At 67.3% G+C, this 55511-nt stretch carries 55 protein-coding genes, 1 tRNA gene and 1 other RNA gene (2 of these 57 only partly in view); 33 read left to right on the top strand and 24 right to left on the bottom strand.

Features of this window, described 5'->3' with window-relative positions; all coding sequences use genetic code 11:
- The 6 genes from AC1DDO_RS06160 to AC1DDO_RS06135 all read left to right on the top strand — a co-directional run.
- Positions 1-441: the end of a gluconokinase, GntK/IdnK-type gene (locus AC1DDO_RS06160; RefSeq protein ID WP_476971732.1), read on the top strand. The gene continues 1893 nt to the left of window position 1, outside the view; only the last 441 of its 2334 coding nucleotides appear in the window; its start codon lies off the left edge, out of view; its stop codon occupies positions 439-441.
- A gap of 141 nt (positions 442-582) precedes the next feature.
- Positions 583-1830, top strand: coding sequence for an FAD-dependent oxidoreductase (locus AC1DDO_RS06155; RefSeq protein ID WP_476867047.1), 1248 nt, complete (start codon positions 583-585; stop codon positions 1828-1830).
- 78 nt (positions 1831-1908) lie between these two features.
- Positions 1909-2493: an orotate phosphoribosyltransferase gene (pyrE, locus tag AC1DDO_RS06150; RefSeq protein WP_441408081.1), complete on the top strand. Its 585-nt coding sequence runs from the start codon at positions 1909-1911 to the stop codon at positions 2491-2493.
- A 98-nt stretch (positions 2494-2591) separates the two neighbouring features.
- Positions 2592-3401, top strand: coding sequence for a GAF and ANTAR domain-containing protein (locus AC1DDO_RS06145; protein WP_476867048.1), 810 nt, complete (start codon positions 2592-2594; stop codon positions 3399-3401).
- 95 nt (positions 3402-3496) lie between these two features.
- Positions 3497-4042: a hypothetical protein gene (locus tag AC1DDO_RS06140; protein WP_476867049.1), complete on the top strand. Its 546-nt coding sequence runs from the start codon at positions 3497-3499 to the stop codon at positions 4040-4042.
- A gap of 120 nt (positions 4043-4162) precedes the next feature.
- Positions 4163-5191, top strand: coding sequence for a thioesterase domain-containing protein (locus AC1DDO_RS06135; RefSeq protein ID WP_476867050.1), 1029 nt, complete (start codon positions 4163-4165; stop codon positions 5189-5191).
- A 9-nt stretch (positions 5192-5200) separates the two neighbouring features.
- Here AC1DDO_RS06135 and AC1DDO_RS06130 read toward each other — a convergent pair whose 3' ends face one another.
- Positions 5201-6055 carry an HAD-IIA family hydrolase gene (locus AC1DDO_RS06130; protein ID WP_441408077.1) on the bottom strand — a complete coding sequence of 285 codons (855 nt, stop codon included), beginning with the start codon at positions 6053-6055 and terminating at the stop codon, positions 5201-5203.
- Between the two features lie 90 nt (positions 6056-6145).
- On the opposite strand from AC1DDO_RS06130, the gene AC1DDO_RS06125 reads away from it, so the two are divergent.
- The 5 genes from AC1DDO_RS06125 (at position 6146) to AC1DDO_RS06105 (ending at position 9582) form a co-directional block, all read left to right on the top strand.
- Positions 6146-6820, top strand: coding sequence for a TrmH family RNA methyltransferase (locus tag AC1DDO_RS06125; protein ID WP_476867086.1), 675 nt, complete (start codon positions 6146-6148; stop codon positions 6818-6820).
- 148 nt (positions 6821-6968) lie between these two features.
- Complete coding sequence (locus AC1DDO_RS06120) at positions 6969-7322, top strand: hypothetical protein (protein WP_476867051.1); 354 nt, start codon at positions 6969-6971, stop codon at positions 7320-7322.
- 3 nt (positions 7323-7325) lie between these two features.
- Positions 7326-7901, top strand: a complete 576-nt coding sequence (locus AC1DDO_RS06115) for a hypothetical protein (RefSeq protein ID WP_476867052.1) — start codon at positions 7326-7328, stop codon at positions 7899-7901.
- A 233-nt stretch (positions 7902-8134) separates the two neighbouring features.
- Positions 8135-9154 carry a class II fructose-bisphosphate aldolase gene (gene fbaA, locus AC1DDO_RS06110; protein WP_441408075.1) on the top strand — a complete coding sequence of 340 codons (1020 nt, stop codon included), beginning with the start codon at positions 8135-8137 and terminating at the stop codon, positions 9152-9154.
- 2 nt (positions 9155-9156) lie between these two features.
- A complete protein-coding gene (locus AC1DDO_RS06105; protein ID WP_018776136.1) occupies positions 9157-9582 on the top strand; it encodes a DUF3151 domain-containing protein in 426 nt (141 codons plus the stop codon).
- A 143-nt stretch (positions 9583-9725) separates the two neighbouring features.
- On the opposite strand, the gene AC1DDO_RS06100 is transcribed toward AC1DDO_RS06105, so the two are convergent.
- Entirely contained in the window at positions 9726-10358 is a 633-nt protein-coding gene (locus tag AC1DDO_RS06100; RefSeq protein ID WP_476867053.1) for a uracil-DNA glycosylase family protein, read from the bottom strand.
- A 183-nt stretch (positions 10359-10541) separates the two neighbouring features.
- Positions 10542-11810: a cobalamin-independent methionine synthase II family protein gene (locus tag AC1DDO_RS06095; protein ID WP_476867054.1), complete on the bottom strand. Its 1269-nt coding sequence runs from the start codon at positions 11808-11810 to the stop codon at positions 10542-10544.
- A 227-nt stretch (positions 11811-12037) separates the two neighbouring features.
- On the opposite strand from AC1DDO_RS06095, the gene AC1DDO_RS06090 reads away from it, so the two are divergent.
- The gene (locus AC1DDO_RS06090; protein ID WP_476971625.1) at positions 12038-12373 is read left to right on the top strand and encodes a hypothetical protein; all 336 of its coding nucleotides are present in this window, start codon (positions 12038-12040) and stop codon (positions 12371-12373) included.
- Positions 12374-12570: 197 nt separating this feature from the next.
- Positions 12571-13860 (top strand): adenylosuccinate synthase, encoded by a 1290-nt coding sequence (locus AC1DDO_RS06085; RefSeq protein ID WP_441408071.1) that lies wholly within the window; start codon positions 12571-12573, stop codon positions 13858-13860.
- Positions 13861-13926: 66 nt separating this feature from the next.
- Here the strand turns inward: AC1DDO_RS06085 and AC1DDO_RS06080 are convergent, their stop codons facing one another.
- Positions 13927-14598 (bottom strand): GntR family transcriptional regulator, encoded by a 672-nt coding sequence (locus AC1DDO_RS06080; RefSeq protein WP_476867056.1) that lies wholly within the window; start codon positions 14596-14598, stop codon positions 13927-13929.
- A gap of 110 nt (positions 14599-14708) precedes the next feature.
- On the opposite strand from AC1DDO_RS06080, the gene AC1DDO_RS06075 reads away from it, so the two are divergent.
- Positions 14709-15719, top strand: coding sequence for a 1-aminocyclopropane-1-carboxylate deaminase (locus AC1DDO_RS06075; RefSeq protein ID WP_476867057.1), 1011 nt, complete (start codon positions 14709-14711; stop codon positions 15717-15719).
- Between the two features lie 98 nt (positions 15720-15817).
- Here the strand turns inward: AC1DDO_RS06075 and AC1DDO_RS06070 are convergent, their stop codons facing one another.
- On the bottom strand, positions 15818-17026 hold the full coding sequence (locus AC1DDO_RS06070) for a DDE-type integrase/transposase/recombinase (protein WP_476971624.1): 1209 nt from the start codon (positions 17024-17026) through the stop codon (positions 15818-15820).
- 531 nt (positions 17027-17557) lie between these two features.
- On the opposite strand from AC1DDO_RS06070, the gene AC1DDO_RS06065 reads away from it, so the two are divergent.
- From AC1DDO_RS06065 to AC1DDO_RS06055, 3 genes are all read left to right on the top strand, one after another.
- A complete protein-coding gene (locus AC1DDO_RS06065) occupies positions 17558-18091 on the top strand; it encodes a hypothetical protein (RefSeq protein WP_476867059.1) in 534 nt (177 codons plus the stop codon).
- A 130-nt stretch (positions 18092-18221) separates the two neighbouring features.
- The gene (locus tag AC1DDO_RS06060; RefSeq protein WP_441408067.1) at positions 18222-18770 is read left to right on the top strand and encodes an RNA polymerase sigma factor; all 549 of its coding nucleotides are present in this window, start codon (positions 18222-18224) and stop codon (positions 18768-18770) included.
- A complete protein-coding gene (locus AC1DDO_RS06055; protein ID WP_476971623.1) occupies positions 18767-19531 on the top strand; it encodes a hypothetical protein in 765 nt (254 codons plus the stop codon). Before AC1DDO_RS06060 ends, AC1DDO_RS06055 begins: the two co-directional genes overlap by 4 nt.
- Before the next feature lie 48 nt (positions 19532-19579).
- Here the strand turns inward: AC1DDO_RS06055 and AC1DDO_RS06050 are convergent, their stop codons facing one another.
- The 4 genes from AC1DDO_RS06050 to acs are packed head-to-tail and all read right to left on the bottom strand — an operon-like array spanning position 19580 to position 24847.
- The gene (locus AC1DDO_RS06050; RefSeq protein ID WP_476971622.1) at positions 19580-20077 is read right to left on the bottom strand and encodes a CoA-binding protein; all 498 of its coding nucleotides are present in this window, start codon (positions 20075-20077) and stop codon (positions 19580-19582) included.
- Positions 20074-21450, bottom strand: a complete 1377-nt coding sequence (locus tag AC1DDO_RS06045) for an O-acetylhomoserine aminocarboxypropyltransferase/cysteine synthase family protein (RefSeq protein WP_476971621.1) — start codon at positions 21448-21450, stop codon at positions 20074-20076. Before AC1DDO_RS06045 ends, AC1DDO_RS06050 begins: the two co-directional genes overlap by 4 nt.
- Positions 21450-22637, bottom strand: coding sequence for a dimethylsulfone monooxygenase SfnG (sfnG, locus tag AC1DDO_RS06040; RefSeq protein WP_476867063.1), 1188 nt, complete (start codon positions 22635-22637; stop codon positions 21450-21452). The genes AC1DDO_RS06045 and sfnG overlap by 1 nt, the downstream gene beginning before the upstream one ends.
- Positions 22634-24847 (bottom strand): acetate--CoA ligase, encoded by a 2214-nt coding sequence (gene acs, locus AC1DDO_RS06035; RefSeq protein WP_476867064.1) that lies wholly within the window; start codon positions 24845-24847, stop codon positions 22634-22636. Before acs ends, sfnG begins: the two co-directional genes overlap by 4 nt.
- A 313-nt stretch (positions 24848-25160) precedes the next feature.
- Between acs and AC1DDO_RS06030 the strand changes: the two genes are divergently transcribed.
- The 7 genes from AC1DDO_RS06030 to AC1DDO_RS06000 all read left to right on the top strand — a co-directional run bounded on the left by AC1DDO_RS06030 (position 25161) and on the right by AC1DDO_RS06000 (position 28942).
- On the top strand, positions 25161-25586 hold the full coding sequence (locus AC1DDO_RS06030; RefSeq protein ID WP_476867065.1) for a CoA-binding protein: 426 nt from the start codon (positions 25161-25163) through the stop codon (positions 25584-25586).
- A gap of 158 nt (positions 25587-25744) precedes the next feature.
- Positions 25745-26155: an MmcQ/YjbR family DNA-binding protein gene (locus AC1DDO_RS06025; protein ID WP_476867066.1), complete on the top strand. Its 411-nt coding sequence runs from the start codon at positions 25745-25747 to the stop codon at positions 26153-26155.
- The gene (locus tag AC1DDO_RS06020; RefSeq protein ID WP_476867067.1) at positions 26152-26709 is read left to right on the top strand and encodes a DUF1990 family protein; all 558 of its coding nucleotides are present in this window, start codon (positions 26152-26154) and stop codon (positions 26707-26709) included. The genes AC1DDO_RS06025 and AC1DDO_RS06020 overlap by 4 nt, the downstream gene beginning before the upstream one ends.
- Positions 26710-26723: 14 nt before the next feature.
- Positions 26724-27467: a hypothetical protein gene (locus AC1DDO_RS06015; protein WP_476867068.1), complete on the top strand. Its 744-nt coding sequence runs from the start codon at positions 26724-26726 to the stop codon at positions 27465-27467.
- 30 nt (positions 27468-27497) lie between these two features.
- Positions 27498-27815 (top strand): putative quinol monooxygenase, encoded by a 318-nt coding sequence (locus tag AC1DDO_RS06010; RefSeq protein WP_441408057.1) that lies wholly within the window; start codon positions 27498-27500, stop codon positions 27813-27815.
- Positions 27816-27950: 135 nt separating this feature from the next.
- On the top strand, positions 27951-28244 hold the full coding sequence (locus tag AC1DDO_RS06005) for a DUF503 domain-containing protein (RefSeq protein ID WP_476867069.1): 294 nt from the start codon (positions 27951-27953) through the stop codon (positions 28242-28244).
- Between the two features lie 497 nt (positions 28245-28741).
- Positions 28742-28942 carry a hypothetical protein gene (locus AC1DDO_RS06000; protein ID WP_476867070.1) on the top strand — a complete coding sequence of 67 codons (201 nt, stop codon included), beginning with the start codon at positions 28742-28744 and terminating at the stop codon, positions 28940-28942.
- Between the two features lie 279 nt (positions 28943-29221).
- Here AC1DDO_RS06000 and purL read toward each other — a convergent pair whose 3' ends face one another.
- The 3 genes from purL to purS are packed head-to-tail and all read right to left on the bottom strand — an operon-like array spanning position 29222 to position 32563.
- Positions 29222-31555 (bottom strand): phosphoribosylformylglycinamidine synthase subunit PurL, encoded by a 2334-nt coding sequence (gene purL / locus AC1DDO_RS05995; protein WP_476971620.1) that lies wholly within the window; start codon positions 31553-31555, stop codon positions 29222-29224.
- Positions 31552-32310, bottom strand: coding sequence for a phosphoribosylformylglycinamidine synthase subunit PurQ (purQ, locus tag AC1DDO_RS05990; protein ID WP_441408053.1), 759 nt, complete (start codon positions 32308-32310; stop codon positions 31552-31554). Before purQ ends, purL begins: the two co-directional genes overlap by 4 nt.
- A 1-nt stretch (position 32311) precedes the next feature.
- Entirely contained in the window at positions 32312-32563 is a 252-nt protein-coding gene (gene purS, locus AC1DDO_RS05985; RefSeq protein ID WP_011690410.1) for a phosphoribosylformylglycinamidine synthase subunit PurS, read from the bottom strand.
- Positions 32564-32859: 296 nt separating this feature from the next.
- Between purS and AC1DDO_RS05980 the strand changes: the two genes are divergently transcribed.
- The gene (locus AC1DDO_RS05980) at positions 32860-33045 is read left to right on the top strand and encodes a hypothetical protein (RefSeq protein ID WP_441408052.1); all 186 of its coding nucleotides are present in this window, start codon (positions 32860-32862) and stop codon (positions 33043-33045) included.
- A 271-nt stretch (positions 33046-33316) separates the two neighbouring features.
- On the top strand, positions 33317-36544 hold the full coding sequence (locus AC1DDO_RS05975) for a S8 family serine peptidase (RefSeq protein ID WP_476867072.1): 3228 nt from the start codon (positions 33317-33319) through the stop codon (positions 36542-36544).
- Positions 36545-36727: 183 nt separating this feature from the next.
- Here AC1DDO_RS05975 and AC1DDO_RS05970 read toward each other — a convergent pair whose 3' ends face one another.
- Genes AC1DDO_RS05970 through AC1DDO_RS05955 form a run of 4 tightly spaced genes read right to left on the bottom strand, consistent with a single transcriptional unit; the run spans position 36728 to position 39211 of the window.
- Positions 36728-37120: a serine protease inhibitor gene (locus tag AC1DDO_RS05970; protein ID WP_476869611.1), complete on the bottom strand. Its 393-nt coding sequence runs from the start codon at positions 37118-37120 to the stop codon at positions 36728-36730.
- Positions 37117-38088: a 3-methyladenine DNA glycosylase gene (locus tag AC1DDO_RS05965; protein WP_476971619.1), complete on the bottom strand. Its 972-nt coding sequence runs from the start codon at positions 38086-38088 to the stop codon at positions 37117-37119. The genes AC1DDO_RS05970 and AC1DDO_RS05965 overlap by 4 nt, the downstream gene beginning before the upstream one ends.
- A gap of 4 nt (positions 38089-38092) precedes the next feature.
- On the bottom strand, positions 38093-38683 hold the full coding sequence (locus AC1DDO_RS05960; protein WP_476869609.1) for an SSI family serine proteinase inhibitor: 591 nt from the start codon (positions 38681-38683) through the stop codon (positions 38093-38095).
- A 27-nt stretch (positions 38684-38710) separates the two neighbouring features.
- Complete coding sequence (locus AC1DDO_RS05955; protein WP_476869608.1) at positions 38711-39211, bottom strand: MarR family winged helix-turn-helix transcriptional regulator; 501 nt, start codon at positions 39209-39211, stop codon at positions 38711-38713.
- A 79-nt stretch (positions 39212-39290) separates the two neighbouring features.
- Between AC1DDO_RS05955 and AC1DDO_RS05950 the strand changes: the two genes are divergently transcribed.
- Together AC1DDO_RS05950 and AC1DDO_RS05945 are read left to right on the top strand one after the other, a co-directional pair.
- The gene (locus AC1DDO_RS05950) at positions 39291-39515 is read left to right on the top strand and encodes a hypothetical protein (protein WP_441408046.1); all 225 of its coding nucleotides are present in this window, start codon (positions 39291-39293) and stop codon (positions 39513-39515) included.
- Between the two features lie 143 nt (positions 39516-39658).
- Positions 39659-39853 carry a hypothetical protein gene (locus AC1DDO_RS05945; protein ID WP_476869607.1) on the top strand — a complete coding sequence of 65 codons (195 nt, stop codon included), beginning with the start codon at positions 39659-39661 and terminating at the stop codon, positions 39851-39853.
- A 121-nt stretch (positions 39854-39974) separates the two neighbouring features.
- Here AC1DDO_RS05945 and AC1DDO_RS05940 read toward each other — a convergent pair whose 3' ends face one another.
- The 5 genes from AC1DDO_RS05940 to ffs form a co-directional block, all read right to left on the bottom strand.
- On the bottom strand, positions 39975-41333 hold the full coding sequence (locus AC1DDO_RS05940) for an aspartate kinase (RefSeq protein ID WP_476971618.1): 1359 nt from the start codon (positions 41331-41333) through the stop codon (positions 39975-39977).
- 77 nt (positions 41334-41410) lie between these two features.
- A complete protein-coding gene (locus tag AC1DDO_RS05935; protein ID WP_476971731.1) occupies positions 41411-42400 on the bottom strand; it encodes a GNAT family N-acetyltransferase in 990 nt (329 codons plus the stop codon).
- 61 nt (positions 42401-42461) lie between these two features.
- Positions 42462-43061 (bottom strand): recombination mediator RecR, encoded by a 600-nt coding sequence (recR, locus tag AC1DDO_RS05930; RefSeq protein WP_090579574.1) that lies wholly within the window; start codon positions 43059-43061, stop codon positions 42462-42464.
- 51 nt (positions 43062-43112) lie between these two features.
- Complete coding sequence (locus tag AC1DDO_RS05925) at positions 43113-46202, bottom strand: DNA polymerase III subunit gamma and tau (RefSeq protein ID WP_476971617.1); 3090 nt, start codon at positions 46200-46202, stop codon at positions 43113-43115.
- Positions 46203-46229: 27 nt separating this feature from the next.
- An RNA gene (ffs, locus tag AC1DDO_RS05920) (signal recognition particle sRNA small type) lies at positions 46230-46326 on the bottom strand.
- Positions 46327-46921: 595 nt separating this feature from the next.
- On the opposite strand from ffs, the gene AC1DDO_RS05915 reads away from it, so the two are divergent.
- Positions 46922-47006 (top strand) — tRNA-Ser (locus tag AC1DDO_RS05915).
- A gap of 155 nt (positions 47007-47161) precedes the next feature.
- Here AC1DDO_RS05915 and AC1DDO_RS05910 read toward each other — a convergent pair.
- Positions 47162-48073 carry an oxygenase MpaB family protein gene (locus AC1DDO_RS05910; protein WP_476869604.1) on the bottom strand — a complete coding sequence of 304 codons (912 nt, stop codon included), beginning with the start codon at positions 48071-48073 and terminating at the stop codon, positions 47162-47164.
- 285 nt (positions 48074-48358) lie between these two features.
- Between AC1DDO_RS05910 and AC1DDO_RS05905 the strand changes: the two genes are divergently transcribed.
- From AC1DDO_RS05905 to AC1DDO_RS05890, 4 genes are all read left to right on the top strand, one after another.
- Positions 48359-49777, top strand: coding sequence for a M23 family metallopeptidase (locus AC1DDO_RS05905; RefSeq protein ID WP_476869603.1), 1419 nt, complete (start codon positions 48359-48361; stop codon positions 49775-49777).
- 178 nt (positions 49778-49955) lie between these two features.
- A complete protein-coding gene (locus AC1DDO_RS05900; RefSeq protein ID WP_476869602.1) occupies positions 49956-50441 on the top strand; it encodes a glutathione peroxidase in 486 nt (161 codons plus the stop codon).
- Positions 50442-50657: 216 nt separating this feature from the next.
- Positions 50658-51869 (top strand): formaldehyde dehydrogenase, glutathione-independent, encoded by a 1212-nt coding sequence (gene fdhA, locus AC1DDO_RS05895; protein WP_476869601.1) that lies wholly within the window; start codon positions 50658-50660, stop codon positions 51867-51869.
- Positions 51870-52107: 238 nt separating this feature from the next.
- The gene (locus tag AC1DDO_RS05890) at positions 52108-53049 is read left to right on the top strand and encodes a phosphodiesterase (protein ID WP_476869600.1); all 942 of its coding nucleotides are present in this window, start codon (positions 52108-52110) and stop codon (positions 53047-53049) included.
- Positions 53050-53135: 86 nt separating this feature from the next.
- On the opposite strand, the gene AC1DDO_RS05885 is transcribed toward AC1DDO_RS05890, so the two are convergent.
- The gene (locus tag AC1DDO_RS05885) at positions 53136-54770 is read right to left on the bottom strand and encodes a stealth family protein (RefSeq protein WP_476971616.1); all 1635 of its coding nucleotides are present in this window, start codon (positions 54768-54770) and stop codon (positions 53136-53138) included.
- A gap of 120 nt (positions 54771-54890) precedes the next feature.
- Positions 54891-55511, bottom strand: partial view of a hypothetical protein gene (locus tag AC1DDO_RS05880; protein WP_476869598.1) — the 3' portion only. Its footprint extends 294 nt past the window's final position; 621 of the gene's 915 nt are visible here — the last part of the coding sequence; its start codon lies off the right edge, out of view — the gene reads right to left on this strand; its stop codon occupies positions 54891-54893.

Genomic DNA, 55511 nt, shown 5'->3' with positions numbered 1-55511 from the left:
CGGGACGAGCTCGAAAAGGCCGGCTTTGAAGTTCACGTCTTCAAGACGGCCGATCAGCGCGAGGCCGCCGGCGAGACCGGGGTCAACTTCATGTCTGTCATCTCCGAGGAAGCCACCGCGGACTATGCGCAGAAGTACGACGCCGCGTTCGTATTCGCCAATGTGAAGGGCTTCGCCCAGGAAGCGGCGATCCGGATCAAGTGGTCCACGCCCATGGCGGCCGAGATTCCCTGGTACGTCACGGAAGTCCCCACCGTCTTCGTCTCGCTCAACCAGCCCAACCACCTCATTGACGTGCCGATGGTCAAGACAGCCATCCACGCCCACGCGGGCACGCCGGAGGCCATCCGGGCCGCGATCGAGAAGATCCAGGGCAAGTCGGAGTTCCAGGGCACCTTCAACGAGAACGTCTTCTGCGACTCCTTCGACACCCGGCTCTAACGCGGCGTTTCCTAACGGCCGCTGCGCAAAATATCCTGCGATACGGGAATCCCCGTAGCGCAGGATATTTTGCGTAGCGCCAACCAGAATGCGCCGCGAAATCCCCTCCCGCGACACCCCGGGCAGGCGTACCGTGGGGCCATGGAGAAGACCGGATGCGCGGTGGTGGGCGGCGGCCCCGCGGGGATGATGCTGGGCCTGCTGCTGGCCCGGGCCGGGGTGCGGGTGACGGTGTTGGAGAAGCACGCGGATTTCCTGCGGGACTTCCGCGGCGACACCGTGCACCCGTCCACCATCCGGCTCATTGACGAACTCGGCCTCGGCCAGGAATTCCGCCGGCTGCCGCAGAGCCGCCTGAAGAATGTTGTTTTCCCGGTCGCGGGCGGCCCGCCCGTGACCATGGGCGACTTTGATGCCCTGCCGCCGCCGTACAACTACATCGCCATGATGCCGCAATGGGATTTCCTGAACTTCCTCGCTTCCGCCGCGGCCCAGGAGCCGGGGTTCACGCTGCTCATGAGCCATACCGCCACCGGCCTGGTCCGCAACGGGGGCCGCGTCCGGGGAGTCCGCTTCCGCACCCCGGACGGCGCGCAGGACGAACTCTTGGCCGACCTGGTGGTGGCCACCGACGGCCGCCATTCCGCGCTGCGGACCGCGGCCGGGATGGCGCCCAAAGAGTTCCCGGTGCCCTTTGACACCTGGTGGTTCCGGCTGCCCCGCTATCCCTCCGAAACGGGTGAGGTGGCGGGCCTGGTGCCGGCGTTCGGCCCCGGCGAGGCGCTGCTGGCCCTGTTCCGCACCGACTACTACCAAATGGGCTACCTCGCCGCCAAGGGCACCGACGCGCGGATCCGCGCGGAAGGCGTCGAGGGCTTCCGACGGCGGGTCGCGGGACTCCGCCCTGACCTTGCGGACCGCGTCGACGCCATCGAATCCCTCGATGACCTCCACTGGCTGGACGTGCGGCTGAACCGGCTGCATTCGTGGCACATCAACGGAATGCTGTGCATCGGGGACGCCGCGCATGCGATGTCCCCGGCTGGCGGCGTCGGCATCAACCTCGCCATCCAGGACGCTGCGGCCGCCGCAGAGTACCTCGCCCCCGCGCTGCTCCGGGGCCGGGTGACCACGGCAGACCTGGAGAAAGTGGAACGGCGACGGCGGCTGCCCACGGTCATCGTGCAGACCGTCCAACGCATCATGCAACGCGCGATCTTCGCCCCGATCATGACCGGAAAGCGGACGAAGTTCCCGGCAGCGGCACTCTTCATCGCCCGCCGTGTTCCGGCGGTCCGGACCATCATTCCGCGCTTCATCGCCTTTGGGCCGCGCCCCGAGCACGCACCAGCCTTCGCGCGGCGAGCGGAAGCCCAACCCCAGCCCTAGCTGTACTGCGCCGGCCCTGCGCCGTCACACGGGCTCCGGCTGGGAACCAGCGGCGGGCCAGCCACTAAACTGGGACCCATGACTGCCACCCGTGACTTCGCAGCCGACGCTGCCGCTGCCCGTGCCCGCCTCCTGGAACTGATCAAGGAACTGGCCGTCGTCCGCGGCAAGGTCATCCTCTCCAGCGGCGCGGAAGCCGACTACTACATCGACCTGCGCCGCATCACCCTGCACCACGAGGCGTCCAAACTGGTGGGACAGGTCATGCTCTCGCTGCTGGAGGACGCCGGGATCGATTTCGAGTGCGCCGGCGGGCTCACCATGGGGGCAGACCCGGTGGGCACCGCCGTCATGCACGCCGCCGTCGACGCCGGGCGCCCCGTGGACGCGTTCGTGGTCCGCAAGGCGCAGAAGTCCTACGGCATGGGCCGCCAGGTGGAAGGTCCCTCGGTGGAGGGCCGCAAGGTCCTGGTCCTGGAAGACACGTCAACCACCGGCGGTTCCGCGCTGACCGCCGTCGAAGGTGTCCGGAAGGCCGGCGGCAACGTGGTGGCCGTCGCCGTAATCGTGGACCGTGACACGGGGGCCAAGGAAAAGATCGAAGCCGAAGCCGGTGTTCCGTACCTCTTCGCCTTCGGCAAGGACGAGCTGGGCCTGAGCTAGGCGGTCCGCCTTTAGCCCGCGCGGGTGGACGGTGGGTAGACCGTGATTTATCATTTGTCGAATACCGTCCGTTCCATTTCACCTGGAGAACACGCGCCATGCTCCCGTCCGATAAGTCCCCGATCAGCGGTGCGAATCTGGGCGCCGAAGGCCAGGGCGCCGACGTGTCAGTCGGCACGGTCGACCAGATCCAGAACCTGATCCTGGACAGCGCGGACTTCGAAGCGTTCCTGAATGAACTCGCGCGTTTTTCCGCGCACCAGGTGGCGGGCTCCGGCGACGACGCCCTGTGCGGAATTACGCTGCTGCGGGACCGCAAGGCCGCCACGATCGGGTGGAGCAGTGACTCCGCCCGCGAAGTGGACGAGATCCAGTACTCGCTGTCCCAGGGCCCGTGCCTGACCGCGGCCAAGGAGGAACGGGAAGTCTACGTCCCGGACCTCTTCGAGGAGGACCGCTGGGGCCCCGACTACGCCGCCGCCGTCGCCTCGCACGGCCTGCGCTCGGTGCTCTCGGTGCCTTTCCACCTCCAGGGCGAAGCCCAGGCGGCGCTGAACCTCTACTCCGATGTCCCGCGCAAGTTCGACGGCGACGTAGCGGCCCGGGCCCGCGGCTACACCCGCGAGATCTCCCAGGCGCTGCGGCTGGCCGTCCGGTTCTCGCTGCACACGGACAGTGCCACCAACCTGCGGGCCACGCTCGAATCCCGGACCGTGATCGACATGGCCATCGGAATCGTCATGGCGCAGAACCGCTGCGACCAGGAAACCGCGGTCCGGATCCTCACCGACGCGTCCAGCAACGGCAACGTCAAACTGCGCGATATCGCCGCATCCCTGGTGCAGTCTGTCGGCGGAACGGCAACCCGGACGCACTACGAAGAGCCGGGCAGGCGACAGCCAGCCTGAACCGGAAGTCGCCTATGACTTGTGCGCAGCCACAGGCGGGGATACGCTGGGGGCGGTTGAGCCGTCGGCCATAGACACCCTTCTTTGGAGTACCTATGGACCAGTCGCTGCAAGCCCACGTTAAACTCGATGTCGTTTCCGACGTCGTCCGGATCATTGTCCGGGGGAGCCTCACGCAAGCCTCCCGCCCCTCCCTGATGCACATCATCCAGCGCGTTCGCCGCATGGGAATCAACTCGCACATCCGCGTCGACCTCGGCCTGGCCGCCGTCGTGGAATCGACGGCGCTGTCGGGCTTGCGCAACGACCTCAACGCGGTCGACGGCGGGAGCGCCGGCCAGGACGCCGCCGGCATGACCGCCCCCGGCGGCGTCTCCCTGGAACTGACCCCGCGCGGCGATGATTCGGGCGCGCTGCCCACCCTGGACATGTCCGGAGAGTTCCTGGCCTCGGTCGACCCCTCCGGCACGCGGCAGCTGACCCGGTACTCCGACGACGAACTCCTCGCCGCGAGCGACTCCGTGTTCGGCCTGCTGGATGACCCCACTGACATGGCCCGTTCGGAACTCCTGGCCACCTATGACGAGATCGGCATGGAGATCAGCCGCCGGGAGGTCGGTCGCGAGGCGGAGCCTGCCTAGCCATTTAACGGGCGGCAAGGGAGCCAACGGGAGCCCAGGCTGCTGCCCTGTGGGACTGCCGTTTGGACCGGTTTCTCTTCCCCGCCCGTGCGTGGATACGGTAGAGATGTGCCGGCCGAGATGGAACCGAACCATCCGCGAGGCCCCGGTTCTGCCGAGGCCCGCCTGCTCCGCCGCGCCGTCGAACTCAAACGCGTTTCACGGCGCACGTTCCTGATCGGCGCGGGGTCCGCGTCGCTGCTGGCGGCGGACATGCTGTTCACCCGGCGCGTGCAGACCGAGCGGCGGACCACCCGGATCATCGAAGTACCGGATGACGTCGCCGAACGGTATTTCCCCTACGCCAGCTGGATCCTGTTCCCCGGCTACAAGACGAGCTGGGAAGAGGCCCAGTGGATCCTGAACGCACTGCGCGGGTCCCTGAACAAGCGGGGCCAGCTCGCCGCCGTCGGATATTCCAACGAGGGGCTGGACATCGACGAGGTGGTCATCGCCGTGATCGAGCACGCCCGCGCCCACAACCTCACCACGCTCTACTTCTACGGCCACAGTTTCGGCGGCATGGTGGCAACCCAGGTGGCCGCCCGGCTGCGCGAGCTGCACGGCGTGGAAGTGGCTTTCATCCTGCTCGATTCCAGCCCTGCGAGCCGGCATGACGTGCTGGACCAGAGCTGGTTCGAGGGCGTGGTGCTGCTCTACGAGAGCGGGTTCCGCTTCCCCACAGTGCTGCGCGGCGGCTACGAGCTCGGCGAGCGGATGCTGCACAAGGATGAACGCAGTTGGGGCCAGATCGTGGACCAGACCCTGGAGCAGCTCTCGCCGATCGCGCCCTCCAGCGTGCTGATCCAGTCCGAATCGGCCTACATCTACCACTTCGAGGCCAGCCGCTTCGTTGGCAAGCTCGGCGGGACGAAGATGGCGTTCATCGGCAACCCCCGGGACAAGACCGTGGACTACGAGACCGCCCGGGATACGTGGTCACTGACCTTCCAGGCCAACATGGTCTCGGATGACCTGCGCACGGACGGAGCCAGGCCGGAGCACGCGAGCCCGGGCTGGAGCCCGTTTATCTACCGGCCCATCATCGAAAAACTCCAGGACGAGCTCTTCCCGCTGCCGGGCGGCGGCGGGAAGATGACGGCGTTCTGAGGGGGTTGCCTAGATCTGGTTTTTGAGGTCCGCCACGGAATTCAGGATCTGGTTCGGCCGGAACGGGTACGCGGCGATGTCGTCCCGGTGCGTGATGCCGCTGAGCACCAGCACCGTGTGCAGGCCCGCTTCCATGCCGGCGATGATGTCGGTGTCCATGCGGTCACCGATCATCGCTGTGGTCTCCGAGTGCGCGTCGATCTGGTTCATCGCCGAACGGAACATCATCGGGTTGGGCTTGCCCACAATGTACGGTTCGCGGCCCGTCGCCTTGGTGATGAGCGCCGCGATGGCCCCGGTGGCGGGCATGGGGCCGTCCTTGGACGGGCCGGTGGCGTCCGGGTTCGTGGCGATGAAGCGCGCCCCGGCCAGGATCAGCCTGATGGCCATGGTGATGGCTTCGAACGAGTAGGTGCGGGTCTCGCCGAGCACCACGAAGTCGGGGTTCTGGTCGGTGAGGATGAAGCCTGCCTCGTGGAGCGCCGTCGTGAGCCCCGCTTCACCGATTGTGTACGCGCGGTTCCCCGATTCCGAGCCGCGGACCTGGTCCTTGAGGAACTGGGCGGTGGCCAGGGCCGAAGTCCAGATGTTCTCCTCCGGGATTTCCAGTCCGGAAGAGCTCAGCCGCGCCGCGAGGTCCCGGGGCGTGAAGATCGAGTTGTTGGTCAGCACCAGGAACCGCTTGGAGGTGTCCACCCAGCGCTGGATCAGTTCCGAGGCGCCCGGGATGGGCTGGTTCTCGTGGACCAGCACGCCGTCCATGTCCGTCAGCCAGCACTCGATTTCCTGGCCGCTGCGGTACATCGAAGCATAGGAACGTGTCTCTCCTGAGTCGGTCGCCTGCTCGTCGCGTTGATCTGCCATGGTGTCCTCCGCCGTAAGTGTGCCGCTACCTGGGTCCCAGTCTAATGTTGAGGCGTGACTGAACCCGAGATCCCCGGCGACGCCGGCGTAATGCCTGTGCCAGCGACATCAGCGGAGCCGGCAGCAGAGGCAGAGGCAGAGGCCGAACCGAAGGCGGAGGTCGGCGTCGGCCCCTGGGAAGGCGACCTTCCCCAGGGCGAGCACTGGGATCCGGACCTCCTGGCCGACGGGGACCGGCGCAATGTCGTCGACAAATACCGGTACTGGAAGCACGAGGCGATCGTGGCGGACCTGGACTCCAAGCGCCACAGTTTCCACATCGCGATTGAGAACTGGCAGCACGACATGAACATCGGCACCGTGGTCCGCACGGCCAACGCGTTCCTGGCCAAGGAAGTCCACATCATCGGACGACGCCGGTGGAACCGCCGCGGGGCCATGGTCACCGACCGGTACCAGCACGTCCGCCACCACCCCACCGTGGAGGACTTCGTGGCCTGGGCCCAGGGGGAGGGGCTGGCGATCATCGGAATCGACATCTTCCCGGACTCCGTCCCGCTGGAGACCTACGAACTGCCCAGGAACTGCGTCCTGGTCTTCGGCCAGGAGGGCCCGGGCCTGACCCCCGAGGTCCACGACGCGGCCGTGGACACCCTGTCGATCGAGCAGTTCGGCTCCACCCGGTCCATCAACGCCGCCTCCGCCGCTGCGATCGCGATGCACGCCTGGATCCGCCGCCACGTGTTCGGCCAGCTCCCGGGATAGGGTCGGGTCCGCCGAAACGCCCCGCGAGACTGCACTTCGCGGCAGTGTTTTCGCCTCACATTGCCGTGAAATGCAGTCTCGATGGCGCCTGCGGTCACGACCTGTGGAAAACGCTCACGGCGCGGGGCCGAAACGGTCACAATGGGCCATGCGCCGGGCACCGCTTCCCATTCATCTGACCACCGGTTCCTTCTCGCTGCGCGCCGCCGACAAGGCCGGCGTCACCCGCACCCGCACCGAAGCCCGGGACCTCGTTACGGTCTCACGCGGGATCCGGTTGCCCGTGGACGCTGCACCCTCGGGCGCCGCGGCCCTGCGGGCCTACACCGAGCTGGACGACGAGTCCGTGCTCAGCCTCGGATCAGCGGCGCGGCTCTGGGCGGCCCCTCTGCCGGGCCGGCTTGAGGAAGATTGGCGCATCCATCTCGCACGACGGCGGGGCCTGAGCGCGCCCCGCCGGGTCAACGTCGTGGGGCATGTGCTGACGTTGTTTCCGGACTAGGCGGTGGAGCTCGACGGCGCCCGGCTCACCTCGCCCGCCAGGACGTGGCTGGACCTGGCCTCGGTACTGGGTGTGGACGAACTCGTCGCGGTGGGTGATGCCCTGGTGTGCTCCCACGGCCCCGAGTTCCCCGTGCCCCGCGAACCCCTGTGCGGCATCGAGGAATTGCGCGCCATGGTGGCGCGACATCCCGGCTGCAGGGGCGTGCGCAAGGCCCGCGCCGCCGTCGAACTGATCCGTGTTGGGGCTGACTCGCCGCCCGAAACCCGGCTGCGCCTGACGCTCCTTCACGCCGGCCTGCCCGAGCCGGTCCTGAACCTGGTTGTGCGGGGTGGAGCAGGCGCTCCGGTGCTGTGGCCCGATGCCGCCTATCCCGAGCGGCGCATCGCGCTCCAGTATGAGGGCGCACACCATAACGGGGAGGACCAATACCTGCGCGACATCCGGCGGGCGGACACCGCCGCGTTCTGCGGGTGGCTTGAGGTGCGGGTGTCCCGGCTGGATCTTGCCGGCGAGCATCCCGCGGCCGTCCGGAAGGTCCGGGCAGCGCTGGAGAGCCGGGGCTGGCGCGCGAGATGACAGTTCGCGGCAATGCCGGGCGCGCACACTGCCGCGAACTGCAGTCTGGGCCCGCCACGGGCCGGGCCGCCGCGAGCTCACGGGGTAGGGCGCAACCGGCGGGGCGCGAGTGTTACAGGGGCACAGTGACCGGAGACACGGCCCCGGCGCAGGAATGACTAGGATGGTTCGTAGCCGACGAGGTTCCTTCCAGAATCACCAGCCCGTAGACGAAATTCACTTTAGGAGTCAGCATGCCCATTGCAACCCCAGAGATCTACTCCGAGATGATCGACCGCGCAAAGACGGGCGGCTTCGCCTTCCCAGCTGTCAATGTCACGTCCTCCCAGACCCTGAACGCCGCCCTGCGCGGGTTCGCCGAGGCCGAGTCCGACGGCATCGTCCAGGTTTCCACCGGCGGTGCGGCTTACTGGTCCGGTGCCTCCACCAAGGACATGGTTGCTGGCTCCCTGGGCTTCGCGGCCTTCGCCCGCGAGGTGGCCAAGAACTACGGCGTCAACATCGCCCTGCACACGGACCACTGCCCCAAGGACAAGCTGGACGGCTTCGTGCTTCCGCTGCTCGCAGCGTCCGAGGCCGAGGTCAAGGCCGGCCGCAACCCCCTCTTCAACTCCCACATGTGGGACGGTTCGGCCGAGACCCTGCAGGAAAACCTGCGGATCGCCCGTGAACTGCTCGAGCGCACCGCGGCCGCCAAGATGATCCTCGAAGTTGAGATCGGCACCGTCGGCGGCGAGGAAGACGGCGTCGAGAACGCCATCAACGACAAGCTCTACACCACGGTCGAGGACGCCCTGGCCACCATCGACGCGCTCGGTTCCGGCGAAAACGGCCGCTACATCACCGCGCTGACCTTCGGCAACGTGCACGGCGTGTACAAGCCGGGCGGCGTCAAGCTCCGCCCGGAGATCCTCAAGGACATCCAGGAGCAGGTGGGCGCCAAGATCGGCAAGGCCAACCCGTTCGACCTCGTGTTCCACGGCGGCTCCGGCTCCTCGGACAAGGAGATCGCCGACGCCGTCTCCTACGGCGTCATCAAGATGAACATCGACACCGACACCCAGTACGCCTACACCCGCCCGGTTGTGGACCACATGCTGCGCAACTACGACGGCGTGCTGAAGGTCGACGGCGAGGTCGGCAACAAGAAGCTTTACGACCCCCGCGTCTGGGGCGCCTCCGCCGAGGCCGGCCTGGCCGCCCGCGTGGTCGAGGCAGCCCAGCAGCTGGGCTCCACCGGCAAGACCTTCTAGCCATGTCCGATGAGTTCCGCAAGAACCTGATGGGTCCCGAGCCCACGCTCCTGCCTGCCGAGTCTGAGATCTATCAGCACCTCGCGCTCGGCCAGGAAGCCGTGGACCTCGTGGCGAAGCACCCCACGTCCTCGCTCCTGTGGGCCATCCTGGCCGAGGAGGCGTGGAACGAAGGCCGCACCATCGATTCCTACGCGTACTCGCGGGTGGGCTACCACCGCGGCCTGGACTCGCTGCGCCGCAACGGCTGGCGCGGCGTCGGGCCGATCCCGTGGGAGCACGAACCCAACCGCGGCTTCCTGCGCTCGCTCTACTCGCTGGGCCGTGCGTCCGCGGCGATCGGCGAGGCCGAGGAGCCGGAGCGGATCGAGAAGTTCCTGAAGGATTCCGATCCCGGCGCGAAGGCGGCCATCGAAGCCGAAGGCTGATCTGGGGTTGAACCAACGACGGCGGGCTCCCACCTCAAGGTGGGAGCCCGCCGTCGTTGATGCTCAGATGCGGGTGCGGGTGGTTGGGCCCACGCCCGCTGGGTTCCCTGGCCGAGCTTGCGAGGTTAGGGTCCGGGTGGGGATTAGCTGGCTTTGGCCAGGCCCGTGCGGGCCATGGCGTCCGCGTACGCGGTGCGCATTTCGGCCAGGTACTCTTCCTGGCGGGCCGGGGTGCCGGCGAACGCCCGGCCGCTGAGCGAACGGACCTTGTAGGTCTTCAGGCCGCGGCGCCAGATCATGGGCACTTCGGTCTTGAGCAGCAGGTTGGCCAGGCGGTTTGCCTCGGTGCCGTGCGCCACGATCACGGAGGCGCGCGGCACGAGGGCCAGGAACTTCAGCAGCGGCTTGAGGCCCGCCGAAATCTGGTCCGGCGTGAACTTGCCGTTAGGCTCGCCCGGGACGTGCCACGGGTGGACGTTCCACGGCATGACGAATTCGGGGCGCAGGCCCAGCTTCCACTGGATACCGAGCATGCGGGTGGCCGCCTCGTCATCGCCGGCGGTGATGAAGCCTGACGCATCCGCGGTGCCGATGTTCGAGTACAAGCTGATGATGCGGCACTCGTCGACATCGTGCATGGGGTCCACGTAGGGGACAGCGGTGCCAGCTTTGGTTGCCTGGAGGACGTCGAGGAGCTCGTTGACGGGGGCGACGCTAGGTTCGTACCGGCGGCTCAGAAGCTCTTCGCGGAAATTTTCGGTGGCCAGGGCTGTCATATGGTGCTGGGTCTCCTGCGGGATTGGCAAAGCTGCCACACCACCGCGGAGACGCCTGATTCAGGGCATGCTGAGCAACGGTGTGGTTTGAAAATGTGGTGTGGACCGATTCCTGGTCGATCCTTATCAGTCTATCAAGCCCCGCGAAATGCAGCGCCGGGTCCGGCCTGCCGTCCGGTGGTGCTACCAGAGCCGCTTGGTGGCGCGGCGGGCCCCCTCCCCTAGGGACTCCAGCTTGGCGTAGGCGATTTGCGGGTGCACCCGGCCGCCCAGCCCGCAATCTGTGGAGGCAATCACATTTTCCCGCCCCACGAGGTCCGCGAAGCGCACGATCCGGTCGGCCACGAGGTCCGGGTGTTCCACGACGTTGGTGGCGTGCGAAACGACGCCGGGGACGATTGCCTTCCCCTCGGGAAGCGTCGTGTCTTCCCAGACCCGCCACTCGTGCTCGTGCCGGACGTTGGCGGCCTCGAAGGAGTAGCTGCCGGCATTGATCTGCAGGACCGAGCCGACGATGTCCGCGAACGGGATGTCCGTGGTGTGGGGACCGTGCCAGGAGCCCCAGCAGACATGCAGCCGGATCTGCTCCTGCGGGAGGTCGCGCAGGGCCCAGTTCGTTGCCTCGACCCGGAGCTGGATGAACTTCAGGTAGTCCGCCAGGCTCGGTTCGGGGTTGATCTGGTCCCAGCTCTCGGCCAGGGACGGGTCGTCGAGCTGGACCGTCAGGCCGGCGTCGATGATGGCTTTGTACTCCTCCCGCATGGCGTCGGCGCAGGCGTACAGGAGTTCCTCGTCGCTCCGGTAGTACTCGTTGGCCACGCGGGCGCACGACCCGGGGGAGAGGGAGGCGACGAACCCCTTGGCGAGGCCTGCCGCGGCCAGGCCGGTCTTCAGGTTGGCGATGTCGGAGGCCACGAGCGCCTGGCCCGTGTACGTCAGCGGTCCCGCGATCTTCGGCTGGGTGACGGACTTGCGGTGGGCCAGGATCCCGGAGGAGGGGTCGTTGTACGCTTCATCGAACTTCTGCCGGTCCCGGCGGTCGGGGAAGGAGGTCAGGACGATGTGGCCCGGCGAGGAACGGTGCACCTTGGCGTCGGCCCAGCGGTCCACGTCGGTCGGTTCCAGGCCGCCGAGCCGGGAGAAGGAGTAGTTCCACCAGGCTCCGTAGTCCACGGAGCTGGACATCGTATGCCCGTACTCGCCGTCGTTGGGGATGTCGATCCCCAGATCCTTCTGGCGCTGCACGACATCCACCACCGAAGTTTCGAGAAGGTCCAGGAATTCGGGCGAGATGCCGTCGGTCTCCTTGGCCTCGTTCGCCGCGATCAGCTCGGTGGTGCGGGGCAACGAGCCGGCATGGGTGACGCGGATGTGGTCGGCGTTCGGGGAAACGGTGCTCCGGGTAACGGTGCTCCGGGTAACAGTGCTCGGGGAGATGGCGTTCTGGGACATGGCGCTCTTTCCTTTCCATCGGTCCTGGCGGTAGCACCGTTGCCGGCCACGGCTGCCGCGGCGAAGCGGGCCGTGTCCGGCAGGGTTGCTCCGGCGTCAACGGTCCAGGTCCCTCGGCCGCTCGGGATGGTTACTCCCACTCAATTCCACACTGGCTGCTCTTGCAAGTGGCGCCCGCAAGTCATGCCCGCTATGTGGCGGCCGCGACCTGGGTGGATGATGCAGCTATGAAGAAGACCGAATCCTCCGCTGCCGCCGTCGACGCCTTCGAAGGCGTGGCCGCAGACCTGGCCGGCGCGGGAGCAGCCCTGGGCCAGACCTTTGGCGCCCGGGCCCTGATGGTCAACAAGAAGGCCATGGCCTGCCTCAACGGAGACGCGATGGCCTTCAAGCTGGGCAGGGATTCGCCGGATCACACCGGCGCCCTCGAACTCCCGGGCGCGCGGCTCTTCGATCCCTCTGGCATGGGCCGGCCCTTCAAGGACTGGGTGGAAGTGCCGGCGGCGTCGGCGGGGGCGTGGCCATCGCTCGCGGAAGCCGCCTTGGCGTTCACCGCGGGCTAGCCGCCGCGTCCACACAAGGACCAAAAACGATATCGGCCACCAATTTCGGCTAAACTTGGGTGGTAAGAGCCCCGGAACTCTGGCGTTGGTAAAGAGCACAGCGGTAGATTCGGGGCATTCTCATGAACGGCGCTGAGCTGCGGTGATCACCTGGTGCATCAACCAGAGCTCGGCCCGAACGAATGGGGGAGGATCCCATGCCAGCAATCGTGATCGTCGGAGCCCAATGGGGCGACGAAGGCAAAGGTAAGGCCACTGACCTGCTTGGTGGCCGCGTCGACTACGTCGTCAAGCCCAACGGCGGCAACAACGCCGGGCACACCGTCGTCGTAGGCGGTGAGAAGTATGAGCTCAAGCTCCTTCCGGCCGGCATCCTGAGCCCGAACGCGATTCCGATCATCGGCAACGGCTGCGTGGTGAACCTGGAAGCCCTGTTCCAGGAGATCGACGGACTGGAAGCCCGCGGCGCGGACACCTCCAAGCTGCGCGTCTCCGCCAACGCGCACCTCGTGGCGCCCTACCACCAGGTCCTGGACAAGGTCACCGAGCGGTTCCTCGGCAGCCGCGCCATCGGCACCACCGGACGCGGCATCGGCCCGGCCTACATGGACAAGGTGGCACGCCTGGGCATCCGCGTCCAGGACGTCTTCGACGCCTCGATCCTGCGCCAGAAGGTGGAAGGCTCGCTGCGCCAGAAGAACGAACTGCTGGTCAAGGTCTACAACCGCCGCGACATCGAGGTGGACGAGATCGTGGAGTACTTCCTGTCCTTCGCCGAGCGTCTGCGCCCGCTGGTCATCGACAGCACCTATGTCCTGAACACCGCCCTGGACGAGGGCAAGGTGGTCCTCATGGAGGGCGGCCAGGCCACGTTCCTGGACGTCGACCACGGCACGTACCCCTTCGTGACGTCCTCGAACCCGACCGCCGGCGGCGCGTCCGTGGGCTCGGGCATCGGCCCCACCCGGATCTCGCGCTCCATCGGCATCATCAAGGCCTACACCACCCGCGTGGGAGCCGGGCCGTTCCCCACGGAACTGTTCGATGAGATGGGCATGTACCTGCAGAAGACCGGCGGCGAATTCGGTGTCAACACCGGCCGTCCCCGCCGCTGCGGCTGGTACGACGCCGTCCTGGCCCGCCACGCCTCCCGCGTCAACGGCTTCACGGACTACTTCGTCACCAAGCTGGACGTCCTCACCGGAATCGAGCAGATCCCGGTCTGCGTGGCCTACGACGTCGACGGCGTGCGGCACGACGAAATGCCCATGACCCAGACCGAGTTCCACCATGCCAAGCCGATCTTCGAGTTCTTCGACGGCTGGACCGAGGACATTACGGGCGCCCGCACCCTGGAGGACCTGCCGGAAAACGCCCGGAACTACGTCCTGGCCCTGGAAAAGCTCTCCGGCACCCGGTTCTCCGCGATCGGCGTCGGCCCGGACCGCGACCAGACGATAGTGGTCAACGACCTCATCAACGACTAGCGCCCCACTGACGGGCTTACGACGGCGGCGGGCCACCCTGGACGGGGCGGCCCGCCGCCGTCGCAGTTAAGTTCCTATGCCGGGCTGCTCCGCGGACGTGAAACGCAGCGACAGCCAATTCTCCCGGCAGGCCCTGGCGGTGGCTTCGGTGTCACCCAGGCGGGCGAGTCGGATGATTTCGGCGTGCTGCGCCACCGATTCCCGGGCGGCAAAGGAGCCGAAGCGCATCCGCTCCACGCGGCGCAGGACGGGGGTGGTCTGTTCCAGGAGTTCCCTAAGCACGAGGTTGCCGCCGGCCGTGACAAAGACGGCGTGAAAATCGTCATCGGCCTCGAGCGCCGACTCCACGTCGGCGTCCCGTAGGGCCTGTTCGAACCGCGCGTTGGCCTGGGTCATCGCGTCGAGGTGTTCCTTGGCCAGGACCGGGACGGCCAGGCGCGCGGCCAGCTCGTGCAGCCCGGCGACCACCTGCTGCGTGCTGAGGGTGGACGCCTGGTCGTAGGGGGCCACGATGGTCGCCTTGCCGGGCAACGCGATGACCAGGCCTGCCCGTTCCAGCCGGAGCAGCGCCTCCCGGATCGGTGTCCGGCTCACGCCCAGCCAGGCCTCCAGCTCTGTGTCTTTCAGCCGTTCGCCGGGCTCGAAGGTGCCGTCCACAATCGCGTTCCGGATCGAGTCAAAGACGTTGTCCCGCAGCAGCGGCCGCTTATGGACTCCGGAGAGCGGGGGTACGGGCATGCAACATATCGTATATCGCTCTTGTCCTTCCGGAGCCGATGTCGGAGAATGCAATATATTGCATTCTGCACGTTTAGAAAGCCGTTCCCACCGCGAGCGAAGGACTGTCGATGGCCATCACCGATTTTGAGCGCTACCCCCTGATGTTTGGACCGAGCCCCGTCCACCCGCTGCCGCGGCTCAGCGCGCACCTGGGCGGAGCGCAGATCTGGGCGAAACGGGAGGACGTCAACAGTGGTCTCGCGTTTGGCGGCAACAAGACCCGCAAGTTGGAGTACTTCGTCCCGGAGGCCCTGGCGCAGGGCGCGGACACGCTGGTCTCCATTGGTGGCTACCAGTCCAACCACACCCGCCAGGTCGCCGCGGTGGCGGCGAAACTCGGCCTCAAGGCCCGCTTGGTCCAGGAAAACTGGGTCGACTGGCCGGACCCGCTGTCCGACCGTGTGGGCAACATCCTGCTCTCGCGCATCATGGGTGCCGATGTCCGGCTGGACAGCGCGGGCTTTGACATCGGCATCCGCAGCAGCTGGGAGAACGCGATCGAGGAGGTCAAGGCCGCCGGCGGGAAGCCGTACGCGATCCCCGCGGGCGGGTCCGACCACCGGCTCGGCGGCCTGGGCTTCGCCAACTGGGCCTACGAGGTGCAAGAGCAGGAGCGGGAACTTGGCATCTTCTTCGACACGATCGTGGTCTGCACCGTCACCGGGTCCACCCACGCCGGAATGATCGCCGGTTTTGCCGGCCAGGACAAACCGCGCCGCGTGATCGGCATCGATGCCTCGGCCACCCTGGCGAAGACCCACGACCAGGTTGAGCGCATTGCCCGGAACACGGCCGAGCTGATCGGCGTGGGCAGGGAGCTCCGCGACGATGAAATCAACGTCATGGAGGGTTGGGCCGGGGACCTCTACGGAATCCCGGTGGATTCCACCCTGGAAGCCATCCGCCTGGGCGCCTCGCTCGAGGCCATGATCACCGACCCCGTCTACGAGGGCAAGTCCCTGGCCGGGCTGATCGACCTCGTGAAAAGCCGGGAGATTCCGGCCGGCAGCAACGTTCTTTATGCCCACCTGGGCGGGCAGATCGCCCTCAATGCCTACAGCGGGCTCTTCCGCTCCTAAAGAGCTGTTGCGCTCACTTAGGGTCGTTCTGAGTGCGTGTCATGTCTCATGACCTTGTGGACACTTCATGTCTCAGGACTTCGTAGACGGTTGATGTCTCAGGACTTCGTGGACGGGTGCTTGGTGGGGCCGTTGCGTCCGATGTAGACGGTTCCTTTGGGCGGGCGGGGGTGGCTGGTGATTTCGGTTCCCCGTGCGTCGAAGAACATGATGGTTTCCTCGTCGTGGAGGACGTGGACCTGTTCTCCTGCGTGGTTCGTGCCGATGTAGAAGTGCATGCCGATAACGGTGACTTCGCCCTGACGCCCTACTTTTCGTTGCACGCTCTGGCGGGGTGTGGGTTTGCGGGTTTCGGGGGCAGGGGGCTCGGGCGGCAGGGCTGTCGCGGTGGCGTTCCAGGCTTCGGCCGGGGTCGTGCCGGGCGGCAGTGCCTGGTGTTCACGCTCGGTGTTGTAGTACGTGTCGAAGGCATCGACACGGGCCTGTAGTTCCGCGATGGTCCCGGCGTGGGTATGGCGGTTCAGGTAGGTGTGCAGGGTCCGGTGGAAGCGTTCGTTCTTGCCCTGGGTGGTGGGCTTGTAGGGTTTGCCGGTGATCGGCACGACGCCCAGGGTTTTGAGGTATTCCACCAGGGCCCCGGTGCGGCCCATCCGTGTGGGATTGAACGCTGCCCCGTTGTCCGACAGGAACTTCTGGGGCACTCCGTGGCGATCGATAGCCATCCGCACCACCCGGATGGCCGCCTCGGATGTCTCCGCGTCGGCGACCAGGGATGCCAGTGCCAGGCGGGAATGATCATCGATGAGCTGGAAAATGGCCACCTTGGTTCCGCCGGCCAGCAGCCACTGCGTGGAGTCGATCTGCCAGCATCCGTTGGGTTCCGGATAGACGAATCTTTGGTAGGCGCTGCGCGGTTTCTTCCTCGGTTCCGGGACCACGACCCCGGCCCGGGTGAAGATCCGGGCCAGGGTGGCACGTGATGGCGGTTGGACCCCTTGGCGTCGCAGTCTGGCCGCGACGCTCAGCGGTCCGTGGTCATAGCCGAGGCTCTTGAGGGACTCCCTGGTGGCAAGAGCCAGCTGCGCCAACGAGGCATCGATCTGGGCCGGGCTGGTCACCGGCCTGGTCGAGGCCGTTTCCATGGCTTTGATCGGCCCCACCGCCGCAGCCGCGGCCCGGATCTTGTAAAACCAGGCCCGGGACACCTTGTGACGCCGGCAGAACTGTGTGACCGCACCCCTCTCAGCGTCCTCAGGCCATGTCGCCACCAAGTGCCGGATCTTGATATCGGGCTGCATTCTGCTCATGTTCCGAGCAAAACCGGTCCGGGTGTCCACGATGTCCTGAGACACACTGTCCACGATCTCTTGAGACAGAAACGTCCATTAAGTCATGAGACTCCACAGCTGTTCTGAGTGCTTCAGAACAGCCCTAAGTGATAGGGCAACGGGTGGGCGGTAGCGGCGCACGACGGCGGCGGGTTCCCTTGCAAGGGGGGCCCGCCGCCGTCGTCGTTAAGCCCGCAAAGCCGGGCTCAAAAAAGAAAATCAAGAAATTTCCGATTGGTGCGTAACCTTTCGGGCTCGCCCAGCGATTACCTCTTTGTAAGCGCCGCCGGAGTTCGGACCCCCCACCAGACACCGGCTGGCCTTCCACCGTAAGCGCCGACCGGCGCCTTCCCCCCATCTGGTCTCCGGTCGGCCCTTTACCGTAAACGCTTGCCGGCGCCCGCCCCCATCGGGCGCCGGCCAGCCTTCTATGGCGAGAGCGGGCTGTCGACGGCCCCCATGCGGCTTCAGCCCGCGTTCCACCCAAAAAACAAAGGATGTATTTCTGTCATGAAGAGTGTTAGCAAGACCACAAAGATCGCTGTCGGCGCCGCAATCCTGGCAGTCGGAGGCTTCTCCGGCATCGGACTGGCCAACGCGGCCCAGATGTCCGGCTCCCAGCAGTCCGAAGTGAACCACGCTACGCCCGCCACGCCGGCAACCCCGGCTGTGCCCGCCACTCCCAAGCTCCCGGCCAAGCCCGCTGTTCCGGCCGTGCCCGCCGTTCCGGCTGCGCCGTCCACTGACGACGTCACCAAGGGCGACGGCTCCGCCAAGGGCGACGCCGACGTCGACGGTACCAAGGGTGCCGGCGAAGGCTCCGTCGACGCAGACCAGGACGGCGCCACCGTCAAGGGCGATGCCAGCGTCAAGGGTGCTGCCGGCGAGGCACGCGCCAAGGCCAACGTCAAGGCTGCAGTTCCGGCCACCCCGGCCGTCCCCGCGGTCCCGGGCGCCAACGGCGTGCCGGCAACCACGGCCGTTCCGGCGACCCCGGCCGTCCCGGCCAAGCCGTCCGTCGATCTGCCCCAGCACGACCAGTAATTCCGGCTGTTCAGCCTGGACCCGGCACGGGTCCGCAAGGAAGGAAGGAGCCCTGATTTTGAAGGGCTCGGGGGTGCGGCCGCTAGACTTGCGGGGGGCCGCACCCCAGTAGTAACGGAAGGACAGCCTCTTGGCACAGCAGCTAAGCGACGACGACTTGTCAGCCGCTTTAGCTGGTGACCCATCAGGGTTCAGTGCGGTCTACGTGGCTATTTCCCCAGCCGTCCTGGGCTATTTCCGGGCCCGGGGCGTGGACGACGCCGAGGCCCTGACCCAAGACGTGTTCGTAGACGTCCTGCCGAAACTGGCCGGCGTCAGCGGCGGCCACGCGGGTCTGCGGACATTTATTTTCTCGGTGGCCCATGCGCGGCTGGTCGACTACCGGCGGCGCGCGGAGCGCACGCCGCATCTGGCCGAATACGACCCCCTGAACGACGCGCGTTATTCGGCATCCGCCGAGGACGAGGCGCTCGGATCCCTGGGCGGCATCTCTGCCACTCTCGCGAGGCTCAATGAGGAGCAACGGGAAGTGCTGGTCCTGCGCATCGTCGCGGACCTCTCCATCGAACAGGTGGCCGGCATCATGGACAAGACCCCTGGTGCCATCAAGCAGCTTCAGCGCCGCGGGCTCAGTGCCCTGCGCGAACTCGTAACCGAAAAGGACCACGCAGCATCATGACCGGCACCCGCGATCCCCAGGAGGATGGCAGCATCCAGGCGATGCTGAGCGACTCCGGCCTCGAATCCGCGGCCGAGCTCCGGAGCGCGCTGGAAGAGCTCCGCGCCGTGGTCCCGGATGAGGCTCCCGCCCTCCGCGCCGATCTCGCGGCCCTGCTCGCCGCCGGCGCAGCCGCCCCCGCCGCCCCTGACTCAGCCGCGACGACGGCGCTGCCCGCTGTCGTGTCTGCGACGAAGGCGCTGCCCACTGTCGTTTCCGCGACGGATTCCGACCCTGAAGCCAACGAAGTGCTGCCGGCAGGTGTCACCAGCCTCGCCGAGCGCCGCGGCCGGAAGCGCCGGCTGGCAATCGTGGGCGGCGCCGTGATCGGTGCGATGAGCCTGGGAGCCGGAGCCGTGGCGGCATCCAGCGAGGATTTCCGGCACAGCGTCAGCCAGACCGTCGGCGTCATCTTCCAACCCGCGGGTCACGCCACTCCAGCCCCGGAACCCGTCCGGCCGTCGCCGTCATCGGTCCCGGTCCTTCCCGCGCCAGGCCCAACGTACCGTGACGTGGCGCCCGGCGCCGCGCCTACGGGGACATCATCGCCAAGCAGCTCAAGCCAGCCGGGCTCCGCGGCAGCCGGCCACACGCCCCCGGCCGCGCCGCCCGCCGTCGGCCGCGGTGGCATTCTGCCGACACCCGGCCAAAGGCCCAGCGCGCCGGGGCTGCCGACGCTATCACTTAGGGTCGTTCCCAGCGCTGGGAACGACCCTAAGTGATAGCGCAACGGCGGGTTGGTTGCCTCTGTGGCTGTCGGCCAACTGTTGTTAGGCCAGGACCTGCCGCTTGGAGGAGATGACGCCGGTGTCGAAGCCGGCCAGGTGCAGGCCGCCGTGGAAACGGGCATGCTCAATCTTCACGCAGCGGTCCATCACGACGTCGAGTCCGGCGGCTTCGGCCTCCTTGGCAACGTCCTCATGCCACGAGCCCAATTGCAGCCACAGCGTCTTGGCGCCGGCCGCGATGGCCTCGTCCAGGACACCTGGCAGGTCATCGTGCTTGCGGAACACGTCCACGATGTCCGGGGTTTCGGGCAGGTCCGCCAGGGACGCATACGTCGGCTGGCCCAGGATTTCCTTCACCACGGGATTCACGAAATAGACCTTGTACCGCGTTGAGGACTGCAGGTAGGTGGCTACGAAGTAGCTCGCGCGCGACGGCTTGTCCGAGGCGCCCACAATCGCGATCGATTTCGCCCGCCGCAGCAGGTTCAGCCGCTCCGGCGCCGAGGGGCCGGCCCAGGTCCTGGTCTCTTCCGTGCTCATGAGCGTGCTCCGATCGTGCAGGCGGCTGCTTCATCCGGGCCGGCTGACAAGGCTTCCGCGTCGGCCTCCAGGTCGGTTTCGACGGCTTCCAGGTTGGCCGCGTCCAGCGCCTGGTCCAGGTCCCAGAGGATGTCGTCGATGTCCTCGAGGCCCACGGAGATGCGGACCAGGTCCTCGGGGACGCCGGCGGACTCCAGCTGCTCGGGGCTGAGCTGCTGGTGGGTGGTGGAGCCGGGGTGGATCACCAGGGTCCGGGAATCGCCTACGTTGGCCAGGTGTGAGGCCAGCTGCAGGGCTTCGATGAACTTCTGGCCCGCGGCACGGCCGCCCTTCACGCCGAAGGAGAACACCGATCCGGGGCCCAGCGGCAGGTACTTCTGCGCCCGCTCGTAATGCGGGTGCGAGGGCAGTCCGGAGAAGTTCACGTAGGCCACGCGCTCGTCCGCTTCCAGCCATTCGGCGACGGCCTGCGCGTTCTTCAGGTGCTCGTCCAGCCGCTGGGGGAGCGTTTCGACGCCCTGCAGCAGCTGGAAGGCCGACTGCGGCGAGAGCGCCGGGCCGATGTCACGCAGCTGCTCGCAACGCAGCTTGGTCAGGAAGCCGTATTCGCCGAAGTTCCCCCACCAGGACACGTTCCCGTAGGAGGCCACGGGCTCGGTCATGGTGGGGAACTTGCCGTTGCCCCAGTCGAAGCGGCCGCTCTCCACGATCACCCCGCCCAGGGTGGTGCCGTGGCCGCCGAGGAATTTCGTGGCGGAGTGGATCACGATGTCTGCACCGTGTTCGATTGGGCGCACAAGGTACGGCGTGCTCAAGGTGGCGTCGACGACAAGGGGGATGCCGGCGTCGTGCGCGACTTTGGCGAGTCCCGCCAGGTCCTGGACCTCCGAGGACGGGTTGGCCACCACCTCGACGAAGATCGCTTTAGTGTTTTCCCGGACTGCGGCGGCGTAGTCCACCGGGTCGGTGCCCGCGACGAACGTGGTGTCCACGCCGAAACGGCGCAGCGTGACGTCGAGCTGGGTGACCGTGCCGCCGTAGAGCTGGGAGGCGGCGACGATGTGGTCCCCGGCCTGGGTCAGCGCGGCGAAGGTGATGAACTCCGCGGCCATGCCCGAGGACGTGGCCACGGCGCCGATGCCGCCCTCCAGGGACGCGATGCGCTCCTCGAACGCGGCCACGGTGGGGTTGCCGATCCGGGAATAGATGTTGCCGTACTTCTGCAGCGCGAACAGGTTCGCGGCGTCCTGGGTGTCCTTGAACACGAACGACGTCGTCTGGTAGATCGGCACGGCACGCGCGCCGTGCTCGGCGTCGGGGGTGCCGCCGGCGTGCAGCGCGCGGGTGCGGAAACCGAACTTGCGGTCAGCCATCAGGCGGCCACCTCAACGTTTGCCACCGGGGTCTGGGACAGGTCCAGCTCGGTACCGTTCTTGCGGGCCAGGTCCGCCTCGAGTTCGCGGACGATCGGCAGGACGTCCTGGCCGAACGCGGCGACTTCCTCCTGGAAGTGCAGGTATCCGGTGAGGAACAGGTTCACGCCGATCTTCTTGTATTCAACGATCCGCTCGGCGATCTGCTCCGGGGTGCCGATCAGCTGGGTCTTGAAGCCGTCGTTGTACTGGACCAGGTCCTCGAAGCTCGAGTCGGCCCACATGCCCTTGCCGTCCTTGGTGGAGGCTCCGGCTTCCTGTACGGCGGCGCGGAAACCCTCGACGGCGGGCTTATGCGCCTTTTCGACGATCTCGCGGAGGGTGTCGCGGGCTTCCTTCTCCGAGTCGCGGGCGATGACGAAGCCGTTGAGGCCGAACCTGGGGGCGGGCAGTGAACCCTCGCGTCCGTTTCCTCCTGCCGCGGCGACAACCCCGGCGATGTTGTCCTTGAACCCTTCGAGGTCCTTGCCGTTGGAGAAGTACCAGTCGGCCACGCGGCCGGCGGTGGCCTGCGCGGCCGTGGAGTTTCCGCCGAAGAAAATCTCCGGGTGGGCCCGGCCCGGCACGTCCACCGGGGCCGGGCTCAGGGTGAAGTCGGAGATGTTGTAGTACTTGCCGGACTGGCTGTATTCCTGCTCGGTCCAGAGCCCGCGGAGGACCTTGATGAATTCCTCGGTGCGGACATAGCGCTCGTCGTGCTCGAGCCATTCGAGGCCGAAGTTCTCAAACTCCGCCTTGAGCCAGCCGGAGACGATGTTCACAGCGGCGCGGCCGTTGGAGATGTGGTCAGCGGTGATGATGAACTTCGCCAGGACGCCGGGGTGCCACATGCCCGGGTGGACGGCGGAAATCACCTTGAGGCGCTCGGTGGCGGCCAAGAGCGCCAGGCTGAACGAGGTGGCCTCGTGCTGCTTGTCCGCGCCGTAGGAGGCGGCGTAGCGGGTCTGGGTCAGGGCGTATTCGAAGCCGGAGTTTTCCGCGATCCGGGCCAGCTTCTTGTTGTAGTCGAAGTCCCAGGAGGTGCGCTGCTCGATGGTGGAAACCACCAGGCCGCCGGAGACGTTGGGAACCCAGTAGGCGAACTTGAGCGGTTCGGAAAGCCGGGCGACGTTGCTGATTTCAGTCATGAAAGGTCCTTTACTTCCGGGGCATTTCGGGTGCGCAGCACATTCTGGATGCCCGCGATGGATGGTTCGTTCTGGAGCGACGTGGTGTCCCCGAGCGTGGTTCCTTCGAACAACTGGGTCAGCAGCCGGCGCATGATCTTGCCGCTGCGCGTCTTGGGCACATCGGGAACGACGACGACGTCGCGCGGTTTCGCGATGGGGCCGATCTGCTTGGCGACGTGGGCCTTGAGAGCGCCGTGGATATCAGGGGTGTCCGCCGAATTTTTCAGCACCACGAATGCGACGATCGCGTGGCCTGTCGTGGCGTCCGCGACCGGGCAGACCCCGGCCTCCACCACATCCGGGTGGGAGACGAGCGCCGATTCGATCTCGATCGTGGAGAGCAGGTGTCCGGAGACATTGAGCGTGTCGTCCACCCTCCCGAGGATCCAGATGTCGCCGTCGTCGTCATACTTCGCGCCGTCACCGGCGAGGAACCAGCCCTGTTCGGCGTACTGGCGCCAGTAGGAATCGAAGTAGCGCCGCGGGTTGCCCCAGACCGTGCGGGCGATCGCGGGGCCGGGGGAGTCCACCACGATGAAGCCCTGGACACCCGGCGGAACCGTATTGCCGGCCTCGTCCACGATGCGGGTGCTGACGCCGGGCAGCGGGCGGGCGGCGCAGCCGGGCTTGAACGCGGTGTCCGTCGGGGCGGGGGAGAGGATGGTGGCGCCGGTTTCGGACTGCCACCAGGTGTCCACCACCGGGGCGGTGCCAGAGCCGATGTTAGCCCGGAACCAGCGCCAGGCCTCCGGGTTGATGGCCTCGCCCACAGTGCCGAGGAGGCGGATGGAGGAGAAGTCGTACGTGTCCGGGACGCCGTCGGGGAACCAGCCCATGAGGGATCGGACCAGGGTGGGCGCCGTGTAGTACTGCGTGACCCCGTAGCGTTCGATGATTTCGAAGTGCCGGCCCGGGTGCGGGGTGTTCGGCGTGCCCTCGAAGATGACCTGCGTGGCGCCGTTGGAGAGCGGGCCGTAGAGCTCGTAGGTGTGCGCGGTGACCCAGGCGAGATCGGCCGTGCACCAGTGCACGTCCTTGTCCCGGAGCGCGGGGTCGGGGTTGCTGAACAGGTGCTCGAAGCTCCAGGACGCCTGCGTGAGGTAGCCGCCGGAGGTGTGGACCAGGCCCTTGGGCTTACCGGTGGTGCCGGAGGTGTACATGATGAACAGCGGCGTCTCGGCGTCGAACGCTTCGGCTTCGTGGACGTCGGAGGCGATCCCGACGGCGTCGTGCCACCAGAGATCGCGGCCCGCGGTCATCGGGACGGTGCCGAGGTCCTCGGCCGGGGTGGTCCTGTTGACCACCAGGACGTGCTCGATCGCGTTCTCGCCGGAGACGGCGGCGTCCGCGTTGTCCTTGACCGGCACGGCGGTGCCGCGGCGGAACTGTCCGTCGGTGGTGACCAGGAGCTTGGCGCCGGTGTCCTCCACCCGGAACTTCAGGGCCTCGGCGGAGAAGCCGCCGAAAACCAGGGAGTGGACGGCGCCGATGCGGGCCACGGCGAGGGTGATGATCACGGTTTCGGGGATAACCGGGAGGTAGATGACCACGCGGTCGCCCTTGGTGATGCCCAGGTCCAGGAGGGCGTTGGCGGCTTTGGACACCTCGCGCTGGAGTTCGGCGTAAGTGACGGCACGGCGGTCGCCGGGCTCGCCCTCGAAGTGCAGGGCCACCTTGTCCCCGCGCCCCGCCGCTACATGGCGGTCGACGCAGTTGTAGGCGACATTGAGCCTGCCGCCCTCGAACCAGGTGATCTGCGGGCCGATGCCGGCCTCGACGTCGGCCGGGACGCGCCGGTGCGCGTCGTGCCAGGGCTTGCCGTTGTATGCGGGGCTGCCGGCGGTCGGGCCGCCGGGAGCGTCCGCCCAGTCGAGGCGGAGGGCCTGTTCTTCCCAGAACGCAACCGTCTCTGCCTGGACGGTTCCTGCGGTGGCTGTGCCGCTGTGGCGGGGGGTGGTGCTGCGGTGACGCGCCGGTCCGTCGGTGGGGACGCCGTGCACTGCGCCGTCCGTGGGCTCGGTCAGGGACCATCCCGACGAGCCGCGAGAGGAGCCGGGCGCGTCACGCAGCCCTGCTTCGATCGCCGTCGCGTCCGAAGAGGTTTGTGGGGTTGCCTCGGACGCAGTCCGGACAATCGTGGGCAAGGCGGAAGAATTCTCAGGGGTCATTTTTGGCACTCCATCGGTCCTGGCAGTAGCACCCTGGGTTCCTCCAGCTCCATCGAAAGAGCGGGTCGACCGAATGGTGAGGAACAGTGGCGTGGGAATGGTCGTCCCACGTCACCCGGGGTTGCTGCGGCTTCATCGATCCAGGTCTCTTGGCCGCTCGGGATGGTCCCTACCTACTAGAACGTCAAATGCAGGATTTCACAAAATCCGCTCCACCAGCGCTGTAATATTCGTTCACCGCATCGGTGCAGGCCGTGGAATCAGTCATTTATTCGATCATTGTCCGGAATGGTTGCAGGAGTAAGGTGGATGCATGGCCTACGTTAACGATCCGGCAGTCATTGACCGCCTCATGCGAACCAAAGGCACATGGGCGGTGGTCGGCCTCACCACCAATGAATGGCGCTCCGCATACGAAGTCTCCCTGTACATCCGGGACAAAATGGGCATGGAAATCATTCCGGTCAACCTCCCCGGCGACGACGTCCACGGGGAGAAGGGATACCGCTCCCTGGCGGACATCCCGGCGGGAAAGCATCCGATCGACGTCGTGGACTGCTTCGTCAACTCCCATAAAGTGGGGGCCGTCATCGACGAGGCCATCGCCATCGGCGCCAAGGCCGTCTGGCTGCAACTGGGCGTCTTCGACGACGCCGCAACGGACCGCGCCAAGGCCGCCGGGCTGGACGTCGTGGTGAACGAGTGCCCCGCCCGCGAAGGGTGGCGGGTGGGCATCTAGCGGCCCAAGGATCACGGATTAACAGATTTTGCGGGCCCGCACCGTGGGCGACTACGAAGTCAACGGCACCACCCCGGAAGGGCTGCACAGCATCGGCGACGCCCGGACTGCCGGGCAGGCCAGGGCGAGCTCAGGCCGTAGCCGGATAGGCTCGTGCCATGGACGTTGCCACCCTCCGCGGGATCTGCCTGAGCTTCCCCGGCGCCTTTGAGGACTTTCCCTTCGGCCCGGAGACCTCCGTCTTCAAAGTGCGGGCCGCCGTCGCGGGCGGCGCGCGGCAGGACGCCAAGATGTTCGCGGCTTCCGCCATGGACCCGGAAAACTGGTCCGTGAGCCTGAAATGCGATCCGGCCCTGGCCGAACAGCTGCGCGCCATCCATCCGGAAATCACCGGCGCCTGGCACATGAACAAAAGGCACTGGAACGGGGTCCGGCTGGACGGCTCCCTGCCCGATGACATGATCAAGGACATGGTGGAGGACTCCTACGACCTCGTGGTGGCCTCACTCAGCCAAAAGCAGCGGGAGCAGCTGGGCTGGGCAGGGCTCGCCCGGGGCGGGCAGGCATGAGCGGCAACCCCGCCGGCCGCATCGCGCGGGGAACACTGAACTATCCGGGCATTGGCTCCACCGAGCACGGCCACGCACCGGAAGGATTCCCGTGCCTGGTGTCCCGGGCCTACCTCGGCGACGGGCCGGACACGTATCGGCGGGTGGCGCAGGGAATCCTTGCCTGGGAGCTCCAGAAGCGCTCCGGGCTGCGCGTCCGCACCGACTCCGACGCCGTCGTGCCCGGGGCGCGGGTGGTGAGCGGATTCGGCGTCGGGCCCTTCCGGATCAACGCGCCCTGCGAGGTGGTGTGGGTGCACCAGCCGGTGCCCGGCGCCGGGCCGCAAAGCGCAGGCTTCGGATACGGCACCCTGCCGGGCCATCCGGAGCGCGGCGAAGAGGCGTTTGAAGTGGCGATCGATGCCGCGGGGCGGGTCTTCCTGAGCATCACGGCCTTCAGCCGGCACTCCAACTGGTTCTACACCGCCGGCGGCCTCGTGGCCCGGGCGGCGCAGCGGCACGTCACTTCCCGATACATTGAAGGGGCACGTCAACTCGCCGCAGGTGAAAGCTGATCAGGAGAACGTACATGCTGGAACAGAAAACCCTTGACCAACTGTGGAACTTCGAGGACCCCGCCGGATCCGAAACCCGCTTCCGGGCCGCAGCGGCAGATGAAAACTACGACGCCGACGAACAGGCCGAGCTCGCCACCCAGCTGGGGCGGGCCATCGGACTGCAGGGCCGCTACGAGGAAGCCGATGCCCTGCTGGATTCAATCGATGCCGACGAGCCCACCGTCGCCGTCCGGGTGCTGCTGGAACGCGGCCGCCTGCTGAATTCCAGCGGCCATCCGGCGATGGCCGTGCCCCTCTTTGAGCAGGCCGCGGAACTGGCCGACCACCTCAGCGAGGAATTCCTTGCCGTTGATGCGCTGCACATGCTGGCGATCGCCGACTCCGCCCACGCCGCCTCGTGGACGCGGAGCGCCCTGGAGTACGCCTCCACGGTCCATGATCCGCGGACCAAGCGCTGGATGGTCTCGCTGCACAACAACCTCGGCTGGACGCTGCATGAGGCCGGGCGTTTCACCGAGGCGCTGGTGGAGTTCCAGCTCGCCGAGCAGTGGGCGGAACGCGTCGGCACGCCCCGGCAGCAGGAGTGGGCCCGGGAGGCGATCGCCGAGTGCGAGCACTCGCTCTCGGCCAGTGCCGGCGCCGCATCCGCGCCTGCCGGACCGGCCGCCGCTCCGGCTGATGCGCCGGCTGCTGCGCCGGCCGCTTCGCGGGCTGATGCGCCGGCCGCTGCAGTGCCCGGTGAAACAATCGACTGACCGACCGCACCCAACGAAAGGCAACGCCCCGTGATCTTCATTGTCGTCAAGTTCAAGGTAAAACCGGACTGGTCCGATCAGTGGCTGGGCCTGGTGGAGGACTTCACCCGGGCCACGCGCCAGGAACCCGGCAACCTGTGGTTCGACTGGTCGCGCAGCGTGGAGGACCCCAACGAGTTCGTGCTCGTGGAGGCCTTCAAGGACGACGCAGCCGGTGACCACGTCAACAGCGCACACTTCAAGAAGGCCATGGAAGACATGCCGCAGGCGCTGGCCGAGACGCCGCAGATCATCAGCCGCCAGCTCGACGGCGAGGGCTGGGACCGCATGGGCGAACTCACCATCTAACCCCGCTCACCCCGTCGATTGCTCCCCACCGGTTCCCTCGCCTCGCAAGCTCGGCCAGGGAACCCTGCCGGCGTGGGCCCCGGCCCTTTTGAGCCCTCAAAAGGGCGTCTGCGGAGCAATCGATAGGCTAAGGGCATGTGGATCGGGTGGATCGAGTTCGACATCCTTCTGGGCGACGTTCACAGCCTCAAGGAGAAGCGCTCCGTGGTGCGGCCGCTGCTGGCTGAGCTCAAGCGCCGCTTCGATGTCTCCGTGGCCGAGGTCGGGGACCACGAGCAGTACCGGCGCACGCAGCTGGGCGCCGCCCTCGTGGCGGCAGACCGGGCGCATCTCGTGGAGGTGCTCACCGCCGTCGAACGCTTCGTCGCTGCCCTGCCTGAGCTCGAACTCCTCAGCGCCCGGCAGCGGGAGCTCCGCAGCGACGACTAAACACCCCCATCCCCTCACCGGGTGCTCTCTTACCCTTCACCCCCTGTCGATTGCTCCGTAGCTGCCGTTTTGAGGGCTCAAAAGGGCAGTTACGGAGCAACCGATGGGTATTGTGGATAACTTCTGCGGGCGGCGCGCCGATCTGCTCTCACGAAGCCATGAAGACCGCGCGCCCACTCCCGCAGGAATTCGAGGGCCGTCCCTTCACTGTTGTGGAGGCCGCACATGCAGGAGTGTCGCTGAAGCGGCTGCGGCACCGTTCCGTGAAAACTCTCGGCAGGGGAATCCGTGTGCAAAGCCCGACGCCGGGGCTCCCTTTGAGTGTCAGGGTGCGGCCTTTCATTGAGGTCAATGAGCGATGCGCCGCGTCGCACTTCACCGCGGCGGAGCTTGGTTCGCTTCCGGTGCGGCAACAGAAGGGGGCTCTGCCGATGTACCACGTGATCAGGCCCGAGGGCGCGGCCCATCTCAACCGACCACATGTCCAGGTTCACCGGATGAAGCTCTACGACGACGAGGTCACGTTGCTGGACGGGATTCCCATCACCACCCCGGAGCGAACCTGGCTGGACCTGGCCGAAATACTGACTGTGGACGAACTAGTGGTGGCCGGCGACAGCTGCGTCCGGGTGCCTCGGCCTGAGTTCGAGGGCAGGGATGTGCCGCTCTGCAGCCTCCAGGATCTGCAGAGGTCCTAGCGCAGGTACAGGATCGGCGTCGAGTACGAGGGCGAACAACACGGAGACGAGGGCCAGATAGTCAGGGACATCGCCCGTTCGGAAAAGTACACGGCACTGGGTTGGACCGAGGTCCGTATTTCCAAGCGGCACATGCACGATGACGCCCGGGCCGCGCTGGCCAAGATCCGCGCCGCGCTCGTGCAGGCGGGCTGGCGGCCCGGCCGTTAACGAACGATTGCTCCGCAACTGCCGTTTTGAGGGTTCAAAAGGGCAGCTACGGAGCAACCGATGGAAGCCCTAGCCGAAGTACTTCGGCAGAGTCGCCTCGTGGGCTTCGCGGAGGGCATCGAGGTTCATGGTCTCGACGCCGTTGATCTCCAGCGTGCCGCCCTCAGCGTCCACCACGCCGATCCGGATGTGCGCGAAGCCGCGGGCGGTGCACATGTCCGTGAAGCGGATTTCCTCCGAACGGGGCACCGCGACGACGGCGCGGCCCTGGGTCTCGGAGAACAGCGCCGTGAAGAGGTCCACACCGTCGCGGTCCAGGACGTCCTGCAACGCGATCCGGGCACCCACGCCGTAGCGCAGGGACGACTCCACGAGGGCCGCGGCGAGGCCGCCTTCGGAGAGGTCGTGCGCGGAGTCCACCATGCCGTCGCGGGAGGCGTTGATCAGGATCTGCCCCAGTTCGCGCTCGGCTTCGAGGTCAACCTTGGGCGGCAGGCCGCCGAGGTGTCCGCGCATGTTGGACCATTCCGAACCATCCAGCTCCGCCGCCGTCGTGCCCAGGAGGTAGATGGCCTGGCCGTCTTCCTTCCAGCCCGACGGCGTGCGGCGGGCGACGTCGTCGAACTTGCCCAGCACAGCCACCACCGGGGAGGGGTGGATGGGAGTGGTCCCGGTCTGGTTGTACAGCGAGACGTTGCCGCCGGTGACCGGGATGCCCAGCACCATGCAGGCGTCGGACAGGCCCCGGATGGCTTCGGCCAGCTGCCACATGACGTCCGCATCCTCGGGGGAGCCGAAGTTCAAGCAGTCGCTGACGGCCATCGGCACGGCGCCGGAGGTGGCGACGTTGCGGTAGGCCTCGGCCAGCGCGAGCTGCGCGCCGTGGTACGGGTCGAGGTAGGTGTAGCGGCCGTTGGCGTCCGTGGCCAGGGCCACGCCCAAGCCGGTTTCCTCGTCCACCCGGACCACACCGGCGTCGTCCGGGAACGCCATGGCGGTGTTGCCGCCGACGTAGCGGTCGTACTGCTTGGTGATCCAGGACTTGTCGCACATGTTCGGCGACGCGACGAGCTCGGTGATGGCTGCGGCCAGGTCCGCGGGGGCGGAGGGGCGGCCGGTGTCCTGCACGGAGCCGGTGAAGGAGTCGGCCTGGACTGCGTCCTGCCATTCGGGGCGGGCGTACGGGCGGTCGTAGACCGGACCGTCGTGGGCCACGGTGCGCGGGTCGACGTCGACGATCACGTCGCCTTCCCACGTGATGATCAGGCGGCCGGTGTCGGTGACCTCGCCGAGCCAGGAGTACTCCACGGCCCACTTGTCCATGACGGCCTCGAACGCGGCGATGTTCTCCGGGGTGACCACGGCCATCATGCGTTCCTGCGACTCGGACATCAGGATTTCGCCCGGGGTCAGGGTGGGGTCCCGGAGCAGGACGGAGGTCAGTTCGACTTCCATGCCGCCGTCGCCGTTGGAGGCGAGCTCGGACGTGGCGCAGGAGATGCCCGCGGCGCCCAGGTCCTGGATGCCCTCAACGAGAGAACCCTTGAACAGCTCCAGGCAGCACTCGATCAGGACCTTCTCGGCGAAGGGGTCGCCCACCTGGACGGCGGGGCGCTTGGACGGCTTGGTGTCATCGAAGGACTCCGAGGCCAGCACGGAGGCGCCGCCGATGCCGTCGCCGCCGGTGCGGGCACCGAACAGCACGACTTTGTTGCCCTTGCCGGAGGCGTTGGCGAGGCGGATGTCCTCGTGGCGCATCACGCCGACGGCCAGCGCGTTGACCAGCGGGTTGCCCTGGTAGACGGAGTCGAAGACCATCTCGCCGCCGATGTTCGGCAGGCCCAGGGAGTTGCCGTAGCCGCCGATGCCGGCGACCGCGCCGTGCATGACGCGGGCGGTGTCCGGGTGGTCGATGGCGCCGAAGCGCAGCGGGTCCATCACGGCCACCGGGCGGGCACCCATGGAGATGATGTCGCGGACAATGCCGCCGATGCCGGTTGCGGCGCCCTGGTAGGGCTCCACGAACGAGGGCGAGTTGTGGGACTCGATCTTGAACGTCACGGCCCAGCCGTCGCCAAGGTTGGTGACACCGGCGTTTTCGCCGATGCCCACGAGCATGTCCTTCTTCATTTCCTCGGTCACCTTGTCGCCGAACTGGCGCAGGTGGTTCTTGGAGGACTTGTAGGAGCAGTGTTCGCTCCACATCACCGAGTACATGGCGAGCTCGGCGCCGGTGGGGCGGCGGCCCAGGACCTTCACGACCTCGTCGAACTCGTTCTGCTTCAGGCCCAGTTCGGCCCAGGGGAGTTCGGTGTCCGGCGTCTTGGCCGCGTTCTCGACGGTGTCGATGTTGAACTTACGGGCGGTCTCCGCGGGCGCCGCCACTGCGGGTGTCTCCGTCATTTGTTGCCTCCCACGATTTTGTTCAGGACAGAGGTGAAGAAACCGAGGCCCTCGGTGCCGGCGCCGAGTTCGGGGCCGAAGCCGGCCTCCACGGCGTGCTCGGGGTGCGGCATGAGGCCCACCACGTTGCCTGCGGCGTTGGAGATGCCGGCGATGTCCCGGCGGGAGCCATTCGGGTTGAAGCCGACGTAGCGGAACACGACGCGGCCTTCCGCCTCGAGGGCGTCCAAGGTCTTCTCGTCGGCGATGTACTGGCCGTCCTGGTTCTTCAGCGGCACGGTGATTTCCTGGCCGGCGGCGTAGTCCCCGGTCCAGTCCGTCGTGTTGTTTTCCACGCGCAGGACCTGGTCGCGGCACATGAATTTCAGGTGATCGTTCTTGATCATCGAGCCGGGCAGCAGGTGCGACTCGGTGAGGATCTGGAAGCCGTTGCAGATGCCGAGGACGGGAAGCCTGGCGTCAGAATTGGCGGCGTCGATGATCTTGGACATCAGCGGCGCGAAGCGGGCGATGGCGCCGGCCCGGAGGTAGTCACCGTAGGAGAAACCGCCGGGGATCACGACGGCGTCAACGTCACCCAAGGTGGAGTCGGCGTGCCAGAGTTCTACGGGGGTGGCACCGGCGAGGCGGACCGCGCGGGCGGCGTCGCGGTCATCCAGCGTCCCGGGGAAGGTGACCACGCCGATCTTCGCACCGGCCAGCCGGGGGTTGGCCGCGACGGCGATGGCTTCGCCGATCAGAGGGAGTTCAGTCATCTCAGGCCTCAACGACCTCGACGTTGACGACGTCTTCGATGACCGGGTTGGACAGCAGGGTCTCCGCGGCGTTGCGGGCCTGGGCCAGGATCTCCTCGGTCACCTCGCCGTCAACCGTGAGTTCGAAGCGCTTGCCCTGTCGGACAGAGCTGAAAGCGGTGAAGCCCAGCCGGGGCAGCGCACCGACGATGGCCTTCCCCTGCGGGTCCAGAATCTCGGGCTTGGGCATGACGTCGACAACGATCCGGGGCATCCGGCAACTCCTGTGCGTGAGCATTGGGTAAGGGCGCAGCGGAGTGATGCCGTCTCACGCCGATCCGCTGTTGGTGAATACAGCGTGAAAGGGCGCTCCGCGAGCTTGCATGCCCATTCTACCGGGCGCTGTGCGTCCGGCCGCATTCGGCCCCGGGAGTGTGAACGGAGCCCCGCCGGCAGGTCTTTGACGTCGGGAAAAGCCGTTCGCGACGTCGGTAAACGCCAACGTGGGACGGCCGCCGGGGACGGCGCCGGCCTATGGTCGGTGCTGCCGCAGGTCAGTAGGATGTGCGCATGGCTGAGAAACCGAAATCCGTGGTGCTGTCTGTTGTGGCCGTTGCAGTGTTCGCCGGCCTTGCCCGGATGGTCCTGCAGAAGATCCGGGCCGACCGTGCAGCGAGGGCGACCAACGTGGCGGGTCCCGTGGACGAGAAGACCCGGGCCTGGATCAGCGACGTGGTCCGCACGCCGCGCCAGTAGGCCGGACCCCGAGGCGACGCAGTTCGTGCGCGCCCGTGCCGGCCGGAAGTTGCGTTTGACGCAGTTCAGCAGGCCCGCCATCGCATCATGTCGTGTCGCATGACAAATTTTAAATACCTTCTTGTGGTGTATGTCATATCCAGCTCTCAGTCTGTACTGTATGAATCGGCTGGTATCCGTCGGGGCAGGCCGGGCGATCGCCCGGCGTCCCGCCAGTCCGTAGGGCCCGGTGTCGCAGCCGGGCCGTTCCTTTACGAAAGGTTCATCACTCGTGACATCACCAGGAAAGAGCTTCCTTCGAAGCGGGGGACTCAGGAGGGCCGCGGCACTGACCCTGGGCTTGCCGGTTCTTCTGTCCAGCATCGCGATCGCCCCCGCCAACGCGGCCCCCGCACAAGGCCCGGCCGCGGCCGGTGTGGCACAGAAGAATGTTGATCCAAACACTTACAAGGACGGCCGCTACATTGTGGTTCTTGCGGAAAAGCCGTCCGCAACCTACGACGGCGGGACCGCCGGCATGCCGGCGACGAAGCCCGCGGCCGGCAAGAAGCTCGACGCCAACAGGGCCGAGGTCAAGCAGTACAAGACGCACCTGGAACAGAAGCAGGCCCAAGTAGCGGGCCAGCAAGGCGTCAAGATCCAGCGCCAGTTCACTGCAGCCCTCAACGGCTTCAGCGCCAAGCTGACCGCGGACCAGGCCATTAAGCTGGCCAAGGACCCCTCCGTCCTAGTGGTCGCGCCGGACACCGAGAACGCACCGGACTACTCCAGCACCGACTTCCTGAAGCTCAGCGGGCCCAACGGCACCTGGAACACGAAGTTCGGCGGCCAGGACGCGGCCGGCAAGGGCGTCGTGGTGGGTGTCATCGATACCGGCTACACCCCGTCCAGCGCCTTCTTCGCCGGCCAGGAGGTCAAGCCGCTCACCGGTGACCCCGTCGTCGGCGTTCCCTACCGCACGGCGGACGGCAAGATCGAGATGCTCAAAGCCGACGGCGAGCTGTTCAAGGGCGAGTGCCAGGCCGGCACCGACTTCGACGGCACCGCCTGCAACTCCAAGGTCCTGAGCGCCCGTTACTTCGGCGAGGACTTCGCCGCCACTGTCCCGCCGGAAAACTGGGCCCCGGGTGAGCGGCTGTCACCGGTCGACGCCGCCAGCCACGGCACCCACACTGCCAGCACGGCTGCCGGCAACGCCAACGTCGAACCCGTGGTTGACGGCCGCAGTTTCGGTAAGACCAGCGGCATGGCGCCGGCCGCAAAGCTGGCCATCTACAAGGTCTGCTGGGAAGATAACGATCCCAACACCGGCGGCTGCTACTCCTCAGCATCCGTCGACGCCATTAACCAGGCCGTCCAGGACGGCGTGGACGTCCTGAACTACTCCATCTCCGGCGCCACGGACACCACCACCGACCCAGTGTCCATGGCGTTCCTGTCCGCAGCCTCGGCCGGCGTCTTCGTGGCCGTTTCCGCCGGCAACTCCGGCCCGACGGCCGGGACCGTGAACCACGGCGCCCCGTGGCTGACCACGGTCGCCGCCACCAGCTTCTCGCAGGAGCTGCAGGGCACGGCCGAGTTCTCCGACGGCAGCAAGTACCGCGGCGCCAGCATCATGAACAGCCAGGTCACCAACGCCGGCGTCGTGCTGGCAGCCAACGTGGGAGCCGCCGGGAGCGCCAACCCGGCCCTGTGCGGCAACGGCACGCTGGACCCGGCCAAGATCGCCGGCAAGGTGGTGGTCTGTGACCGCGGGGTAGTTGACCGCGTCGAAAAGAGCGCCGAGGTCAAGCGAGGCGGAGGCGTAGGCATGATCCTGGTCAACCTCACCGCATCCTCCCTAGACACGGACAAGCACTCGGTGCCCACCGTGCACGTGAACCCGCCCGCCACCGAGGCCATCAAGGCCAAGGTCACCGCCAACCCGGCCATCACCGTGTCGCTGGTGAACAAGGACACCACGGGCCTGCCCCTCGAGGCGCAGCCGCAGATCGCCGGGTTCTCCTCCCGCGGCCCGCTGCTGGCCGCCGGCTCGGACCTCCTCAAGCCCGACGTCGCCGCCCCCGGCGTGGCTGTGCTGGCCGGCGTTTCGCCGATCGGCACCGGAGGGGACAACTTCGGGTTCCTCTCCGGCACCTCCATGGCATCTCCGCATGTAGCCGGCTTCGGCGCACTGATCCTGGGGAAGAACCCCAAGTGGTCCCCGGCCACGGTCAAGTCCGCGATGATGACCACCACGAGCGACGTCAAGAACGCCGACGGGTCGAAGAACACCGATGTCTTCGCCACCGGTGCGGGCCAGGTGGACCCGGCACGCGTGCTGGATCCGGGCCTGGTCTACGACGCCACCACGGATGACTATCTGGCGTTCATCCAGGGCACCGGTATCGACCTCGGAATCCCGGGCATCGGCACCACCAAGCCGCGGGACATGAACCTCCCGTCCTTCGCTCTGGGTAACCTGACCGGGAAGATCGAGGTCACCCGAACGGTGACTGCGCTGACTCCCGGGGTCTACCGGGCCAAGTTCAACGTTCCGGGTATCAAGGTCAACGTGACCCCGAGCGTGCTGAACTTCAACGCCGCGGGCGAAAAGCGCACGTTCAAGGTCTCCTTTGAGAACCAGGGCGCACCGCTGGGCAAGTTCGCGACCGGTTCGCTGACGTGGCAGGGCGCCAACAAGAACGTGGCGTCGCCGATCGCGGTCCGTCCGCAGTCGGTCGTGGCCCTGCCCGATGTTGCCTTTACCTCCCAGGGCGGCAACGGATCCGGCGCCATCAAGGTGGTCTCCGGGACCAACTCGCCTGTCCAGCTGACCCTCGACGGCCTGTCGAAGGCCGACTCCACCGCCGTCGAGCTCGTCCCGGGGCCGTTCACGGGCGGCACGGATGCCTCGAACGTCGTCAAGACGGTCCAGGTCCCGGCAGGATCGCCGCTGGCGAAGTTCTCGGTCATTTCCGCGGACCCCAACGCTGACTTCGACATGTATGTCATGACCCCGGACGGCCCGCTGACGGTCGCAACGTCGTCGGCCAGCGAATCGGTATCCATCCCCAACCCCTCGCCGGGCGAATACACGATCTACGCAAACCTGTACGCCAGCCCGAACAACCAGGCCACGAAGGCCTCGGTGGACTCGGCCGTGCTGGGCGTGGTGGTGGGCAAGGCCTCGCTGAATCCGAACCCGCTGCGGTTGGACAACGGCAAGGCGGGCACCGTCACGCTGAACTGGACGGGCCTGCCGGCCGGTTCCTACATCGGCCGCGTTACCTTCGCCGGTGCCAGCGAACCCACGTTCGTCTCCGTCCTGGTGACCCCGGCCGGGGCCGTGGTGGTGCCGCCGACCTCGGAGGACCAGGAATGCAACGACGGTCCGGGTGACAACCCAGGTGCCGACACCGGCCACAAGGAGAAGAAGGACAAGGGCAAGAAGGTGAAGAAGGAGATGGGCAAGATCCAGAACAGCGATCAGTCCTTCACCCCGAACAACTCCATCTAGGTTTGCTGCTTAGACGGACACAGGCACCAAAGAAACGGCAACGGCCGGCGGTTCCCACCGCCGGCCGTTGCCGTTTAAGTTGCGGGCCTTTGGCCGCGCGGCGGGTGCCGGCGCGGGCGCCGAAGCCAGGCGGCTGGCACCGGCACCGGCACCGGCAACGGCGCGTCAGTGCCGGCTGAAGAGTCAGATGGCGCCCGTGCTCCCCGCAGTGCCGCCGAGCAGCGGCGCCAGGGCGCGCCAGCGGGCGATCTCGCAGCCGTCGGTCCGGCTGAAGCGGCTGTTGACCTGGCGGCCAAGGTACCAGCCGGTCACGATGGCGGTCTGCGGACCGCCGTATTGCTGCGTGCAAAGTCGCGGCGGACCCGGTTGGGGGAAGAAGATGGCCTCGCCGTGGCGCCGGACGGCATCCAGGGCAGCAGCCGGGTCCGGCAGGGTGGAGGCGGCGGAGGGGCCGCCGTCGCCGGCTTTCAGCCGGAACATGTACTCGGGGCCGCCGGGAGCCTCCGTGAGGCGGACGGTCAGGTCCACGTCGCTGCGGTCCTGCGCGGCGTCTTGCGGGCTGGCGGTGTCGGTCATGACGGTCCCTTCGCGGTGTTGTCCGGCGCCGGATGCCGGTCTCCGGTCGCGGGGCCGGTCATGGCGGCGGCTTTGAGCAGGGGAGTCAGCTCCTGCAGCAGCCGTTCCCGGAGCCGCTGCGACTCGGCCGCGAACGCCCGCTGGTATTCAACGTACTCGGCCTTGCCGTCCGGTGTTTCAATCCGGATGGCCGGATATCCCCAGTCGGCAAGGTCGTAGGGGGAGGCCTGCATGTCCATGGCCCGGATCCGCCACGAGAGTTCGAAGCAGTCCATGACAATTTCGCTGGGCAGCAGCGGGGAAAGCTTGTAGGCCCACTTGTACAGGTCCATGTTGGCGTGCAGGCAGCCGGGCTGCTCCAGGGTTCTCTGGTTCTCCCTGCTGGGCACCAGGCTGTTGAGCGGAACAGCGTCCGGCGTGTAGAAACGGAAGGCGTCAAAATGCGAACACCGGATCCGGTTTTCCTCCACCACTTCGTCGGTGCGCCCGGACCCCAGCCGCAGCTGCAGGTACTCGTGCCGGAGGTCGAACTTGTCCTGCCGGTAGACCATAGCCCACTCGTGCAGCCCGAAGCAGCCGAACTGCGCCGGACGCGCGGCGGTCCCGGCGAGGATGATCCCCGCGAACTGCAGTGCCTCCCGGCGTTCCCGCAGGAAGGCACCGACGTCGACAGTCACCGCCGGCGAGTCCGCCGGCAGCCCGGCTGCGGCGCGTTCGGCGTCGTCGGCCGCCCGGTAGTACTTCCAGCCGGTCCGCGCCGCTGCCTCGGGGCCGGAGAGCGCGACGCCGGCGCCCGGATGCCAGCGCAGCAGCTGTCCGGGCTTCTGGGTGTAGTAGGTGAAGAGGAAGTCCTCCACCGGGTGCTTCCGCCCGGCGGAGCGCCGCTCGAGGTAGGGGTCCGCGTAGCGGCGGACGCGCTGCTGGTGGGCGGCCTGGCGCGGCAGCCATTCTTCCTGCTGGAGATGCAAGGGCCTAGCTCTTCCCGCCGGATGAGCCCAGGACGTCCTTGGCGGCGTTCCAGGCGGCGATTTCGCAGCCGTCTTTCAAGCTGAAGGTTGCCTGAACCGGGTGACCGTCCACGACGCCGGTGACGGTCGCCACCTGCGGGCCACCGTATTGCTGGGTGCAGGTCCGGTCCTTGCCGGCCGGAACCGGGCTGAGGATGGCCGGGTTGTTCTTGATGGCGATGCACGCCGCGGCCGGGTTCGGGTGCTGGCTTTCGGCCGCGGGAACCCCGTTCTGGCAGACGAGGGTGAAGTTGGTCGCGGCGGCGGTTTCGGACGGCTTGATCATGATGGCGAGCTCGGCGTTGCCCTGTCCGGGGCCGGACGGCAGAGGGACTGCGGAGGGTGACGGTGCCGGGGACGTCGTTTCTGTTTCCGGCGAAGGGGAGCCGGACGGCGCCGTTGGCGAGGGGGAGGGCGACGCGGAAGGGGTGCCCGTCGTCGTGCTGGGAGAGGGGGAGGGGCTGGGCCCGCTGTTCGGTGTGCAGGCGGTCAAGCCGGCGACGGCCATCAGGACGGCCGCCAGGACAAGTGCCGGGCGGCCCGATTGCGTACGCATCAGCAGTCCTCCTCTGTTTTGCCCAGTCTACCGCCGGGGCACCTCATCCGGGCCCGGGCGTGTGGCGGCGATCAGGTCCATCATGGTCGCGTGCAGCTCTCCGACCTGTTCCCGCGTCAGGCCCAGCCGGGCCATCATGATGCCCGGGACGGCGGTGGCCTGCTCTCGAAGGGCGGCACCGCGGGGCGTCAGCCGGACATCGAGGGTGCGCTCGTTGCCCTCCATCCGCTGGCGGGTGATGAATCCGGCAGTTTCAAGGCGGCGCAGCAGGGGCGAGATGGTTGCAGGCTCCTGGGCCAGGGCGTCGCTGATGTCGCGGACCGACCGTGGGCTCGCTTCCCAGAGGCACAACATGACGAGGTACTGCGGGTGGGTCAGGCCGAGCGTGTCCAGGACGGGTTTGTAGGCGCCTACGACGCTGCGGGAGGCCACGGTCAGGGCGAAGCAGAGCTGCTGCTCCAGAAGGAGGTCGTCCCGCTCTGCCTGTGAGTCCTGCGCTGCTTGGGTTGTTGGGGTTCTTTCGGTCACACCGGCTCCTTCGGATGATTAGTGCACTAATGATTAGCGTACACTGGGAGCATTGTCTTGTTCCCAGGAAAGGATAGCCATGGCCAAGGAAAACGCCGTCGAGAGGTTCATGCGGGCCACCGGAAAGTTCCGGGCCGTCTTCGGCCCGGCCAACCGCAGTTCGCTCGGTCACGAGATGACCGAGACGAACCGGCGGCTGCTGGCGATGCGGCAGGCCGAGACCGAACAGTGGGAGACCTTGCACCGGCCCGACGGCAGCACCTATGTGGTGCCCCGGAACCCGGACGACAAGTCCCTGCGGTAGGCCCTTTTTCCACGGCACCCACCCGGGCCATTTCGCACGTCCGGGCGTAAAATGAGGGCACTGACACACCGCTGTGCAGCTTCCTGAACCACCCGGGACGAGGAAAGGGGGTGGGACCAGTGACACAAGCGGTCAGGCGATTCATGAACGCGACCGACAAGCTGAGGCTTCTGTTCGGACCGGCAAACCGGGGCGACACCGCGGCGCCTGTTGTCCACCGGCATGACGACTTCGAGCACGCCTCCGACGATGACCTGGCAGGTTTTGAGGTCGAGACGGACTCGCACGGACACCACTATGCAGTCCGGAAGACGGACCTCTGGAAAGAAGAGGTCTGAGAAGAGATAGAGAAGGGAGCGGCAGGCGCCGCTCCCTTCTCCATCTCTGTGCGTCTCTTGTGCGGCCGGGGCCCGCCCGGGTGCGCCGCCGGTTTGTTTGTGCCGGCCCCTTGGCGACTGTTTAGCGGCCGGTGCCGCCGTAGACCGTGGCCTCGTCCTCGCTGTCGAGGTCGAACGCCCTGTGGATGGCGCGGACGGCGTCGTCGAGTAGGTCCGCGTGGGTGACCACGGAGATCCGGATCTCCGAGGTGGAGATCATGTTGATGTTGATGCCCGCCTCGGAGAGGGCGGCGAAGAAGCGTGCGGACACCCCCGGGTGGGAACGCATGCCGGCGCCGATCAGCGACAGCTTGCCGATCTTCTCGTTGTATTCGATGCTCTCGAAGCCGATCCGCTCCTGCGCGGCGTGCAGGGCAGCCAGGGCCTCGGCGCCTTCGACGATCGGGAGCGTGAAGGAGATGTCCGTCCGGCCCGTGCCGTGGGTGGAGACGTTCTGGACGATCATGTCGATGTTCGAGTGGGCGTCCGCGATGACCTGGAAAATCGCCGCAGCCTTGCCGGGGATGTCCGGTACGCCGACAACCGTGACCTTGGCTTCGGAACGGTCGTGTGCAACGCCGGAGATGATTGGCTGCTCCAAGGCAACTCCCTCTTGAGTCGTAATCTTGTCATCGGCGCCGGGCAGGACCCAGGTGCCTTCATTCTGGCTGAATGAGGAACGGACGTGCAACGGTACACCGAAGCGGCGGGCATACTCGACGCAGCGCAGGTGCAGGATCTTCGCGCCGGATGCCGCCAGTTCCAGCATTTCCTCGCTGGAGATGCGGTCGATCTTCTTCGCGGACGCGACGACGCGCGGGTCGGCCGTGTAGACGCCGTCGACATCGGTGAAAATCTCGCACACATCGGCCTCGAGCGCCGCGGCGAGGGCCACCGCCGTCGTGTCCGAACCACCGCGCCCGAGCGTGGTGATCTCGTTCGTGGTGTGGCTCATACCCTGGAATCCGGCCACAATCGCGATGTGCCCCTTGTCCAGGGCGGTGCGGATGCGGTGCGGGTCGACGGCGATGATCCGGGCTTTGCCGTGGATGCCGTCGGTGATCATGCCGGCCTGGGACCCGGTGAAGGACTGGGCCGAGGCGCCGAACTTGTTGATGGCCATGGCCAGCAGCGCCATGGAGATGCGTTCGCCGGCGGAAAGGAGCATGTCCATTTCGCGGGCGGGCGCGGAATCGGTCACCTGCCCGGCGAGGTCAAGGAGCTCATCGGTGGTGTCGCCCATGGCGGAGACCACCACAACGACCTCGTCGCCGGCGTTCTGGGCATCCACCACCCGGCGTGCGACGCGCTTGATGCCCTCCGCGTCCGCCACCGAGGAACCGCCGAATTTCTTCACGACAAGGTGCTTGGTGGTGGCGGCCGAGACGGGCAGCGTCTGCGGCTGCGATCCGGGCTGGACTTCGGTTGTGGGCAAACTCATTCGCGCACCCTCACTGGATCATCGGGGTTCTGGGCCAGGCAACCAAATGGCGCGACGGCGTAACTTCTTCTCCCAGTTTATCGCCGCCGCCCGTGCCCCGTTGAATTGTGACCGAATGCTAGACATGCCTTGCCGGGCTTCACCCCGGACATGCCCCGCGCTGAATGCCGGGAGTGAACATGCCCTCCCGTTCTGCGGGACATGCTCATTCTTGGCGGCCTGGGGTGGGCATCAGGGCATTGTGCCCATTCCTCGGCGCGAGTGCTGGACATGGACGGTGGTAAGGGGTGCGGTCGCGGGACATGTCCGGTGGTGCGGGAGGGTGGGTGTCTAGGGTAGACAACGTGGTGGTCCGTGAGCGCGGGACATGCCCATTCTTGGCGGCCAGGGGTGGGCATCAGGGCATTGTGCCCGTTCCTCGCCCCGGACCCGGGACATGTCCAGTGGTTGGTGGTGTGAGTGCGGGACATGTCCGGTGGTCCTGGGGGTGGCCGCGGGACATGTCCATGGGCTGTCGCAGGCACGGGGCATGTCCGGCAGGTCCTAGCCGCGGTCCAGCCGGTAGCGCCACGAAGGCAGTTGTTTTCCCGCCGTGTCCTCGGCAACGGGGAAATAGCGGTCCTTCCGGAAGCCCAGGCCCTCCAACAGCCTGCGCGAAGGAAGATTCGGCTCGTAGACCCCGCGAATATGGTCTCGCTGCCGCGGGTATGGAAAAGCCAGTCGACCAGGGCGCCGGCGGCCTCCCGGCCCAGCCCGAGCCCGTGATGATCCGGGTGCAGCACGTAGCCGAGGCTGGCTGCCTTTGCGGGAATCCGGCCGGGCGCCGGGGGCTCCTGCGCGTTCCAGGTCCGGCCGTCCCCGACGACCTCACCCGTGGCCCGGAGCTCGATCGCCCAGCCGAAGTGAAACCACTCGGCAGTGGAGGCCGCCGCCGCGGAAAGCGCCTGTTGGAGTCGGGCGCTGTTCTGCTCCGGGGTCAGTGGCCCGTGGGAAAGATACCGGGTGGCTTGGGCGTGACCGCGGAACTGAAGGAGGGCGCCGGCGTCGTCCGCTGTTAGCGGACGCAACAGCAGCCGCTCGGTGAGGAGTGGGGCAGGGGCGCCGCTGCCGGAAACTGCCAAGAGCCCGTCAGCTCAGCGCGTTACGGCGGCCCTCGAAGGCCCTGCCGAGCGTAACTTCGTCAGCGTATTCCAGGTCCCCGCCCACGGGCAGGCCGGAGGCGAGCCGGGTGACCGCGATGCCAATCGACTTGAGCATCCTGGCAAGATACGTCGCCGTGGCCTCGCCCTCCAGGTTGGGGTCGGTGGCGATGATGATTTCCTGGATGGCGCCGTCGTTGAGGCGGGTGAGCAACTCTCGGATCCGGAGCTGTTCCGGACCGATGCCGGCGATTGGATTAATCGCCCCGCCCAGCACGTGGTACCTGCCTCGGAACGACCGGGTGCGCTCCACTGCCAGGACGTCCTTTGATTCCTCGACGACGCAGATCACGGAGGGATCCCGGCGCGGGTCGCGGCAGATGTTGCACAGTTCCTGCTCCGTCACGTTGCCGCACACCGTGCAGAACTTGACCCGTTCCTTCACGGTGGTGATGGCATCGACGAGGCGTTTCATGTCCTGGGGATCCGCCTCCAGGATGTGGAAGGCCAGCCGTTGGGCCGACTTGGGCCCAACCCCGGGAAGGCGTCCGAGCTCGTCGATCAGCTCTTGAACTGCGCCTTCGTACACAATGTCCTCGTTCGTTTGGAGTGGGGCCGGGGCCAGCCGGCAGGGGGTTTGCTAGAAGCGGGGCGGCAGCGGGCTTCCATCCAGGGAGCGCTCCTCCACCAGTTTCCCGCCCAGAATACGCTCGACGGCGGCGCGGCCGAAGACTCCCGATTCCTCGATGGTTTCGTCGTCGGCGCTCGGGATGTCCTGAACGTACGCGGTGGCTGCGGCAGCTGCGCGGGTGGGGGCTTTCGCCCGTCCGGCCTCGGCCTCGGGGCTGTTCGACAGCCGTTGGTACAGGCTTTGCCTTCCCGCCATGGCAGCAACCTCGGGGACGGCAGACGGCGGAGCAGGAGCAGCGGCAACGGCACTTGCAGCCACGCGCGGTACGGCAGCGGCCGGAGCGGCCGGCGCCGGGGCCGCGTCCGCGCGGGAAGCGTGCTCGGAGGTCTGTCCGGACGGTGCGGACACGACGCCGGCGTACTCCGGGATCTGTGCAGCCGCCGGCTCGTAGAACACGGGCGCCGGCTCAGGCTCGGGTGCCGCGGGCTCTGCGTCCGCCGTTGAGTACGTGCCGAGGTTCGAATCCGTGCCGACGGTCCAGACGCCCGGTGACTCCTCGACGGCGCGGGCCCATGCGTCAGCCGACGTGTCCTGGCCTGCGGTTGGCTTCCCGGCGGGGGAGCCTGCGGCCTTGGCTGCCGAGGCGGACGGGGACTTGCGGACTGGAGCCGCTGCCGCCGGCTCGGGGCGGCGCGGCGCGGCGGCGGGTGACGGATCCCAATCCATCGGTGGCTCTTCGTCCAGCGGCGGGGCGTCCTCATCCCGCGGCGGTCCCCAGTCATCGTCAGGGTCGGCATAGGAGCCTGAATCCTCCGCCAGGCTGGCCGCTTCGACAGCCGGCTCAGCCGCGCGGAGCGGGGTTTTGGCTGCAGGAGCAGGCGCCTGCACTTCCGCTGCGGACGCGTTGGTGGCGGCAGGCTCCCCGGGCTGCGGTGCCGGGGCGGTGTCCGTGGGGCCGGGGGCAGGCTGCTTCTGGGCCGGTGCCAGTGCCGGCGCAGCGGTCGGGGCGGTGTCAGCCGTTGCGTTGGCCGCAGACTCCCGCGGCTGGGGGGCCGGGCTCAGGCCCCACGCAACGTCGGCCGACGTCGGCGAGGTTGCCTGTGTTGCCGGGGCCGCCGGGGCGTCCTGGCTAGCCGGAGCTTTTGGGTTTGGCTCAGCGCTCGCTGGGCTGTTGCTGCCGCCGGCCACGGCACGGATCTGGCAATCGATGCCGATCGTCTTGTGGATCGCCTGGCGGAGGTTCTCGGCGTGGTCGGCCCGGCCGAACGCACCCGCCAACCCTGTGGTGGTGAACGCGAGGGTCAGGACGTGGTCTTCGAAATGGCCCACCTGTGCATTGGGTTCCACCAGCGCCCAGGTGCTCCGCTTGATCTTGGTGAGCGTTTGCAGGATCTCGGGCCAGGCACGCCGCAAAACCTCCACATCGGCTCCAGAGCCGGAAGCAGCGGGAGCTGGGCTTGGGGCAGCGACGGGCGCCGTTGCGGCCGGAGCCGGCTCGGAACGGACGGGCGCCTGCGGTGCCGGCTCGGGCGCGGCCGCCCGTGCGGGCTCGACGTCCGGGCTGGCGGTTGGCGCGGAGGCCGTTGACGGAGCCGGGGTGGCCCGGGCCTGGGCGGGCGCTGGCCTGCCGGCGGCCGCGGGTTCGTCCACGGGCCAGTCGCTGGTGCTGACCCGGGGTGCCGTGAGCGGTTCCCGGACAGGCTCGTCCCGCCGAGCGGGCGGCGCCGACACAGGGGCAGTGGCCGGCGGCTGCTCGGCCCGGGGCGGCGTGGATGTGGCGGCGACGGCTGCGGCGGCAGGTGCCGGGTGCGAAGCCGTGTCGGGCATGTGCGCCGCAGGCGGCAGTGGAGAAGCGGTCTGTCCAGGGTGCTCAGGCGAGACGGCGGCAGGTGCGGGAGCGCCGGCGAGTGGAGCTCCGACGTCGTTCCCGGCGTAGTTCAAACGCCGCTCAACGCGGTCGATCCGGGCCGCGATGCCGCGCTCTGACTGTTCGGAGCTGGGCAGCAGGATGCGGGCGCACAGCAGTTCCAGATGCAGGCGCGGCGACGTGGCCCCGGTCATGTCCGTGAGCGCGGTATTGGTGACATCCGCGGCGCGGGAGAGTTCGGAAGCCCCGAGGTTGTGCGCCTGGTTCTGCAGCCGCGCGATCTGGTCCGCCGGCATGCCGCGGAGGATCGACTGCGCGCTTTCCGGCATCGCCTGGACGATGATGAGGTCGCGGAAGCGTTCCAGCAGGTCTTCGACGAAGCGCCGGGGATCGTGCCCGGTCTGGATGACGCGGTCCACCGCGCGGAAGACGGTGGCGGAATCCGATGCGGCGACGGCCTCGACGACGTCGTCCAGCAGGGAAGCGTGCGTGTAGCCCAGGAGGGCGACCGCGAGCTCGTAGTCCAGGCCGTTGGGTCCGGCGCCGGCCATGAGCTGGTCCAGCACGGAGAGGGAGTCGCGCACGGAACCGCCGCCCGCGCGGATGACGAGCGAGAGCACGCCAGGCGCCACGGGCACGTTTTCCTGGGTGCAGAGCAGTTCCAGGTACGCCATGAGGGGCTCCGGCGGCACCAGCCGGAAGGGGTAGTGGTGCGTGCGGGAGCGGATGGTGCCGATGACCTTGTCCGGCTCCGTGGTGGCGAAGATGAACTTGATATGTTCCGGTGGCTCTTCGACGATCTTGAGGAGGGCGTTGAACCCGGCCGAGGTGACCATGTGGGCCTCGTCGATGATGAAGATCTTGTAGCGGTCCCGGACCGGGGCGTAGGTGGCCCGCTCGCGGAGGTCGCGGGCGTCGTCCACGCCGCCGTGGCTGGCGGCGTCAATCTCAATGACATCGAGGGAGCCCGAACCGCCGCGGGCAAGTTCCACGCAGCTGGGGCACTTGCCGCAAGGGGTGTCGGTAGGGCCTTCGGCGCAGTTCAGGCAGCGCGCCAGGATGCGGGCCGACGTGGTTTTGCCGCAGCCGCGGGGGCCGGAAAAGAGGTAGGCGTGGTTGACGCGGTTCTTGCGCAGGGCCGTCATGAGAGGCTCGGTGACGTGCTCCTGCCCGATAACGTCCGCGAACGAATCGGGGCGGTATCGACGGTATAGGGCGGTAGTAACAGTCACAGATAAACCCTACCAATCGGCACAGACATAAAAGACCCCTCATGCACCCGCCAGAGCCCGTTTACCCTTGCTACCTTCCGGTCCTGGGGGAGTTCAACAGGATGACGCCACATGAGGGGCCGTCAGCAATATTACCTGACGTTTGGGTGTGCCTCGAATCGGCCCGGCCCTGCCCGTCTTCCCCGGGGGGACATACCCATTTTTCACGGTTAGGACTGGGCGCATTGGGATCATGTCCAGCCCTCGTGTGGGCCGCGGGGCATGTCCGGTCGTGGGGGCGTGCGGCGGCGGGACATGTCCGGTGACGGGGGAGAGCCGCAGGGGACATGCCCATTTTTCGCGGTTGGGACTGGGCGGATTGGGAATATGTCCAGCCCTCGTGTGGGCCGCGGGGCACGTCCACTCCGAGAGGTGTGCCGCAGGGGACATGCCCATTTTTCGCGGTTAGGACTGGGCGGGTTGGGATCGTGTCCAGCCCCCTGTGGGCCGAGGAACATGTCCCGCGGTGGGCGTGGGGGGCATGTCCGGTGGTGGGGGCAAACAGCGGGGGGCATGCTCATTTTTCGCGGGCAGGGGCGGGCAGGATGGGATTATGTCCAGCTCTCGCGCCGGCTGCGGGGCATGTCCCCGGAGGGGGCCAACGGGGACCGGGAGGGCTCAATTGGGCGATGCTGGAAAGTTCAGGTATTCTAGTATCTGCTTTTGATTCAAAAGCTACTGGAGAATTCGCCTAGCGGCCTATGGCGCACGCCTGGAACGCGTGTTGGGTTAACGCCCTCGGGGGTTCAAATCCCCCATTCTCCGCGGTTGGCCCCGGTCCTCGGACCGGGGCCTTTTTGCGTCTTGGCACCCTCGCCTTGCACCAGGCCAGGCCAGGCCTGCGGCAGCCCGGCCCGGAAGCCGGCGTCCAGCTCAGGGCCCGCCCCGCCACCCAACCCTGGCCCCGCCCGGCCACCTCGTCAGGCCCGGTAGCCCAGCCGGCGCAGGCGGGCCCGGGCGGCCTGCTCGCTCGGACCCACCCGGCCCAGGGCCAGATGCACCACCCGGAGCGTGACCCGCGTGGCCAGGGTTACCGGCAGGGGAATCGGGCCCAGCCTCGCGGTGTGCAGGCCCAGGAGCTCGCGGTATCGGGGTTCAAGGCTGGTCACGGCGGCGGCGAACAGCACCCGGTAGCCCGGCCTGAGCGCGGGGTGGAGGGGCGGGTTGCGGATGAATGCCACCGTTTCAGTGACCCGTTCGTCGCAGCGGAGCTCGCCGTCGTCGTACCAGCGGTCCAGCTGCTGCCGCATTTCCGCCTCACTCAGCGGAGGGGCCTCCACACCCATCAGCCGGCCGGCCTGGGCCCACTCGCGCACGTAGGCGTCAGGTCCGCCGGGAATCGGCTGCCCCCACAGCTTGTGGGTGGAGAGGAAGGCGTCCGTGAAGGCAATGTGAACCCAGCGGAGCAGCTCGGGATCGTTGGCGGCATAACTGCGGCGGATGCCGTGTCCATCCACGAATTCTCCGCGCACGGTGCGGTGGAGCCGGATGACCCAGTCCGACGCAGCCCGGGCCGCATCCGTGGAGCCATAGGAGACGGTGAAGATCCATCGGATCGTGCGCGCCAGCCGGCCCAGGGGGTCTTCGCGGAAGCGGGAGTGATCGTGGACGCCGGCCAGCGCGCCGGGGTGGAGCGCCTGCATCAGCAGTGCCCGGATCCCCGCCACGATGGTGGGCATGTCCCCATGCACGGCCCAGACTGCCGAGCCCGGCAGGTGGTAACCGGCGTCATCCCCCTCCGCGAGGTGCGGCACCCACTCGGGCACCGCATCACGCGTCCCGGTGAGTGCTTCTTTGAGTTCGGCCTGCCATTCGCCGAGGACGTTGCGCATGATTCATTCTTACCCGGCTCCGGGCCGCTGGACACCTGCAATTTCGCGAGGGACTACTGGGTCGCCGCGGGCCGGTTACTGGGGGCATCCGGGGATTGCGGATTGGTGCCGCAAAAGGGGCGCGCTGACGGTTCACAGACCCGGCCGTCTGTGGTCACATAGGGAGATGGGTCCGTGAAGATTGGGGTCTGGCGGACATATTGCGGGAGTCACATCGTGGGAAAACACTGGGGAAACTCATCGAGTGAGCAGGCAGTCAGGGCACGGACTATTGCCGCGCGCTGTGTGTCCGGGGGTCTTTGCCTGTCCCTGGCCGTTCTTGCGTTCGGCGGCTTTCAGGGGCTGAGCGCACAAGCGCCCTACGGGGCCTCCGCCGTCATTGCGACCGCGACCATGCAGCCGTCCGGAGCCGTGGGACCTGAAACCCTGGACCCGCTGGCCGCCACCGGCGCCACGAATGCCGCGGGGTCCGCGGGGACCCCGGGGGCCGTCACTGCGGATGCCCAGGCGCTCCTGGCCTTCAGCAGGACCACGGTGGGCACGGTAAACCGTGAAGGCGTCGGCGGCGAGCTCAATGTGGCCTCGGCGTCGCTGAGCCGGCCCGCGGCTGGTTTCCTCATGGCACCGCTGGAATCGCTGGTGCCGTCGTCCCCGTTTGGGCTTCGCACCAGCCCGCTGACGGGGGTCGCGGGCGAATTCCACTGGGGCCAGGACTTCGCGGCGCCCTGCGGCACCCGGGTCTACGCGGCCGACGCCGGTGTGGTGAGGGCCGTCGGGTGGCATCCGTGGGGCGGCGGCAACCGGGTGGAAATCGACCATGGCAACGGTCTCATCACCACGTACAACCACCTGGAGGCGATTGCGGTCCACAAGGGAGACTCCGTGCGGGTGGGGGAGGTCATTGCCCGGGTGGGGACCACCGGTTCCTCCACAGGCTGCCACCTTCATTTCGAAACGATCCTCAACGGCTCCCACACCGATCCGAGGGACTGGACGTGGCTCCCGATCAAGCAGGTGGACCAACTCGGGCCGATAGAAATGACCAGCTACGCGCCCGACGCCGGTAAGGAAACCAACGCGGGGATTGGCTGGGCGATCCCTGTCCGCGAGGACCTGACCCACGTGGTGGCCGGCGGCGTTCAGGAACAGCCTGCCGCGGTGGCCGCCAAGCCGTCCGCGAGTGCCTCCGCGGCAGCCACCGAAGCCGCGGCCAACAAGCCATCCGGCAAACCATCGCCCACGGCTAAGCCAACCGCTTCGGCCACACCGACGCCGACAGGCACCGTTTCCGCGACGCCGACGCCGACGGCATCGCCCTCCGCATCGCCGACCGGATCTGCCGCGCCTACGGGACCCGCCACCCCGACTGCGACGCCGACGCCGACGCCGTCGGCAACGCCCTCCGCCACCGCAACGAAGGCGACGACTCCGAAGCCGACACCAACCCCGACACCAACCCCGACACCAACCCCGACACCCACGCCAACTCCAACCCCGTCGGCAACGGCCGCCGCCAAGCCGACCCCTCCGGTGGCCGCAGTGCCATCAGTCACCATGTCTGCACCCGCGAAGGCGACGGCCTCTGCGACGGCGACCGAGGCTGCCAGCCGGTCGACGGCCACGAAGACGGCCACGAAGACGGCCACAACAAAGTCGCCCACGGCAACGCCTAAGGCAACGCCGACAGCAACGTCGATCCACTAGCCACCACGAGGTCCTCCCCGGCAGGGAGGCAGGCACGCCCGTCCTCGACGGCATCCGGGCGCCCCCGCGCGGCCCCTCTGCGATGCCTACCCATACAGTCGCGCCTCGGTGACGAATAATGGAAGTGACCAGTTCCGGACAATTGCTCCAGACCACAGACATCGCGAGGACACGCCCCATGACAGCCCTGCACTCCATCCCCCTGACCCTCATCGACGGCACCGAGACCGACTTTGGCCGCTTCAAGGGAGAGGTGGTGCTGGTGGTCAACGTGGCGTCCCAGTGCGGTTTCACGCCCCAGTACTCAGGACTCGAGGCGCTGCACAACAAATTCCGCGAACAAGGGTTCCAGGTCCTCGGCGTCCCCTGCAACCAGTTCGCGGGGCAGGAGCCCGCCGGCGACGCCGAGATCGCCGAGTTCTGCCAGCGTAATTTCGGCGTGACCTTCCCGCTGACAGCCAAGGCCAACGTCCGGGGAAAGAACCAGCACCCGCTCTACGCGGAGCTCACCAAGTTCAAGAACGGAATCCTTCCCGGCCTGGTGAAGTGGAACTTCGAGAAATTCCTCGTGAACCGCGACGGCGAGGTCATCGCCCGCTTTGCGCCCACCGTGGAGCCGGACGCGCCGGAAATCATCGAAGCTGTTGAGGCTGCCCTGAAGTAGGCCCGTTCGCCCAGTCCCTGAAGCCACTATCCCTAAGCATGCTTAGCGTCTAGACTGGCCGAACCCTCCACCAATCCGGGCATACCCGCGGCCTAGTCATCCTTGACGGCGGCCGGTCGGCGGTCCAGCCGAGGTGTCCCTGCGGAGGGCGCATCAAAGAACTTCGTCAATCACATCAGGGCCCCGCGTGCGGCCCGTGAAAGCAGGAGGAACGAGATGACAGGGAACAAGGCCGTTGCCTACAAGGGGCCGGGAAAAGTCGAACTGATCGACATTGACTACCCCAGCTTTGAACTCAAGGATGGTCCGGGGGTCAACCCCGCCAACGTGGGCCGGCAGGTGCGCCACGGCGCCATCATCAAGACCGTAGCCACGAACATCTGCGGCTCGGACCAGCACATGGTCCGGGGGCGCACCACGGCCCCCGCGGACCTGGTGCTTGGGCACGAGATCACCGGCGAAGTGGTGGAAGTGGGCCCGGACGTTGAATTCATCAAGGTGGGGGACATCTGCTCCGTTCCGTTCAACATCGCCTGCGGACGCTGCCGGAACTGCAAGGAACGCAAGACAGGCATCTGCCTGAACGTCAACCCCGACCGGCCGGGAAGCGCCTACGGGTATGTGGACATGGGCGGCTGGGTGGGCGGCCAGGCCAACTACGTCCTGGTGCCGTACGCCGACTGGAATCTCCTGAAATTCCCGGACAAGGACCGGGCCCTCGAAAAAATCATGGACCTGGCCATGCTCTCGGACATTTTCCCGACCGGATTCCACGGCGCGGTCACCGCGGGCGTCGGCGTCGGTTCCACCGTGTATGTCGCCGGCGCGGGACCCGTGGGCCTGGCGGCGGCGACCAGCGCCCAGCTGCTGGGTGCCGCCGTCGTGATTGTCGGGGACCTGAACGCGGACCGGCTGGCCCAGGCACGCAGCTTCGGCTGCGAGACCGTCGACCTGAGCAAGGGCGGCCCGGCGGAGCAAATCGAGCAGCTCCTCGGCGTCCCGGAAGTCGACTGCGGCGTTGATGCTGTGGGATTCGAGGCCAAGGGCCACGGTGCCGGAGCGCAGGAAGCACCGGCCACGGTGCTGAACTCCCTAATGGAAGTCACGGCCGCCGGCGGAGCCCTGGGCATTCCCGGGCTCTACGTCACAGGGGACCCGGGCGGCATAGATGAGGCGGCTCAGAAAGGCTCGCTGTCCCTCAGCCTCGGAACGGGCTGGGCAAAGTCGCTCAGCTTCACCACGGGACAGTGTCCGGTCATGAAGTACAACCGGCAGTTGATGATGGCGATCCTGCACGACAAGGTCCATATCGCCAAGAACGTCAACGCGAAGGCCATTGCCCTGGAAGATGCGCCCAAAGGTTACGCAGAATTCGACGCCGGCGCGGCGACCAAGTTCGTGCTTAACCCGAACGGCTACCTCAGCTAGCGGAAGGCCGGCCCGGCGGAGCTGCCCGTCCCCGCTGACGTGGGGATTCGGAGTGCGCCGCCGGGCGGTGGCGGCCCGCATATGCCGGCAGGAGCATGTGAGGGTGCGCCACCTGTTAATGCCCATTTTTCCAATATGCCTGTCCCAGTTTTAACATTGTTTGCCTAATGTCTGATTGGATAGTTCTTACTGAGAGGGACCCTGGGAGCACCGCTTCCACCCAACCAAGAAGGCAGCAATGGAGCGCATCGAGGCCGAACACCCCCGGCCACGTCATTTCCTACTTCACCTGAGTGACCCCCACTTGCTGGGGGGTCCGCAACCGTTGCACGGCGTCGTGGACAGCGAAGCCCTGCTCAGGCAACTCTTCGACGAGGTCCACGCCTCCGGTGCCCGCCCCGAAGCCGTGATCTTCACCGGCGACCTGGCTGACCTGGGGGAACCGGAAGCCTACGCCAAGCTCCGCGCGATCGTTGATCCGGCCTGCAAGGCCCTCGGGGCGAAGGTCATCTGGGCGATGGGCAACCACGACGACAGGGCCAATTTCCGCGCCGGGCTCCTGGACCAGGCCGACAATGACGCGCCGGTGGACCACAGCTACTTCGTCAACGGGCTGCGCATCATCACCCTGGACACCTCCGTTCCCGGCTTCCACCATGGCGAATTGAGCCAGGACCAGCTGGACTGGCTCGCCGCCGAACTGGCCACCCCCGCCCCGGACGGGACCATCCTTGCCCTGCACCACCCGCCGGTGCCCTCCGTGCTGGATCTTGCCGTGCTCGTTGAGCTCCGGGGCCAGTCGGCGCTCGCCGGCGTGCTGCGCAACTCCGATGTCCGCGCCATCCTGGGCGGCCACCTACACTACTCGACCACCGCAACGTTCGCGGGCATCCCCGTGTCCGTGGCCTCAGCCACCTGCTACACCCAGGATCTAAACGTTCCCGTGGGCGGCACCCGTGGCCGGGACGGCGGCCAGGCGTTCAACCTGGTCCACGTCTACGAGCACACGATCGTGCACTCCGTGGCGCTGCTCGGCGACACGCCGGTAGTCGGCGAGCTTGTCTCTCCCGAGGAAGTCCAGCGCCGGCTCTCGGCCGCGGGGATCGTCATCCCGGAGAAGGCCAAGCTCGAGGCGCCGTCCCGCACGCCGGCGCACCGCCGGTTCACCACCCTGAATTGAGTCACACCCTGAATTGAGTCGCACTCTGAATTGAGTCGCACCCTGAATTGAGACCCGGGACAGTTCCGTGACCTGGTCACGGAACGTTACTTCTCCCAGGGCGCCTTGATCGGGTAGTACTTCTCCAGGAACCCCGTGACCAGTTCGGCCCGCTCTTCCGCCGGGACCTCCGGGAAGCTGCCGTCGTTGAGGCAGAAGAAGTCCATGTTCCGCTTGGCCAGGAGCTTGGGCAGGTAGTTCAGGCCGGCCCGCGCCGTGGTGTCCACGTATTTCACCCTGGCCGCGGTCTGGGTTACGGCCCGGCCGGTGAGCAGCGCGTAGTAGTGGTAAAACGAGTTGGTCACGGAGATGTTGTCCGCGGCCCGGAACCTGCTCGCGGCGGTCTTGGCGAACTCGGCCGGGAACTCCTGTTCCATCTGTTCCACCACGCTGCGCCGCAGCGGCGCCGCCGTGTGCTCCAGGTGCCGGGTGGTGATCCGGCCGAAGCGGTTCCAGAGCAGCTTGCGGTTCACCCGGGCGGCGTTCTCAAAGCCGCTGCGTTCGGCGTCGTTGTCGCCCAGCCCGATCCGCGTCTCGGCCTCAATGAACTTCGTAATCCCGCCCGGGGTGAAGAACATGTCCGGCCCGACCGCGCGGCCAAAGAACATGTCGTCGTTGGAATACAGGAAGTGCTCGGAGAGCCCCTCGATGTGGTGCAACTGGCATTCCACGGCCTGCGAGTTGTGCGTCGGCAGCACCTCAGGGTCGGCGAAGAACTCTTCGCTGCGGACGATCGTCACGCCCGGGTGGTCCGCCAGCCACGAGGGCGTGGGGGAATCGGTGGCGATGAAGATCCGGCGGATCCACGGCGCAAACATGTAGATCGAGCGCAGGGCGTACTTGAGCTCATCGATCTGGCGGAAGCGGGCCTCGTGGTCATCTCCCTCGCCCACCACCACGCCGGCCATGCGCGCGCGGCGGGCCGCGATGTACTCCGGGGAGCTGCCGTCAACCCACGAGAACACGAGGTCGACGTCGAAGCTGATGTCGCTGGCATGGTCCGCGAACATGTTCTCGATGGTGGGCCAGGTGTGGCCGTAGCGTTCCACCGTGCCGCGCACGGCATCCTGGGCCAGCATGGTGCGGCGCGTCAGGGAGTTCTCGATCGGCAGGATCAGCTGGTCGCCCTCGAAGCTCCAGAGTTCCAGCTGCACGCCGGCGGAAGCGCCGAACTCAAGACCGCCTTCCGGCTCCACCCTGGGCCGGTACAGCCGGAAGATCCGGGCCTGGCGGTTCGGCGAAAGCTCGCCGTCGGCCACCAGTACGGAGGACTTCTTCTTGGCGTCCACGCTCATGGAGTAGAACGGCTCGTTGCGGCACGCCTCCACGAGGGCGTGGCGGAGTTCTTTGCGGTCTTTCCAGTCGACTGCCACGACCGGGCGGTGGTTGTTGCCGCGGACCAGCAGGTAGCTGATGCTGGCGTCGGCCAGGACGGAACGCAGGAACATCAGGTCCTCTACCATGGCCTGGAACGGCGTGCGGTTCTCGTTGATCAGTGCGAAACGGCCGCGGTGGCGGACAACGTCGGAGCGGGTCCGGAATCTGGCGACGGCGGCCGCCGACGTGATCTCGGCGTGGGCGTCCGCGGATGCCTGGCTGCCATAGTAAATCTCGTCTTGGATCGCTGCGTCGGTGATGTCTGGATCTCCCGTTTCTTTGAGTGCGTTGGCGTCTACTTGCATGATAACGCGGGCCTCAAAATTGTTGCGGAAAACCGGCCGCGGCCTGGCGTGTGTGACGGCGGAATGTGACGTCAGAAGGCGCCGGCAAACGAGCCGGCGGAACCGACGGCGGAACGGGCCTCAGCCGGTGACGACGGCCAGCCAGTGGTGCAGGAAGGCGGCACCGGCGTCGTCGTGGATCACGTCCTCGCCGAGCCCCAGATCGGCGGCGGTGAGAACCTCGTAGGGTTTCACCGGGATGCCGTCCGCGGGCCGGACATCCACGTGCTTCACGGCGTGGTCGTTGTGGTGCAGCCAGTCGGCCATGGCGTAGTCGGTGCGGGAATCGCCCACCGTCCGCCAGGCCTGCGGCGTGATGCCCTGTGCGGCCAGGAACTCCACCGCGCGGCTCGCGCCCAGGTCCTTGCCCAGCCGCACCGACTCGATGTCGGTGGAGATGATGGTCGGATCGACGCGGAAATCGACCTGGTCATCAGAATCGGGGACGTGGTGGTCCAGCCGCACCACGCCGAGTCCGTGCCGCGACATCAGGCCCATGGCGTCGGCGTCGAAGAGTTCCTGCTCGGCCCGGTAGTCCGGGTTGGCGACGGCAATGTGCTGCTCCACGGAGACCATGGCGCGCTTGGTTTCGTCGTAGAACATGTGGGCGGAGTAGTCCTCGGCCACCAGGCGGCGGACGTCGTCGCCGAAGGCCTGCGGGATGGCGAGCTCGTGATCCACGTGGACCGGGCCGGGGCCCTC

This window comes from Arthrobacter sp. 10N43 (assembly GCF_056394525.1).
Note: the sequence above shows the minus strand (reverse complement) of the source record. Positions and strands in the feature narration are given on the sequence as shown.

Excerpts from the sequence above, each read along its gene's own strand:
- AC1DDO_RS06155 (WP_476867047.1), top strand. The coding sequence starts at position 583 with ATGGAGAAGACCGGATGCGCGGTGGTGGGCGGCGGCCCCGCGGGGATG.
- pyrE (WP_441408081.1), top strand. The coding sequence starts at position 1,909 with ATGACTGCCACCCGTGACTTCGCAGCCGACGCTGCCGCTGCCCGTGCC.
- AC1DDO_RS06145 (WP_476867048.1), top strand. The coding sequence starts at position 2,592 with ATGCTCCCGTCCGATAAGTCCCCGATCAGCGGTGCGAATCTGGGCGCC.
- AC1DDO_RS06140 (WP_476867049.1), top strand. The coding sequence starts at position 3,497 with ATGGACCAGTCGCTGCAAGCCCACGTTAAACTCGATGTCGTTTCCGAC.
- AC1DDO_RS06135 (WP_476867050.1), top strand. The coding sequence starts at position 4,163 with ATGGAACCGAACCATCCGCGAGGCCCCGGTTCTGCCGAGGCCCGCCTG.
- AC1DDO_RS06130 (WP_441408077.1), bottom strand. The coding sequence starts at position 6,055 with ATGGCAGATCAACGCGACGAGCAGGCGACCGACTCAGGAGAGACACGT.
- AC1DDO_RS06125 (WP_476867086.1), top strand. The coding sequence starts at position 6,146 with ATGCCTGTGCCAGCGACATCAGCGGAGCCGGCAGCAGAGGCAGAGGCA.
- AC1DDO_RS06120 (WP_476867051.1), top strand. The coding sequence starts at position 6,969 with ATGCGCCGGGCACCGCTTCCCATTCATCTGACCACCGGTTCCTTCTCG.
- fbaA (WP_441408075.1), top strand. The coding sequence starts at position 8,135 with ATGCCCATTGCAACCCCAGAGATCTACTCCGAGATGATCGACCGCGCA.
- AC1DDO_RS06105 (WP_018776136.1), top strand. The coding sequence starts at position 9,157 with ATGTCCGATGAGTTCCGCAAGAACCTGATGGGTCCCGAGCCCACGCTC.
- AC1DDO_RS06100 (WP_476867053.1), bottom strand. The coding sequence starts at position 10,358 with ATGACAGCCCTGGCCACCGAAAATTTCCGCGAAGAGCTTCTGAGCCGC.
- AC1DDO_RS06095 (WP_476867054.1), bottom strand. The coding sequence starts at position 11,810 with ATGTCCCAGAACGCCATCTCCCCGAGCACTGTTACCCGGAGCACCGTT.
- AC1DDO_RS06090 (WP_476971625.1), top strand. The coding sequence starts at position 12,038 with ATGAAGAAGACCGAATCCTCCGCTGCCGCCGTCGACGCCTTCGAAGGC.
- AC1DDO_RS06085 (WP_441408071.1), top strand. The coding sequence starts at position 12,571 with ATGCCAGCAATCGTGATCGTCGGAGCCCAATGGGGCGACGAAGGCAAA.
- AC1DDO_RS06080 (WP_476867056.1), bottom strand. The coding sequence starts at position 14,598 with ATGCCCGTACCCCCGCTCTCCGGAGTCCATAAGCGGCCGCTGCTGCGG.
- AC1DDO_RS06075 (WP_476867057.1), top strand. The coding sequence starts at position 14,709 with ATGGCCATCACCGATTTTGAGCGCTACCCCCTGATGTTTGGACCGAGC.
- AC1DDO_RS06070 (WP_476971624.1), bottom strand. The coding sequence starts at position 17,026 with ATGAGCAGAATGCAGCCCGATATCAAGATCCGGCACTTGGTGGCGACA.
- AC1DDO_RS06065 (WP_476867059.1), top strand. The coding sequence starts at position 17,558 with ATGAAGAGTGTTAGCAAGACCACAAAGATCGCTGTCGGCGCCGCAATC.
- AC1DDO_RS06055 (WP_476971623.1), top strand. The coding sequence starts at position 18,767 with ATGACCGGCACCCGCGATCCCCAGGAGGATGGCAGCATCCAGGCGATG.
- AC1DDO_RS06050 (WP_476971622.1), bottom strand. The coding sequence starts at position 20,077 with ATGAGCACGGAAGAGACCAGGACCTGGGCCGGCCCCTCGGCGCCGGAG.
- AC1DDO_RS06045 (WP_476971621.1), bottom strand. The coding sequence starts at position 21,450 with ATGGCTGACCGCAAGTTCGGTTTCCGCACCCGCGCGCTGCACGCCGGC.
- sfnG (WP_476867063.1), bottom strand. The coding sequence starts at position 22,637 with ATGACTGAAATCAGCAACGTCGCCCGGCTTTCCGAACCGCTCAAGTTC.
- acs (WP_476867064.1), bottom strand. The coding sequence starts at position 24,847 with ATGACCCCTGAGAATTCTTCCGCCTTGCCCACGATTGTCCGGACTGCG.
- AC1DDO_RS06030 (WP_476867065.1), top strand. The coding sequence starts at position 25,161 with ATGGCCTACGTTAACGATCCGGCAGTCATTGACCGCCTCATGCGAACC.
- AC1DDO_RS06025 (WP_476867066.1), top strand. The coding sequence starts at position 25,745 with ATGGACGTTGCCACCCTCCGCGGGATCTGCCTGAGCTTCCCCGGCGCC.
- AC1DDO_RS06020 (WP_476867067.1), top strand. The coding sequence starts at position 26,152 with ATGAGCGGCAACCCCGCCGGCCGCATCGCGCGGGGAACACTGAACTAT.
- AC1DDO_RS06015 (WP_476867068.1), top strand. The coding sequence starts at position 26,724 with ATGCTGGAACAGAAAACCCTTGACCAACTGTGGAACTTCGAGGACCCC.
- AC1DDO_RS06005 (WP_476867069.1), top strand. The coding sequence starts at position 27,951 with ATGTGGATCGGGTGGATCGAGTTCGACATCCTTCTGGGCGACGTTCAC.
- AC1DDO_RS06000 (WP_476867070.1), top strand. The coding sequence starts at position 28,742 with ATGAAGCTCTACGACGACGAGGTCACGTTGCTGGACGGGATTCCCATC.
- purL (WP_476971620.1), bottom strand. The coding sequence starts at position 31,555 with ATGACGGAGACACCCGCAGTGGCGGCGCCCGCGGAGACCGCCCGTAAG.
- purQ (WP_441408053.1), bottom strand. The coding sequence starts at position 32,310 with ATGACTGAACTCCCTCTGATCGGCGAAGCCATCGCCGTCGCGGCCAAC.
- purS (WP_011690410.1), bottom strand. The coding sequence starts at position 32,563 with ATGCCCCGGATCGTTGTCGACGTCATGCCCAAGCCCGAGATTCTGGAC.
- AC1DDO_RS05980 (WP_441408052.1), top strand. The coding sequence starts at position 32,860 with ATGGCTGAGAAACCGAAATCCGTGGTGCTGTCTGTTGTGGCCGTTGCA.
- AC1DDO_RS05970 (WP_476869611.1), bottom strand. The coding sequence starts at position 37,120 with ATGACCGACACCGCCAGCCCGCAAGACGCCGCGCAGGACCGCAGCGAC.
- AC1DDO_RS05960 (WP_476869609.1), bottom strand. The coding sequence starts at position 38,683 with ATGCGTACGCAATCGGGCCGCCCGGCACTTGTCCTGGCGGCCGTCCTG.
- AC1DDO_RS05950 (WP_441408046.1), top strand. The coding sequence starts at position 39,291 with ATGGCCAAGGAAAACGCCGTCGAGAGGTTCATGCGGGCCACCGGAAAG.
- AC1DDO_RS05945 (WP_476869607.1), top strand. The coding sequence starts at position 39,659 with ATGAACGCGACCGACAAGCTGAGGCTTCTGTTCGGACCGGCAAACCGG.
- AC1DDO_RS05940 (WP_476971618.1), bottom strand. The coding sequence starts at position 41,333 with ATGAGTTTGCCCACAACCGAAGTCCAGCCCGGATCGCAGCCGCAGACG.
- AC1DDO_RS05910 (WP_476869604.1), bottom strand. The coding sequence starts at position 48,073 with ATGCGCAACGTCCTCGGCGAATGGCAGGCCGAACTCAAAGAAGCACTC.
- AC1DDO_RS05900 (WP_476869602.1), top strand. The coding sequence starts at position 49,956 with ATGACAGCCCTGCACTCCATCCCCCTGACCCTCATCGACGGCACCGAG.
- fdhA (WP_476869601.1), top strand. The coding sequence starts at position 50,658 with ATGACAGGGAACAAGGCCGTTGCCTACAAGGGGCCGGGAAAAGTCGAA.
- AC1DDO_RS05890 (WP_476869600.1), top strand. The coding sequence starts at position 52,108 with ATGGAGCGCATCGAGGCCGAACACCCCCGGCCACGTCATTTCCTACTT.
- AC1DDO_RS05885 (WP_476971616.1), bottom strand. The coding sequence starts at position 54,770 with ATGCAAGTAGACGCCAACGCACTCAAAGAAACGGGAGATCCAGACATC.